Below are 57,117 nucleotides of genomic sequence, written 5' to 3' on the forward strand. Positions count from 1 at the left end.
TCCTCGTATTTGGGGGCAAAGTAGTTGATGACCGCATCGGCTTCTTCACCGGGGTGCAGGGCCCAGCGAATGGTTATATCGTCAGCCAGGGCGAAGCTGCTGCCCAGTATGGTTGCGGCGGCAGCGCCCAGCGTAAACCGGCGCAGCCCACTGTTGCGGGAAAGATCAGACATCGGATTGTCCTCTTTTGTTGTTGGATTTATTGCGAGTCTCAAGCAACAGCATGCGCCAGGACTTCAGGGGCATGCCGGAGACCAGTATCCGAGGACAAGATGAATGGCGAATTTCACGCCGGTTACAATTGTTACAGACAAAAAAACCCCGCCATAAGGCGGGGCAGAAGGGATTGACAGCTTGATCACTGTCAGGGGCTCCACATCAAATCATGCGCGTCGCTCAGCGCCGGGCGTCAATGCTGATCTTGCCGGCGCCATGGGCGACCAGGAAGGCGAAGCCGCCCGCAATGGTGAAATTCTTCATCAGGTTGATCACTTCCGCCTGATTGCTCAGGTCAAAGTGAAACAGCAGGCCGGATACAATACTGAAACCGGCCAGCAGGAAGGCTGCAATGCGGGTATGGAACCCGACCAGCACGGCCAGACCAGCCAGAATTTCCAGGGCAATGGTCGGGTAGATCAGAATGCCGGGCACACCCATCATTTCCATGTAACCCTGAGTGCCTTCGATTCCGCCCAGCTTGTCGATACCGCTGAGGATGAACATGAAGGAAATCAGCGCACGGCCAATCAGTTCGATTACGGGGGTAAAAGCTTTCATCGGGGTCTCCTGTGATTCAATGCCAATGGTTGTTCACGAAATCCGACGCTGCGTCAACGCACCGTCAAACAGATGCGACGCAGTTTATGGGGGAGTGCGACGAGTGGATAGCGAAACAAATCGTTGAGGCTATTCAGTTTTACTGAATATAAACCGGGCCGACAGCAACCAGGCCGCCTCCGCCCTGATCCAGAGCCCTCTTGCGGCTTTCAACTGGCCGCCGCATCTGCTGTAATGAGCGTCCGGTTCAAGGAATTTGCAATGTCCACCTACAGCGATGATTTCCTCAGCTTTTTTCGGGCCTCCAGTCCCTACATCCATGCGCACCGTGGCAAGACGCTGGTGGTGTACCTGTCGGGTGAAGCACTGGCGCACGATACGTCAGCCCTGATTCATGATCTGGCGCTGCTGCGCAGCCTCGGGTTGCGCCTGGTCATTGCCTATGGCGCCCGCCCCCAGATCACGGCTGACTGCAACGCGGAAGGTATTGCCGAGGCCTTCCACGACGGCCTGCGCGTTACCGATGCCCGCACGCTGAAAATCGCTGTCGGGGTCACGCAACAGTTGCTGGTCCGTTTGCAGGCCGAATTTTCCACCGGGCTGGTCAACAGCCCCATGCATGGCGCCGGGGTCAGCGTGGTCAGCGGTAATTTTGTGCATGCCATGCCGCGCGGCATCATCAATGGGGTTGACCTGCAATTCACCGGTACCGTGCGCCGCATCAATGCGGACGGCATACGACACCAACTGGATGCGGGCAATATCGTGCTGTTGCCGCCACATGGTTTCTCGGTGACCGGTGAGGTCTTCAACCTCAACGGCCTGGAAGTCGCTGCCGCAGCGGCCGAGGCCATAAAGGCCGACAAACTGACCCTGCTCGGACAGATGGATGCCCTGCCCCGGCCCGCGGAACAGGGTCAACTGACGCCGCATGAGTTGCGCCAGCACCTGCAGCAGGTCGCTGCAGACACCCCCGGCCTGCCCGAAGCCCAGACCGCGCTGCAGGCCTGTCAGCAGGGCATTGCCCGTGTACACATTCTGGATGCCACCGAACCCGGAGGCCTGCTGCGCGAACTCTATACGCGTGATGGCTGCGGTATCATGGTGTCGCGGGATGACTATGACAATTTTCGCAGCGCCCGGGCGGAAGACATCGGCGGCATCATCGAGCTGTTGCGCCCGCTGGAAGAACAGGGGGTGCTGGTCAGACGCTCGCGAGAGCAACTGGAACGCGACGTCAACGAGTTTGTGGTCAATGAGCGTGACGGCATGATCGTCGGCTGTGCGGCCCTGCACACCTTTGTCTCGGAGACCGGCAAGCAGGCGGAACTGGCCTGTGTGGCGGTGCACCCGGACTACCGCACCCATGGCCGTGGCGCTCGGCTGCTGGAACAGGTAGAGCGGCAGGCACGTGCCCAGGGTATCCAGCAGCTGTTTGCACTGACCACGCGGACCACCCACTGGTTTCAGGAGCATGGCTTCGAGCCCGGTGCCCTTGGTGACCTCCCTGACCAGCGTCAGGCGCTGTACAATTATCAGCGCAATTCACGCATATTGATCAAGCGGCTCGGCCCCCACCGCACCTGAATGTGGCCCGGGCTGACCCTACGCAGAGAGAGCAGAACCTTGAGCATGACCTTCTATCAGAAACTCAAAGACCGCTGGCAGGCCCACAATACGCTGGTCTGCGTGGGGCTCGATCCCTTGCCGGAACAGTTCCCGGCAACCGTTGCCGATGCGCCCAACGCCATCTTTGCGTTCAATCGGGCCATCATTGATGCCACCCATGATCTGGTCTGCGCCTACAAGCCCCAGATCGCCCACTATGCGGCACTGGCTGCTGAAGATCAGTTGCAGCAGACTCTGGACTACCTGCGCAGCCAGTACCCGGATATTCCCATTCTGCTGGACAGCAAGCGGGGCGATATCGGTTCCACCGCCGAGCAGTATGCGCGTGAGGCCTTCGAGCGCTACGGGGCCGACGCCGTAACGGTGAATCCCTACATGGGCTGGGACACCATTCAGCCTTTTGCGCAATACAGGGATCGGGGTGTCATCGTGCTCTGTCGCACCAGCAATCCTTCGGCCGGTGAACTGCAGAACCTGCATCTCGACAGCGGCGAACCCCTGTTCGAGCACGTCGCCCGAATCGCCGCACGGGACTGGAATGCCAACCGGAACCTGGCCCTTGTCGTGGGTGCCACGGCACCGGCCGAACTGGCTCGCGTGCGTCAGATCGTCGGCGACATGCCCATCCTGGTGCCCGGTCTCGGGGCTCAGGGCGGTGATGCCGAGGCCGTGCTGCAGGCCGGGCTGAACGCCCAGCGAGACGGCCTGATCATCAACTCCTCACGCGGGATACTTTATGCCAGTCAGGGGAACGATTTTGCCGCAGCCGCCCGCCACGAAACCGAGACCCTGCGCGAGCTGGCCAACCGCTATCGCTAGTGTCACCCGGCGGCATTTGTGGCACCATGAAAAGCAGCGGTAAAGTGGGCGCTTGCCCTGTGGCAGAACCCCTCTATACTGTGATTGAGAACATACACTCTGCGGAGGAAAGCACGATGAAAAAGCTAGGACGTTTAATTCTGGCCTCAGTAGTGGCTGTTGGTCTGGCGACCAGCGCACAGGCTGTCGACTACTGGACAGGTGGTGCAGGGATAGAATCTCGGGAAATGGCTCCCGATTACAACACAGCCATCGAGTTCTTCGGCCATGACGGTTCCTACCTGTCCGAAATCTGGTTCACGGTGTACAACGCCCATGGCGACCGTATGCTGGAAGGCATGACAGAAGGGCCCTGGCTGCTGGTTGATCTCGACGACGGCACCTACAGCGTCAAGGGTCAGCGTATGGCCACTGGTGAAGTCCAGAGCATCCGCTTCCATGTGGAAGGTGGCCGGACTCAATTGCTGGGTCTGCAGTACCACGAAGAAAACTGATCGACCGCCAATCCGGTTGATGACAGAAGCCCGCCACGACAGGCGGGCTTTTTTGTGGCCGCTTCCACCATGAGGGCTCTGGGCGCCCTGGCACGGCGCCTCCATGACGGGTATCAATCTACACATCCAGAAAACAGAATGGGTCTGTTTCCACCCATACTGGCTGTTGCTTCTGATCGCTGAAGCCTCAGCTACAGCCTGACAGAGCTTTTACAGAAACCGCCTCCTGTGGCTCGATAATTGCAAATAGATCAGCAAAGGCGCTCCGGACAACAACTACTTACAACAGACGTCACGCCTTTGACGACACACAGGGTGGTATCATGAATCTCAAGAATCTGGGTTTCCGTCTCAAGCTCAGCGTCATGCTCTGCGCCGTTCTCGCAGGCCTGGCCATGTTGCTGGCCGTCGGCGACCGCGGTCTGGCCCTGCAACAGCAGACCCAGGAACGGGTTCAGCAGATGAGTGAGCTGAACGGTGCACTCAGCGCCCTGGCGCTGAACGCCACTCAGGTCCATCAGGACGTCAACAGCGGCCGCGCCGACACCATGGCCAGCCTCCCGGACCGCATTCAGACCAGCGAGCAACTGCTGGACGACCTGGTGGAGACCCATCAGCCTGCGGCTGTCGAAATGGGCCTGCTGGATGAACTGGAAGCCTACCGACGCGCCTACTCTGAACTGCTCCTGCTGTATCAGAACCTGGCCGACACCCTGCAGCGCCTTGGCTTCAGCCGTTCAGAAGGTCTTCGCGGCGCCGTCCAGGAATTTGGCGATGCCTTTCAACAGCCCCTGATCATGGTCAGTGCACGTGAACAGGTACTGGCACTGCGCGAAGCGGAACGCGACATCACCCAGGCCGCTTCAGCGGAACTGGAAGCACAGTTTGCAGAGGCTTGGGGCGAATTCCAGGACATGCTTGGCGCGGTGGGCGTGACCGACCGCTATGCTCAGGAAATCGATGACTACGAACAATCCATAGCACAGATAGTCGAGGCACATCACCAGCAGGCAGAACTGGAGCAGCAGCTTGAGCTGGGGCTGCAACAGCTTGATGCACAGCAAGCCAGCCTGCTGACTCAGGTTGACCGCTTGACGACAGAAGCACAGACCAGCGCTGCGCGGGGCTCCATCCGGGCTCGGCAGACGCTGTTGCTGGTCGGCATTGTAGTGGCAGTGAGTGTGCTGACATTGTCATTCTGGATCATCATCAGTGTTCGCTCTACGCTGCAGCAGGTGCGCACCGATCTGGAACGTGTCGGCGAAGGCGATCTGACCGCCCGTCTGCCGGTGAACGAAAAACGGAATGACGACTTTGACTCCGTCAGCCAGGTAGTCAACAACATGGCCGAACGACTGGGCAGCCTGATCGGCCAGGTGGTTGACACCGCCGCCACGTCCTCCCAGCGCATCCGCTCACTGAATCAGGACATGGACGTTCTGAAGACCAACAATGGTCTGCTGATTGACCAGGCTGAAACGGTAGCGGCCAGCACCGAAGAGATCTCACAGACGCTGACCCAGATCAACCAGACCTCGACAGACCTGAACACCAAGTCGGACGAAACCTTCAAGGCCGCCAGAAGCGGTACCCGCACGCTGCAGGAAGCCCTGTCTCAGTTGCAGGAAACCGGCAGCGTGGTGGACGACACGCACAATACGCTGAAAAAATCCGGCGACATGTCGGAAGACATCGACCGAGTTATCGGCATTATCAATGACCTGGCCAGTCAGACCAACCTGCTGGCGCTCAATGCCGCCATTGAAGCTGCTCGGGCCGGTGACGCCGGACGCGGCTTTGCCGTGGTAGCCGACGAGGTGCGCACCCTGGCCGAGCGCACCGTGGATGCCACGGCTCGCATCACTGACATTGTGGATGGTGTTCAGGGGTCCACGGCAGCCGCGCTGAAGACCATGGATCAGGCCCAGATCCATCTGCGCGGGGTGCTGGAAAACAGTGAAAACGCCCGCACCGCCATTGCCGACATCGAGGCCCGGGCCCGGGTGAGCGCTGATGCTGCCGAACAGATCTCCCGCATGGTACATGAGGTGTCAGAAGTGGCAGCGCAGATCAGTCAGAGTGTCGACAGTGTGGCGCAGAAAGCCCGCAGCGATGCCAGTTCCATTCATCTGGTCACTGGCAAGGCCACTGAATCTGCCCACCTGCTGGAACAGCTGGACAAGCAGTCCAGTGCCTTTACCTTTACGACGACTGACCCACAGGACAACTGACGCCGGTTCCCTTGATGCCACAGTAACCTGCCGGGTTCTTGTGCAGATACTGCTGATGGTAGGTTTCCGCATAGTAGAAGGTCTGGTTGCGGGCAACTTCGGTCGTCACCGCCCCATACCCGGCTTGCTGCAACTGTTTCTCCATGGCTGTCAGAGAGTCGCGAGCCAGTTGCTCGCTGGCCGCATCCGGCAGATAGAGTGCCGACCGGTACTGACTGCCCCGATCATTCCCCTGCCGCATGCCCTGCGTCGGGTCATGGGACTCCCAGAACACCTGCAGCAGGGCCTGCAAGGAGATCTGCTGCGGGTCATAGATGATGCGCACCACTTCCGCATGGCCCGTCTGGCCACTGCATACCTCTTCGTAGGTCGGATTGGGTGTATAACCACCCGTATACCCGACGGCAGTGGTGTAAACTCCAGACAGTGACCAGAACAGGCGCTCGGCGCCCCAGAAACAGCCCATGCCCACAACCAGCTCACTCTTGCCGGCGGGAAAGGGTGGCACCATGGAGGTACCCAGCACCGCGTGCACCGGTTCTACCGACAGCGGCGTTTCCCGGCCCGGCAATGCTGCCGCCGGGGACTCCGGCAATTGATCTTTACTGAACAGACCTGGCATTTATCAACCTCCGTTCGGTTGCTGCAGTGTAGTCACCCAACTATAGTAAAGGCACCGGTAATCAATACCTTACCTGATGCCCAGCCGAGTATAACAATTATGGAAGACACCCGTCGTTTTACCCGCCTTCCGGTCACTCTCAACGCCAGTCTGGTGTTTCCGGATCAGACCATCGACGGCGAAGTGCATGACCTGAGTCTCAAGGGCGCCCTGATGCTCTGCTTTTCTGCCGCCATACCACCGGACTGGCGGGGCCATGATGGTATGCTCAATCTGGAGCTCAATGACGGTGAACTGGCACTGACCATGCTCGTGCGCATCGCCCATGTGGAAGACCATTACACAGGTCTCGAGTTTCTGGAAATGGGTATTGATACAATTTCGCACCTGCGGCGCCTGGTTGAACTCAACCTCGGAGCAGAAGATGTGCTGCAGCGCGAGCTGGGTATGCTGTGGGACAACCGTAACTGAAGATGAACCAGTGAATGAATAAGAGAACACTCATCCACACGCTGATTGTTGTCGGCGTGGCGGGTATCGTATGGCCGCTGATCGGCTGGCTGGCCCTCTACAGCCAGTATGACCGCCTGAAAGTGACTGACCTGGTGCTGCCTTCCAACGCCATCGGAGACAGCGAGATACGTCTGGAGCCGGGCCTGACGCATCTGCGTCTGTTTCCGATTCCCGCCATCGAGATGTATCAGGCCAACCTGCATGTCGAAGGCCTGCATGAGCCGATACAACTGAACCACGCCACCTGGCGCGCGCGCTGGTACAGCCCCTGGACCTTCTACTGGTTTCCCGAGCGCTTCATAGTGCATCAGGGCGAGGTGATACTGGACACAGACCTGGAGCAGGAGGTTGCTCAGGACGACATATGGGCACTGATCCGCTTTTTCCACAAATCGCGCGACCTCCTGATCGGTTTTCAGGCCCTGCAAATCGATCGGCTGGATATCCTGCTGTTTGATCCTCTCAGTGAACAGGTGGTAGACCTGACCCTCAGCGGAGAACTGAAAAAAACCCTGGGCGGTGTGGAGTTGCAAAGTTTCGCTGATATCACTGGTGACGGCTGGGTCGAGCATGGCTATCTGCGCCTCAATGGCCGCTGGACCCCGGCCGAAGACCTGAATGCCCCCCTGCTGATGCAATCTCTGGATACCCATCTGGAAATCAGCAGCACCACCCGCGATTACGGCTTTTACCGCTGGTCTGCCGAGGCGGAAAACCTGCGTTTCAACCCGGACGGCGAAACCATTCGTGCGGACTATCTGGTGCTGGGCAGCGGATACAGCGAGGGCACCCCTGCTGCGCCCGATCAGGAATTCGGCCAGCGCACAGCCATCAACGAACTGATATGGCGCAGCGATACGCCCATGTGGCGTGCAGATTCGGTACAGCATGCCGCCGCGCAGCAACCGCACCATGAACAAATCAGGGATATCCGCTGGCTGCTGGACAGCGAGCGCTGGCGCATCGGCAGCAGTTCACAGACCGGCCGCACCGAGCTGACCTGGGAAGTCAATCTCGCGGGGGACGCCCCCGAGCAGATCAGGATGCAGGCCATTCAGGCCAGCGGCCGGGCACCCAGCCTCAACCGCTGGGAAGGTGACAATGCCGAAGTCACCGTCAGCCTGATCAGCCCGCAGGTCACCCAGTCCATGACCGGCTGGGCCAGCATCGACAGCGACATCAGCCAGCGTACTCTCTCGATCACCGGCGCCGAGTTCAGCGAACAGCGGCGCCAGGGCGATACCATCTGGCTGTACGGCGACATCCTGGCCACCCCTGATGGCATAGCGCTGAATGACATGACCGGCACGCTGCGTGATACCCCGATTCAGGTCGGCCAGTCGCTCGCAGAATGGCTGGATTGCTGGGGCGACTGGTCACCGTTGCTGATTGCCGTCATCACCCAATGCACGGAGCCGACCGAGGGTGACTGAGCAACCGACAGCAACACAGATACAGCAATTCCAGCGCGCCGTGCTCGACTGGTACGACCGCCACGGGCGCACCAACCTGCCCTGGCAGCAGGAGCAGACGCCCTATCGGGTCTGGGTCTCGGAAACCATGCTGCAGCAGACCCAGGTGGCCACGGTCATACCCTATTTCCAGCGTTTCACGACGCGTTTTCCGACCGTGCATGAGCTGGCTGCCGCACCCGAAGATGATGTACTGCACCTGTGGACCGGCCTGGGCTATTATGCCCGCGCGCGCAATCTGCATCGTTGTGCGCGTGAAGTCGTCAGCCGCTTCGACGGCAGCTTCCCGACTACCGTGGAAGCCCTGGCCGAGTTGCCGGGCATAGGGCGCTCGACAGCCGGCGCCATCGTCAGTCTGGCCCAGGATCGTCCCGCTGCCATTCTCGACGGCAATGTGAAGCGGGTACTGGCGCGCTACCATGCTGTCAGCGGCTGGCCGGGGCGCACGGCAACAGCACGCGAACTCTGGGCACTGGCAGAAGCCTATAGCCCGGCCCAGCGCTGCCGTGACTATACCCAGGCCATGATGGACCTCGGCGCCACCCTCTGTACCCGCCGCAATCCCGACTGCGGGCACTGCCCGCTGGCCGCAGATTGCCGAGCGCACCATCTGGGCGCACCAGAGCGCTACCCGGAACCCAAACCCAAGAAGCAGAAACCCGAGAAGCCAACCTGGTGGCTGCTGCTGCAGTTGCCCGACCAGCGCTGCCTGCTGCACCGCAGGCCGCCCTCCGGCCTCTGGGGCGGGCTCTACTGTTTCCCCGAGTTTGATTCCGCAGAGGCCCTGCAGCAGCGGTTGCAGGAACTGCCCGGCGCCGTCTCGGCACCGGACTACTGGCTGCCCTTCCGCCACACCTTCACCCACTTCCATCTGGACATTCATCCGGTGCACGTGCGACTCTCCTCCCCGCACAGCGTCCAGGAGCGTGATCGCTGGGTGCAGCCTGCGCTGGATGAAGCCCTTGGCCTTGCCGCGCCGACCCGCCTGCTGCTGGACAAACTGACACTCTGACCCGGCACCTTCCATCTCAGGAGAGAGTCATGACCCGAACCGTATTCTGCCGCAAATATCAACGCGAACTGCCCGGGCTGGCCAAGCCCCCCTTCCCCGGCCCCAAGGGTGAGGACCTGTATGAAAACATCTCACAGCAGGCCTGGGATGAATGGCAGGCACACCAGACGCGGCTGATCAACGAGAAGCACCTGAGCATGACTGACTTCAAGGCCCGTCGTTACCTGATGGACCAGATGGACCGCTTCTTCTCCGGTGATGACTTCGATCAGGCCGAAGGCTATGTGCCGGAAGACTGAACCGGCATCACTGCGGATTTGCTCAAAAAAATCAGTGAGTTAGGCAGAAAACGGTTGACGCTCTGATAAAAAAAAAGTTTAATACGCGGCGTCGCTGACGCGATGCCCAGATAGCTCAGTCGGTAGAGCAAGGGATTGAAAATCCCTGTGTCGGTGGTTCGATTCCGCCTCTGGGCACCAAGTATTCAGGAAGCCCTCGTCACTCCGGTGACGGGGGCTTTTTCGTTGTTGCCCGCTACCTGACAAGCGGAAAATTCTGCCTGCCAGACGACAGTCACGCCCTGTTGATGATGCCCACCACAAACAGCAGGATGATAGCGCCGACGGACGCGGTAATGATGTACCCGAGCAGGCCGACTGCGGTCAGTCCCAGCAGGCCGAACACAAAGCCACCCACTACCGCACCCACAATGCCCACCACTATATTGCCGATCAGGCCAAACCCCCTGCCCTTCATTACAATGCCGGCAATCCATCCCGCGATGGCGCCCACGACAAGAAATACCAGTAAACCCGTGATATCCATGCTTTTGTCTCCCTAGCCCCTGAAGAACAGATAGATGCCGACAAAGAAGCTGACCGCACCGCCAATGTAGTAAGTCATTACCCGGTCCGACTCCGCGCCGCCAAAGGCCTGCGACACCTGCGAACCGAATGAGCCGGACAACTGATAACCCCATATGCCCAGGCCGATACCGAGCACTATGAGAGCAATGCCGATCACCCTTGTTGCACGTGCACCCATGGCGAAACCCCGTCGTTTCAGTTGGATCAACTGAACCCACTCTAGCCGCAGGGCGGGCTGACGTCCATTACCCTGTGGTCAGCCGCTGCAGAGATTCGACCCGGCGACTCTTGCATCTGAACTGTGCGGCTACCGAACGTTGGCTCAATGTGGCAGTCTAGAGCCATACGGAAGGAGACTTGGCATGACACTGAATCGCACATTGAATGCTGATGATCTGAACTGGATCGTCGAAGGCGCAGCCTTTCTGGGCAGTGGCGGTGGCGGCCCACTGGAACTCACACAGCCGTTGATCGACTACATGGCCCAACATGGCCTGTGGCCCAAGGTGGTCAGTTTCGACCAGGCTGCAGAGGGTCATGTCGGCATGGTGGCCGGCATGGGCTCACCGTCTGCAGCAGCCGGCAGCGGGTCGGCCTTTACCAAGGGGCCTCTGCGGCTGGTCCGGCAGATGGAAAAACTGCTGAGCAACAGTTTCGACTACCTGATACCCGGCGAGACCGGCCCCATGAACAGCCTGATTCCGCTGCTGGTGGCGGCGCAGCAGGGCATTCCGGCGCTCGATGGTGACGGCGCGGGGCGCGCCATGTCGACGCTCGGCATGAGCACCTTCAATGCAGCCGCAGCCGTACGCCCCCTGCTGGTGGGCAATGAACCGAGCAACGGCGAGCCTCCGATCACGGCCCAGCTATCTCTCAACACACCGGAACAGGCCGACCAGATGTGTCGGTCGGTAGTGACTGCTCCGGTTTTCGGTTCTGTGGGCGCCTTCTCTACCTGGCCCTCGACACGGGGCGCCCTGAACAAGGTCGCAGTGCATGGTTCGCTCAGTCTGTGCTGGCTGGTGGGCAAAGCCCTTGTCAGCTGTCGGCAGCAAGGTGGCAACCCCTATGAAGCCCTGCAGGCCATTCCCGAACTGGCCCCCCGCATGCGCCTTCTGGGCTATGGCAAGATCAGTGATGTCACGCTGGAAACCAGTGGCGGCTTTGATCGGCTGACCGTGCAACTGGCGGCCAGCAGCGGCCAGCAGCTGACGCTGATGGGCCTCAACGAGAACATGATTGCGTGGTCGGACAGCCAAGCGGCACCGGTCTGCATGGGGCCGGACAGCATCTGTTATGTGTCTGCATCCGCTCAGGCCTTCAGCAACGCATCCATACAGCAATACAGGACCAGTCAGGAAGATATCTACATTATCGGTCTGACGGCTGACCCGGCGCTGCTCACACCCTCTATACTGTCGGCATATCGCACCGTGCTGGCGCAACTCGGCTACGCCGGTGCCTGGCAGCCTCTGCAGACCTATCAGGCGTCCTGATGCAGTTATGAAAACAGTTATAGAGCAGTTACTGTTCCACGGTTTGTGGAAAAATTCACTGGACTCCATGTTCCTGATCCGGGCGCAGGAGGGTGATTTCTACATCGAGGAGATCAATCGGGTACTGGAAGACATCATCGGCGTCCGCAGCGCTGACCTGCAGGGCACACGCCTGAGTGACCTGCTGCCTACACCCGATTCGGTACTCGAACGCTATCGTCAGTGCCTCGACGCCAATGAGACCATCTATTACGAGGAGCAAGGCATAGCGCCCGATGGCAGCAGCAAGTACTGGCATACCATGCTGGTGCCGGTCCGATATGAAGACAGCACCTTTCTGTTTGGTTCGTCGCGTGACATCAGCGACCTCAAGGAAACCGAACGCCGCCTGGAGCATGCCCGCGACGAAGCCGAAGCTGCCAATGCCGCCAAGACACTGTTTCTGGCCAACATGAGCCATGAACTCCGGACGCCGCTCAATGGCATCATGGGTACAGCCTCGCTGCTGCGCCAGCAGCCGTACGAGCAGGAAACCACCAGTCAGCTCGACCTTATCATGCGCTCGGCGGACAGCATGAACCGGCTGGTGGAAGACATTCTGGACCTGTCCAAGATCGAGAATCACAGCCTGCGCATTGCGCCGACGCTGGACGACCTGCGTCCCACGCTGAATGACGTCATTGTTCTCATGCGCGGGGCGGCAGAGGAAAAGGGACTCGTCTGCGACTACCGGATAGCGCCCGATTTCCCGCCCCGGGTGCTCGCCGACAAGGCGCGCATACGGCAGATCCTTACCAACCTGCTGTCCAATGCGGTGAAATTCACCGATCAGGGCATCATCCGCCTGACCGTGACCTTCGATCAACGGGATGGCAACGGCCTGTTGACCCTGACCGTGCAAGATACCGGCATCGGCATCCCGACGGACAAGCTGCAGCATGTGGGCACACCGTTCTTTCAGGTACACCCGGAACGCAATCGCCGCCATACCGGTTCCGGCATCGGCTTGTCCGTGTGCAAGTCACTGGTGCGACTGATGGCCGGTGAATTCAGCCTGGACAGCAAGCCCGGGCGCGGCACAACCGCCAGCGTGCAACTGCCGATGAGCACCCATGCGCAGGCGTCTGCAGTGGAGTCGAACGAGGCTGCCTTTGCACCCCCCTGTCCTTTCAAGGTGCTGGTTGCCGAAGACAACCACACCAACCAGTTGATCATGCGGCGCATGCTGCAACATCTGGGCGCGGAAGTAACCCTGGCCCATGACGGGCAGGAAGCGGTAGCCCTGGCCTGTAGCGAACCCTATACCCTGATTCTGATGGATCTGCACATGCCGACCCTGGATGGTATCGCGGCCACCCATGAACTGCGTGCCGCCGGCGTGTCAGTGCCGGTAGTCGCCGTCACGGCGTCAGTCACCCAGCAGGAGCAGGAGGCCTGTCACCGCGCCGGCATGAACGGCTTTGTCGACAAGCCGGTGCGCGTGGACGCCCTGCGCCGCTCGCTGGCCAGCCTGTTCCCGGCCGCAGAGACGGATGACACCCAGCCGCAGGGCTGACTATTCCCCCGGTGCCCAGGCATGGGTGATGGGGTAGCGGCGATCCCGCCCGAACCCGCGCGCAGTGACCCGCACGCCCTCGGGCGCCTGTCGGCGCTTGTACTCGTTGCGGTCGATCAGCCGCACGACCTTGTAGACCGTCTCGCGGTCGAACCCGGCAGCGACAATGGTTTCGGCGCTTTCGTCGTGCTCGACATAGCGCTCGATAATGGGGTCCAGAATATCGTAGGCCGGCAGGCTGTCCTCATCCTTCTGATCCGGCGCCAGCTCCGCACTGGGCGGCCGCGTAATGACGCGCTCCGGTATCACCGGACCCAGGCTGTTGCGATAGCGCGCCAGCCGGAACACCATCAGCTTGGGCACATCCTTGAGCGCGTTGTAACCGCCACACATGTCGCCGTACAGGGTAGCGTACCCTACGGCCAACTCGCTCTTGTTGCCCGTGGTCAGCACCATGTGGCCCCACTTGTTGGACAGTGCCATCAGCAGCAGGCCACGCAGGCGGGACTGCAGGTTCTGCTCGGTCACATCGGCGCCATAACCTTCGAACAGCGGGTTCAGCTGCGCCATGCCGGTGTCATAGAGTGATTCGATCGGCAGCACATGATAGTCGACCCCCAGGGCTTCGGCTTCGGTCTGAGCATCTTCCTGACTGATGGATGAGGTATAGCGAAACGGCATCATGACGGCCCGAACCCGCTCCGGCCCCAGCGCATCGGCGGCAATGGCCAGGCTCAGCGCCGAATCGATGCCGCCCGAAAGCCCCAGCACCACGCCGGGGAAGCCATTGCGGTTGACGTAGCTGGCCAGCCCCTGCTTGAGCGCCTCGTAGACACTGGCTTCCGGCCCCAGCAGATCGACACAGGGGTAGTCATCGGCGAGCACCAGGCCGTCCGGCGTGCGCTGCCAGGCCACCTGCAGCGTCGCCGCCCGAAACTCCGGCAGCGCGGCGCGCAAGGTGCCATCGGCAGCCAGCACCATGGAACTGCCATCGAATACCAGTTCATCCTGGGCGCTCTGGGCGTTGACATAGACCATGGGCAGACCGTGCTGGCGGGCCCGGTGCATCAGCATGGCGCGGCGCTGGGCGGCACGATCCAGATGGAACGGCGATGCGTTCAGCGTCAATACCAGATCGGTACCGGCCTGCGCCAGTTCGGCCAGCACATCATCGAACCAGACATCCTCGCAGATCGTCAGCCCGAGACGAACCCCGTCACAGTCCCAGCTGCAGACTTCAGAGCCACAGGCAAAATAGCGGTGCTCGTCGAACACCTGATAGTTGGGCAGATGGCGCTTGCGATAACGCGCCACTATTTCACCGTGATCAATCACAAAAGCTGCATTGTACAGCTGCCCCTGATCGTGCCAGGGCAGACCCACCACCAGTGCCAGCGGCAGGCGGGCGGCCTGCAGCTCGGCCAGAGCAGCTTCTACTCGCGTCTGCAGGCTGGGCCGCAGCAGCAGATCCTCGGGCGGGTAGCCGCTCAGGGTCAGCTCCGGAAACACCACCACGCGCGCGCCCTCTGCCTGCGCCTGACGCCCATGCTGCAGAATGCGCCCCGCATTGCCGGGTATGTCCCCGACCGGGAAGTCATCCTGCACCAGTTGAACCCGCAATGCCTCTGTCATGGTGGTTCCTTGCATCCTGAATCTGCTGCTGAAAGCGGTATTGTCGGCGACCTGTGGAGCCATGCCAAGGGTTGAGGCCGAATCTGCAACAAAGTCTGAACCCAGGGAGAGGTTCAGACAACAGATGGTGTTCTATGCTGGCCGGTTCCGGGAGAACACAACCTTCAGGAGGAACCCATGCACAGATATCACGGTTTCAAGCTGCTGGAACTCACCTTCGTCCTGCTGTTGCTGGGGCTGCTGCTCAATCTTGGCGGCCAGGGGCTGGTCGGCCTGGTGCAAACCACCCAGGCCAGAGCCACCGTGCACCAGATTCATACCGCCTTTCGACTGGCCCGCCAAACGGCCGTGGAAGAGCGCCAGTTGACCACTCTGTGCGTACTGGACGCCGACAACCAGTGCCAGGCCGACTGGCAGGGCACCCTGACGGTGTTCCTGGACCCCGACAATACGCGCCGCCTGACCGACCCCGCACAGTTGGTTCGTCAGTTCGAGCTGACAGCGGGCGTCAGGCTGAGTACGCACCCCAGTATCCGGGCCTATCACCAGTATGATCTGCTCGGCCAGCCGCGCGGCGCCACCGGGGGGCATGTGCGCATCTGCCCGGGCGGGCAGTTGCAGGAGGCCGCACGCATCATCATCGGGCCCGGCGGGCGTACCCGGGTCGAGTGGCCGGACAACACCGACTCGACCTGCTCTTGAGTACCGTCTAGCGCCAGCAGTCGGCCACATCACCTTCGGAAGCGCCACGCTCACCGGTATGAGTCAGCGTCAGCGTGCCACAGCCATCATCCGCATTGGGCCCGGGGTTGTTGGGCACGGCGCGAATTGTGAAACTGGCCGTCTCAGCCAGCGGGTTGCCACTGTTGTTCAGATCAAAACCCAGCGTATAAACGGCATTACCCTGTTGCGGCGACTGCGTGATCGGCAGATCCGCCGGGTCCGCCGCATAGGTGTTCTGATTGACCCGATAGCGCTCCAGCCACTGCGCCAGTTCCACCAGGTCCGAGGTGGCATCGGCGCGCCGGGTGCGCTCCTGATAGGTTTGGTAGTTGGGTATGGCAATGGCCGCCAGTATGCCGATGATGGCCACCACGATCATCAGCTCAAGCAGGGTCACGCCGCTGACAAAACGCCAGTTCAGCCCCCTGCCCCGACTCGCTCTGCGTGCTCCGTTATCATGGTTGTTCATGCTCATCTTGCCTGTGCTCCTCATCGCAACTGCTCCCAGCCTATGCGGCCCACGGTGCCCGGATCACCCAGCATGCCGGGACTGGGGTCGCCGTCACCGTCCGGATCTATGGGCTGGATAATGTGTTCCACCCCGTCTTCATCCTGCACTGTGGTCAGGCTTTCGCCCTGGCTGACTCCGCCGACCCCGGACACCGGCACCTCTATGGTGCTATTCGGATCATCCGGGTCCGGTATGGTCACGGTGTCCTCGTCATCGAACTGGCCGTCGCCGTCCAGATCAAACACCGGTCGCGACGGGCGGGATCCGGACAGCATGTCCAGTTCCATCACATAGCCGAAGCGCCCGGTGCCGCACGGGTCCACATCCGGAATCAGGGTGGTGAACCTGACGCCGTAGCGGCCCGGGCTGGTAATGACACTGGGCCGGCTGACCACGCGTTCACCTACGTTGGTGTCGTCATAGTCCAGCTCGAAGCGCCAGCCGTGCTCACCGGCATCGCCTTCACTGGTGGCCCGCAGCGCCGCATAGACCAGGGTTTCGCCATCAGGACCGACTTCGTAGTCCTGTTCCTGCCAGATAATGCGCTGCACCTGCAGTTCGTCATCGTCGAGCTCACTGCCATCACTGTCGAACAGCCCGTAGAAGGTCTGCACCTGTACCGAACCGGCGTCCGAGCGTCTGAAATAGCTGCCGGTACCAAAGGACAGGATCAGGGTGTCGGCAATATAGGGATGCGGCAGACCAACCGCCTGCGAGGTGATCGGTTGCGGGTCCCCGTCGGGGTCCGTGGCCTGGAATATCCGGTCCGCCTCCCAGTTGTCCGGGCTGCTGTGCAGATCCAGACGCCAGAGGTTGCCCTCCAGATCGCCGACATAGGCCCGGCTGGCAATGCGGTTGCGCTCCGGCCAGCCGGTCAGATAGGGCGCGGCCATGCCATTGGGATTGTCTGCATCACCGACACCGCTGCTCACTTCGCGAATCAGCTCGCCGGTTTCCGCATCGACAAAGAACAGGGAGGATTCGCCGCTGTCGCCGCCATAGCCATTGCCGAACACCACGGCCCAGCGTTCATTGTACAGCCGCACCAGAGAGGCATTGGTGACCCCATAGCCCAGGTTCTCGTGGGTAAACTCCCAGCGCACGCTCTCGTCATCCACCGCGCTGGGGTCGGTCACATCAATCAGGAAGACGGCGCGGCCGCCACCCCCCATGGTACCGACCAGCAGCGTCCGCCATTCACCGTCCACAAAGGCATCGGACACCGTTGGCGTCCCATCCACGAAGTACCTGTGCTCGTAGCGGGTTTCCATCAGGCGGCTCAACGGCGAATGATCACGTTCCAGTTCGGGTTCCAGCAGTACGCCGGGAATATAGGAGAAGTACTCCTCTCCGCTGTCGGCATCGAAGCCGTACAGACGGCCGTCATTGGCCCCCACATAGACTGCATTGGGTCGATTGCGGTACTCGTCGCTGATGCGAAAGGCCGAATAGGAGGTCTCGGGCCCATCCTGCAGCAGGGCATAACCGAAGTTGGGTCGCCCCACATACTGCGGGTCGGAATTGACAATATCGCCCAGCAGGTTGGTCTGGTCGTTGATGTCGGTGCGGGAGCGGAACCCGGCCAGGCCTTCCTCACCGCGCAGCCATTCCACCCGGTCGTCCGAGCGTTCATCCCGGACATTGCCTGCACTGTGGTTCAGCGCCTCGCGCTGGTCATTGCTCAGATTGCCCCAGGTAAAGGGTCGGGCATCCTCCAGATCCGGCCGATAGGTCAGGATGTTGCGCTGCCAGGGCAACTGGTCATTCAGCGTTACAGCGGCCTGCCAGGCGGGCTCGCTGGGGTCGTCCAGATCATAGGCTTCCAGGTTGCCGCTCCAGTTCGAGCTTTCAAAACCGGCCTGGAACACCACGCTGTCGGTGTCCAGTCGGGTCGAGTTGACAGCCACTGCGGCCACATTGCTTTCCATCTCGGAAATGATGCGACTGAAGGCCTCTTCCAGAGCGCCTACCATCTGGCCGGCAGCCCCGGCCAGAAAGTAGTTGTCCGGGCGCTCGAACTCTGCGCCGGCGTTGGTCCCACCGAAGGCCACCAAAGTCTCGTTGTTGGTATGCCACCAGGACTCTTCCAGTTCGTCCAGATCATTATCGAACGGATCAAAATCTGCCGGCACATCGAAGCCGCCGTACTTGGTGGCCAGGAAGAACTGGTTGCGGCTGGGCGCTTCCAGTATCTGGTTCTCCAGCACGTCTACCCAGTAGGTGCTCATGCTCTGACGGCCGTCCATGTCCGGACGCAGGTCTCCGGCATTGGCCAGGTAGGCCAGCCCTGCCATGTAGGCCGAATTCTCGCGGCCGGTCCAGCTGTTGTTGTTGCCGATATTGCCGATGCCTTCAAGCTGACCGACAAAGTTGGTGGCGCTGATGACATTGATCCAGTCATCGGCAGCCACTTCCGGCGGCATCGAGGGCTCGTCGCTGCGATACAGGTTGTTGCCGGGCAAGTTCTTGTCCCGGTGGGTGTAGACATCACCAATGCCCAACGCCACATTGGGCTGGCACATGAACTGCACCGGGTCATCCAGATCTTCCCAGTCGGTAATCACCGGGAAGCCATCGGCATAGTCATAGCGCTGATTGACCGGAATACCCGCCATGCTGCTGTAACTGCTGACATCGGTCAGACCGCGCATGTAGCGGATGGCGGCATAGAAGAGCTCACTGACCGGGTCGGTACTCTTGTGGTTCTTGTCGGTCATCTGACCGAACTTGTTGATGTAGTTGATCACCCCGCTGTCTTCGATGGTGATGTTGAACGCATCGGAGGTCGCATCGGCATCGTCCGGATCCGGGTTGCGGAACTGCACCCCGGTATTGGCATCCCATTCCGCATTGGGGTTGGTCACCAGCCCCTCGCCCGGCACCGGCATCAGGGGGCCGACATACTTCTTGCGCGCCCGCAGCACACCGCCATCGCGTTGACTGTCATGGTCATTGAGATAGCCCATGACGCTGTAGCGGATATTGGCGGCATTCTCCTGAATCAGACCTTCCGGCTTCCAGCCGTCATCATATTGCACACAGTTGCTTTCCAGCCCCACTGTGTCATCACAGACACTGACCCGCACCGTCACATCATAGGCTTGATCGGTCCAGTTGGTGTCACCGAGAGCATCCTGTGCCGGGTTGTAGGGCGTGCCGCTGTTGACATCATTGTTCTGGATATGGAAACGCAACCGGTTGTCCAGTCCATCTACCCGGAACCGTATCCAGTTGGCATCGAAGGGGGTGGCACCACGCACGATGCTGCTGTCATTGCCGGTTTCGGGCAAACGTCGCCTGGGGTAGATGTTCTCGCCGCCCTGGCCGTCATGCCGCGCCTTTTCCAGCCATGTGGTGGTGGCGGTATCCCGTACCCGGTAACCCCCGGTCAGCGCCTTGCGAAAGGGGTCCACCGTCTGTGTGGCCACCCAGTTGAGGAAGTTGCCGCTCCACTCGCCATTGCATTCGCGGTCACTGGCATCGCCACTGGGTTCGAACCGGCGCTCGGATTCATCAGCATGGTAGATGTACTCATAGCACTTGTCGGAATCGAAATAACCGACAAACTCGGTATCCGGTGAATAGGTAGTGTCGATATTGGCCACACTGTTGATGGTCGGCCACTCCACCGAAGGCACCAGAGCCAGGTTGCCCGACACATCCACATTGTCGAGAAACAACGGTGTCTGGGCGATGTCGTCAACCAGCTCATTACTCGTCGCCGCCAGGCTGACGCTCAGGGTCATAGCCGCCAGCAGGGTCCTGGCAACCGGTTTGCTACCGCATTGGGAAACCATGGTTTCTCCTCCTCCATGCAGGGCGGCCGGAAAACAACTCATTCCGGCACCCGAACCGTGGACTGCAGTACCACAAATGTCTCGGTTGTGCGCCCGGTACCCCGGGCCGTCACACTGAATATTTCGTCACACTCGACACCGCCGCCGGTGAGGTCGTCATCGGCACTGCAGATGTCACCCCGCTTGGCAATGTGGTAGAGCGGCGCCTGCACGTAGATATCGGCCCCGAGGCTGTCCTGCAGATCGTCCAGTGTCTCAACATTGTCCGAGTCCAGGTCCAGCTCTTCCGGACTGTCCAGCGGATCATTGCCGAGAAACGACGCCGGGTCGCTCATCAGCGCCTGCTCGCCCCGGCGCATGGCATTCTCTGCCACATTGAAGGCTTCTTCGACATCGCGCTGATTGGCCGACATGCGCTCCTGCAGTATGGTGCCCTGCATGGCGCTGACGCCCAGCAGGGTCACCGCAACCAACAGCACCAGCGCCACCAGCAAAGCAGCGCCCTGCTGTTGTGACACTCGCGCGCTGTGACTTGTTGTGCGTGCAGTCATCTGTCGCTCCTCAGCGCAGGCGGTTGCGCAGGCCCAGCGTCTGCGCGGCCTGCAGTCTCATGAAGCGGTCACCATCTGGGTCGGCCGGGGTACCCCCGGAAGGATTGATTTCCGTCCCCAGCAGGTTGAACACCCGCGTGTTCAGCTCGGCAGAAGCCGGAGCCTCGGAGCGCATCAGCAACGCAACCCGGGCACTGACCACGTTCTGCCAATCGGTGACCTCATCCGCGGGGCGATAAGCCTCGGCAACCACTGCATTGTTGCTGCCGGCCTCGCCGTACAGGACCTGCATGCTCTCCACGCCGCGGACCAGTTCTATCGCAGCGGTTCCGTCGGCGCCATCAAGTCGCTGACTGAACAGCGCCGGCTGATCATCGCTGAGGCCGACATAGTAGGCGCGGATCTGATAGTGGAATATTTCGCTGGCGGGATTGGTCGGAAATGAAAGCCCGTTGGCCGTATTGCCAGAGCTGCTGAAAGTCAGGGCATTCTCCGAGTTGTTGGTGTTTCGGGCCAGATTGCCGCTAGTGCAATTGCCGTCGGTGACCAGGGCCACCCCACCCTGACCAATGTTATGTCCGGGGTTTACAGGTTGAGCTGCCGGATCACCAGCTTCCACCTCCGAGGTGTAACTGGCCGCCGATCGTTCCACCTTGGCCACCACCAGCACATCGGTACCATTGACTACGGCTCCGGCGAGCTCATCCGGCAACGCCAGGCCGGCACTGCTCGTCCAGTTGTCGGCATCGCCCACCTCATAATCATCGATGGTGCTCGTCTGGCCAGGGCCGGTGCCCGCATGTTCCCAGCCCAGCAGGGGCAGTTCGGTGAACAGCAGATTCTGCAGTTCGTTGCCCGCAGTAGCCACCCGGTTCTCGACGGCGGGCGCACAACCCTGGAACCCGGCCGAGCGTACATCCCGCTGCATTCGATTCAGGGCAAACCGCGCCTCTTCCTGCATCCGTGACAGGCTCTCGTTGGTTCTGAAGGTCTGGCTGGAACCGATAAACAGATTGGTGGCGCCGGCAATCAGAATCAGGCCCAGCCCCATGGCGACCAGCACCTCGAGCAGAGACAGACCTTTCTGGCGCCACGGTCTGTTCGCAGGCATTCGGCCTCGGCTGAAACCGGGGGCAAAGAAATGGCGATACGGGAGGCGGTTGTTCATGCTCATAACTCGCTCACCAGAGTCACGGTTTCCGTGGGCTGACCGGCGCCGCCATCGTCACTGAGTTCGTCGACTTCCACCCAGCGCACGGTAATGGTCACCAGATCATCATTCAGCGTGACCCTGCCATTGCCGTCCGGCAGCAGGCAGCGCAGCGAATTCTGCCACTCGCCGATATCATTGGCGGCCACGCTGGTGCTGTTGTCGGGTGCCCAACTGGTGTTGCAGTCGGCCGGATTGTCCATGAACGGCAGCGGGGCATAGTCTTCGATATTGTTGCGGTTGGCGCGCAGTCGCTCCATCATGTCGGAGGCTAGGAACACCGCCTGCGTGCGGCCCTGAGCATGCTGGTTGCTCTGCATGGCATTGCCCAGCAGGGCAGCCAGACCCAGCAGGCCGACGGCCAGAATGACCACGGCCACCAGTACCTCGATCAGCGAAACGCCGCGTTGTCTTTCGGCAGCGGATAACATCAGCAGTCCTCCTCCGAGACAGCCGCCCGTCCGGACGGCCGCACCTGAATCTGACGCGCTCGGGGCTGACCGGCCTGACAGTTCGGGGGGGCGAAAGTAATGGAAATATTGTTGTCGTTGAGCCGTTCACCTGTGCGATTGAAGCGGATGCTGGTATCGCCGTTAAGGGTGACCTGGGCATTGCCGGGGGCATCGTACAGTCGAGTCGGGTTGCTGCAGTTGTCGTCCACGGCGACCACGCACCAGCCAGCGGCAAAGTCCGGGGTATTGTCACTGTTGTTGCGCGCCAGCACCTGGATGTCCGTACTGTTGCGTACGGCTTCGCTGCGGGCCAGAGACAGCGCAGTGACCAGATCATTGGTGGCCGAGCGCACGCGGCTGTTCTCCACCACAAGATTCATGTTCGGAACGGCAAGCAGGGCCAGGATGCCGACCAGGATGACGACCATCATCAGCTCCAGGATACTCAGACCCTGCTGTCGGGCGGCCTGCATTGACCGCAGCTGTCTCCTGCCTTGCATGCGCACTGAGCTGTCTCCGCCATGGGTTCGCAACCGGGCCGGCAGCAAATACCGACCCGACAGTGATGAACTGATCTGCGTTGACAGCTTACAGACACAACAGGGACAGACCACCGAGATGCTGCATCAGCGGTCAATATCGGGGGATGAGTGGCAAGAAAAGGAAAAAGTTGCGACCGCCGTCACAAAACGACGGCGACCGGGAGAGGCCGGAGAGCATAGACCTCAGGAGATGTTGCGCGCCTCAATGCGCAATTCACGCGGCAGGCTGAACACCACACTTTCGGGCGTGCCTTCCAGGTTGCGCACACTGCAGGCACCCTGCGCCTGCAGATGCTGCACCACGGACTGCACCAGTACCTCGGGTGCCGAGGCGCCCGCAGTCACACCCACGACCGGGTTGCCTTCGAGCCAGCGGTTGTCGATCTGTTCGGCCGAGTCGACCAGATAGGCCCCGCAGCCCATGCGTTCGGCCAGCTCGCGCAGGCGGTTGGAGTTGGAGCTGTTGGGTGAGCCCACCACCAGCACCAGATCACACTCGCGGGCCAGCGCTTTTACCGCATCCTGTCGGTTCTGGGTGGCATAGCAGATATCATTCTTGCGCGGTCCCTGGATGGCCGGGAAACGCTCGCGCAAGGCATCGATCACCTGGGCGGTGTCGTCCATCGACAGCGTGGTCTGGGTGACATAGGCCAGCCGCTCGGGGTTGTCCACTTGCAGGGCCTGCACGTCGTCCACGGTTTCCACCAGATACATGGTACCGCCTTCCCGGCTGTTGAACTGGCCCATGGTGCCTTCCACCTCGGGGTGCCCGGCATGGCCGATCAGGATGCACTCCATGCCTTCGCGGCTGTACTTCATGACCTCGAGATGCACCTTGGTGACCAGCGGGCAGGTGGCATCGAATACCCGCAATTCGCGCCTCTGTGCTTCTTCCTGTACCGCCTTGGAGACCCCGTGCGCGGAAAAAATCACCAGCTGGTTGGCTGGCACTTCGTCCAGCTCATCGACAAAGATGGCCCCCTTGTGCCGCAGCTTATCGACCACATAGCGGTTGTGCACCACCTCATGGCGGACATAGACCGGCGCCCCGTAGATTTCCAGCGCCCGGTCGACAATATCGATGGCCCGGTCGACACCGGCGCAGAAGCCTCTGGGGTTGGCCAGCCTGACTTCACTGGGGCCCCGGGGATGCTCGGCAGACGGGCTCTGTTCCGGATGATGGGTGTTCACGGTCATGTGTGTGACCTCCTGCCCTCAGGCGGCCGAAGTGGGTGCTGGCTGCACATCGATGATCTGCACGCGAAAGTGCAGCGTCTTGCCGGCCAGCGGATGATTGAAGTCGACTCTAACATAGTCACCATCAAGGGATAAAACCACGCCCGGCAGCTCGGCGCCGGCTGCATCGGCAAAGGACACCACCACACCGGGTTCCAGCGGGTAGTCGGCCCCAAACTGATGGCGACGGAAACTCTGGATGTTGTCTTCCCGGTGCAGACCGAAGGCATCCTCGGGGGCAATCTCGAAGCGTTCGGTGGCCCCGGGTTCCAGCCCCAGCAGGCAGTGCTCGAAACTGGCTGGCAGGTTCTCGTCGCCCATGATGAAGGTGGCCGGCCGGGTGTCGAAATTACTGTCCACAATCTCGCCGTCAGCCAGCGCCAGTTCAAAATGCAGTGTGACCTGAGACTCTGTCGTTATCTTCATGAAGAACCTGATGCCTTGCGTTGCTGGCGCGGCGCCAGCCAGAATGCATCGATCAGCAGCATGACGGCACCCGCAGATATAGCGATATCGGCCACATTGAAGGCCGGGAAATAGAAATCCTGCCAGTAGAACAGAATGAAATCTTCCACGTGCCCGTAGCGGACCCGGTCGACCGTATTGCCCAGCGCACCGCCCAGGATCAGGGTCAGGGTCACCGGCATCCAGCGCACAGTACGCGGCAGACGCAACAGCCAGATCAGCAGCACGATGCTCACGACCACCGCCACAATGGTGAAGAACCAGCGCTGCCAGCCGCCGGCATCAGCCAGCAGACTGAAAGCCGCCCCGGGGTTGACCGTGTAGATCAGGTCGAAAAAGCCCGGGATCACCGTCAGCCGCTCACCGAACACCAGGGTGGCAGATATCAGGTGCTTGGTCCACTGGTCGAGAATCAGCACCGCCACTGTGATCCACAGCCAATTGCCGTTGCGTTTGTGCAACCCGAAACGCCCGTTCAGCCCCTCAGGCATGGAGCCTCACCTCGCCCGCGCCGGCGACATTGGTGACACAGCGGCCACAGAGTTCGGGATGTGCAGGGTCGGCACCGACGTCGTCCCGGTGGTGCCAACAGCGTACACATTTCGGCTTCTCGGAGATGGTGGCAACAACCTTGAGGCCTTCGACGCCGGTGTCCTGAGCCTCTGCCGGTGCCTCGCCGATCGGTCTGACCGCCGCCTGCGAAGTAATCAGCACAAAACGCAGTTCGTCGCCCAGTTGTTCGAGCACGGAACGCATGTCGTCGGTGCAGTAGAGTGTCACCTCGGCACCCAGGCTGCCGCCCTTCATGCCTTCGGAGCGCATATGCTCCAGTACCTTGTTGGTGCCCTCTTTCGCCTTGATGGCCACTTCCCAGAAGTCATCGCCCCAGACGGTATCGTCTGCCAGCAGGCGTACGCCCTCATACCAGGTATTCAGAAATACCGATTCGGCCTTCTCCCCCGGCATGTGTTCCCACAGTTCTTCGGCCGTGAAGCTGAGAATGGGCGCAATCCAGCGCGTCATGGCATTGAAGATGTGATACAGCGCGGTCTGCGCACTGCGCCGGGACAGTGAATCCGCCTGTGTGGTGTACTGCCGGTCCTTGATGATGTCCAGATAGAAGCCACCCAGTTCCAGCACACAGAAGTTGTGCACGCGCTGATACACGTTCAGGAACAGGTAGTTGTCATAGTGCTGGCAGATCTCGTCCTGCAACTGCGCGGCGCGGTGCACCATCCAGCGGTCCAGCGCCAGCATGTCATCCAGCGCCACACTGTGCGCGGCCGGATCAAAGCCGTTCATGTTGGCCAGCATGAAGCGGCTGGTGTTGCGGATCCGCCGGTAGGCATCGCCGGTGCGCTTGATGATGTCCTCGGAACAGGTCATCTCGCCGCTGTAGTCGGTCGAGGCGATCCACAGGCGCAGGACGTCGGCGCCCATCTTGTTGTTGATCTCTTTCGGGTCCACCACATTGCCCAGCGACTTGGACATCTTGTGGCCATTCGGATCAACAGTGAAACCGTGCGTCAGCACCTGCTTGTAGGGGGCCTGATTGTTGATCGCAATGCCGGTCTTCAGCGAGGACTGGAACCAGCCACGATGCTGGTCCGAACCTTCCAGATACATGTCGGCCGGGTACTGGCCCAGTTCCGGGCGCTTGCGCAGCACGCTGTGGTGCGTGACCCCCGAATCGAACCAGACATCCAAAGTGTCGGTGACCTTTTCATAGTCGCCGGCCTCGTTGCCCAGCAGTTCGGCCGGGTCCAGATCCCACCAGGCCTCCATACCATCGACTTCGACCCGCTGTGCCACCTGCTCGATCAGCTCGGGCGTGCGCGGATGGATTTCACCCGTGGTCTTGTGCATGAACAGGGCAATGGGCACGCCCCAGGTGCGCTGGCGGGAAATACACCAGTCCGGGCTCTGGTCGATCATGCCTTCCATGCGCTGCTGGCCCCAGGACGGCACCCAACGAATGCCGGGAATGGCTTCCTGAGCACCTTTTCTGAGACCGTTCCTGGTCATGGACACGAACCACTGTGGCGTGGCGCGGTAGATCAGCGGCGTCTTGGTACGCCAGCAATGGGCATACTGGTGCTTGATTTCGGTGTGTGCCAGCAGAGTGCCGGTGCCTTGCAGGCGTTCGATCACGGCCGGGTCCACCTTGTACACATGCTGGCCGGCAAAGCCTTTGATATGGTCCCGATACAGGCCGCCGTCAGTCATGGGGTTGATGGTGTCGATGCCATACTGCTGACAGATCACAAAGTCATCCATGCCGTGGTCGGGTGCGGTATGCACACAGCCGGTACCGGCCTCCAGGGTGACATGGTCACCGACCAGCACCGGCACGCCATAGTCGTAGAAGGGATGCTTGAGACCGATGCGGTCCAGCGCATCGCCCCGGGCCCGGGCCACGATCTCGTATTGTTCCCAGCCGTAACGCTCGGCCAGGCTTTCGACCAGCTCGCTGGCCAGTACATAGTGGCTGCCACCGGCAGCCACCAGGGCATATTCAAGCTCGCGCCCGACGCTGACCGCCAGACTACTGGGAATGGTCCAGGGTGTGGTGGTCCAGATGACCACATGGGCCGAGGCCGGGGCGTCCACAGCAAAGGCTTTGCCCAGGGCGGCCAGATCGACTACCGGATAGGCCACGTCGATGGACTGTGAGGTTTTCTCCTTGTACTCCACCTCGGCTTCGGCCAGCGCCGACTCGCCCACTACGCTCCAGTAGACCGGCTTGTAGCCCTTGTGCAGGTGGCCGTTCTCGATGATCTTGCCCAGCGCCCGGATGATATCGGCCTCGACCCTGATATCCAGCGTCAGATAGGGGTTGTCCCAGTCACCGAAGACGCCCAGCCGCTTGAACGAGGTGCGCTGGCCGTCAATCTGTTGCAGGGCATATTCACGACACTTGCGGCGGAAGGTCTTGTGGTCCACCTTGTCGCCGGCACGGCCGATCATGGTCTCGACCTTGTGCTCAATGGGCAGACCATGGCAGTCCCAGCCCGGCACATAGGGCGCATCATAACCGGCCATGTTCTTCGACTTGACGATGATGTCCTTCAATACCTTGTTGACGGCATGACCGATGTGAATATCGCCATTCGCGTACGGCGGGCCATCGTGCAGGATGAATTTGGGCCGCCCGGCCGAAAACGCGCGAATCTTCTGATACAGGCCCATGGCCTCCCACTGCTTGAGACGCTCGGGTTCGCGCTGCGGCAGGCTGCCGCGCATGGGGAAATCGGTTTCCGGCAGGTTCAGCGTGGCTTTATAGTCAGTCATGGCCTTTCAGTCAGTCCTCTGCCCGGCGAATGCCTCGCGGGCGGTTGCGATATCGTTGTGAATCTGTTGTTTCAGCTCGTCCAGCGAGTCGAACTTGCGGGCGTCGCGTACCTTCTCGATGAATTCCACGATCAGCGGGCGCCCGTACAGGTTCGGATTGTGCTGCAGCAGGTGCACTTCAAGCAACGGGCCCAGGTGCGCAAAACTCGGCTTGACGCCGACATTGGCAATGGCCGGCATGCGCTCACCATCGGTTTCCAGGCGGGCCCAGACCCGATAGACCCCGTCGACCGCCCAGCGCTGATGCCCGATGGCGATATTCGCCGTCGGAAATCCGAGCTGCCGGCCCAGTTGCTGGCCGTAGATCACCTTGCCCGACATGCAGTAGGGATGCCCGAGCAGCGCTTCGGCAGTGGCAAAATCATTGCGCTGCAGCGCCTCGCGTATGGCCGTACTGCTGACCCGCTGGCGGGCTGCTATGAAGGAGCGGGTACCCACGGCGGTAAAGCCGTGTTCCCGGCCCAGGGCCTGCAGCAACTCCAGGTCACCCCGGCGGCGCGCCCCGAAGCGGAAATCATCACCCACCACCACATGGCGGGCCCGCAGGTGGCCGTGCAGACGTGCCAGGGCAAAGTCTTCCGGTTCTTCGGCTGCCAGTTCGGCATTGAACCGCAGCACCCAGACCCAGTCGATGCCCATATCACGCAGGGCAATCACCTTGTCACGCAGCGAGTAGAGTCGCGGCGGTGCGGCGGCTGCGCCCATGAAAAATTCCCTGGGCTGAGGTTCGAACAGCACCACGGCCGTATCCAGGCCATGGCTGCGGGCATAGTCCAGCAGGCCCTGCAGCAACTGACGGTGGCCCAGATGCACACCGTCGAAATTGCCCACAGTAACCACCGTATCGCGCTCGGGAGCCAGTCGGGGCTGTTGTCCTCGCAGTAACTTCACGGCGCACTCAATGCCAAAAGGTGCCGTATTATAACGGTCGGGGCACGGGAAGTGTAGGTCACAGCGCCCTGCATTTGCCTCAGCGCGTCAGGTGGCGCGGGCGCCAGCCCAGCAGGGCCAGCATGGCCACATAGACCACCAGCCCGACACCGATCAACGCCGCCAGTTGCAGCACCCGGGAGTAGAGATCGGCAAGCAGCCACCACTCCAGCGAGGGCGACAGCCAGTCCAGCACCCCGGCCATCAGCAACGCCGCCACCAGGATGGCCAGGGTGCGGGGATGCCGCAGCAGTTTGAGCGGCGCAAAATAGCCCTGCCGGATCAGCATCCAGGCCAGCAGGCCGGCATTAAGCCAGGCTGACAGCGATGTGGCCAGGGCCAGGCCGACATGCGCCAGCGGCCAGATCAGAATCAGGTTGAACACCATGTTGGCGACCAGGGCGGCGGTGGCGATCTTGACCGGTGTTTTCATGTCCTGGCGGCTGAAGAAACCGGGCGCCAGCACCTTGATCAGCATGAAGGCCGTCAGGCCCAGCGTATAGGCGCGCAGACTGCCGGTGCTCTGAGTAACGTCATAGGGTGTCATGGCCCCGTGGAAGAACAGGGTGCTGATGATGGGCGCGCCCAGTACCCAAAGCGCCACCGCAGACGGTATGCCCAGCAGCAGCACCATTCTGACCGCCCAGGCCAGGCCGTCGCGAAACGCTTCGCGATTGTCCTGTGCCGACAGCGCCGACAGACTGGGCAGCACCACGGTACCAATGGCAATACCGATCACGCCCAGCGGCAGCTCGGTAAGCCGATCCGAATAGTAGAGCCAGGCGACACTGCCGCCTTCCAGCCAGGAGGCCAGCACGGTATCCAGCAACAGATTGATCTGGCTGACACTGACCGCCAGCATGGCCGGAGCCATCAGCGCCAGAATGCGCCGCACCCCGGGATGACTGGTCTCCCATACCGGTTTCGGCAGCAGCGACAGCCGCCACAGAAACGGAATCTGGAACAGCAACTGCGCCATGCCGGCGATCAGTACCCCAAACGCCAGCGCATGCGCCGGCGTCTCGGCATAGGGCGTGAGCCAGAAGGCGGCGCCGATCAAGCTCAGGTTGAGCAGCACCGGGGTCAGTGCCGGCACCGCGTAGCGCCCATAGGTATTCAGAATGCCGCCGGCAAAGGCCACCAGCGAGATGAATCCCAGATAAGGGAAGGTCCAGCGGATCAGCTCAGCCGTCAAGTCCAGCTTGTCGGGGTACTGATGGAAACCGGAGGCAAACAGCCAGGCAATGCCCGGTGCCGCCACCCAGGCCAGCACACAGAGCAGAAACAGCGAGGCCCCGAGCACCGCCACCACTCGGTTGACCAGTTCCTGCACGGCCACCAGGCCACCCTGCTCCCGGTACTCCGACAATACCGGCACAAAGGCCTGGGCAAAGGCACCCTCGGCGAACAGCCGCCGGAAAAAGTTGGGTATCTTGAACGCCACATAGAAGGCATCTGCCGAATTGGTGGCCCCCAGCAGGTTGGCCATGACGACATCGCGCACCAGGCCCAGCACCCGTGATACCATGGTGCCGGCACTGACAATCAGTGAACTTTTTAGCAGTCGGGCGTTGGCCATTGCAGTCGGTGATCTTCCCTGTAGCTGTACATGGAACGTTGAATAGGGGGTAAGGCCACGCAGTCTACTGGAAACGCGCTGCCACTGGAAAGCGGTTTGGTTTGACAACCCCGGGACTCGCGCTTAAAATCGCGCGCCCTGATACCCAGTTATTTAAACCGAATTTGGAAATTGATAGGAGCGCACCACTGTGGCAAACAATCCTGGTTCTCGTAAACGTGCACGCCAGACGGTAAAGCGGCGTGCCCATAACGCCAGCATGCGCTCTATGGTACGCACGTACGTGAAGAAAGTAGTTGCGCAGGTCAAAGCTGGTGACTACGAGGCAGCCAAGAAAGCCTTGTCTGCCGCACAGCCGAAATTGGATGGCATGGCTCGTAAGGGTCTTATCTCCAAGAACAAGGCCGCGCGCACCATGAGCCGCCTGTCTGGTCACGTCAAGGCCCTGAAAAAGGACTGAGACAGCGTCGACTGACTGACGCACCGGAAGCAAAAAGCCAGCATGATGCTGGCTTTTTTGTGTCTGCTGTATCTGTTGGGGCGGCTACATCGGCGTGATGTAGAGATCACCCCAGAGCATGATGCTGCGATAGATCATCCAGCCCGCCCAGGCAAACACCACCATGGCCGGTACCATGATCAGCAGCGGGGTCAGGAACAGCGGAAATAGCAGAAAGCCGACGATCCAGACAATCCAACTCTGCCAGAACATGCGCAAACCGGCCCTGGCTACAGGATGCCGGGTGCGCCAGTACAGCCACCAGGACCAAAGACCGGCCGGTATCCAGAGCACCAGCGTAAAAGCACCCAGAAAGAACAGCCCCAGTATGCACTTGAGCTGGGTTTCGGTTTTCATTCGTTCTCCGCCTGCATCAACACGGCCTGCACCGGCGCCCAGAATTCAGCCGCCGAATCAGGCTCGAAGGCACCGGACTCCCAGCGGACCTGTACCTGTACTTCAGTGCAGTCACCATGATGGTCTGCCAGGCCCCAGAACACTTCCCAGGTCTGCCCCTGCACGTCCACAACTACCTGCTCCACCTGGGCGGACCGACTGCGGCTCACCGCTTCAGTCTGCACCGCGTCCGGACTGGCGTCCAGCTCTGCCAACTGGGTAATGGCGCCGGTGTCACTGATGCGGTCACGCAATACATCCCAGTCTTCCACCAGAGTCTGGAACAGTGTCAGGCTGTCGCCTTCGGGTGACACCAGGGGGCGAGTATTCGTGCACTCATGTGCCACGGCCAGACCAGAGAGGCTGGCCCAGACAATCATTCCACCGGTCAGCGTACGCCAGCTAGCAGTCATGTATCTGTGAGCTCCTTCCATTGTGTTCAGGGATCATTTGCGTCAGCGCGGGGTCTGCTTCCGGCTTTGCTTGGCAGCCTGCCAGAGACGGTCCATCTCGTCCAGAGACGCTGCATCCAGTGTGCACCCTTGCGCCGCCAGAGTCTCCTCGATAAAACGAAAACGGTCGCCAAATTTACGGTTGGTGCGGCGCAGGGCACGCTCCGGGTCCAGGTCCAGATGGCGGGCCAGGTTGATCGTCGCAAACAGGATGTCGCCCAGCTCACCTTCCATGGCCTCGATGTCGCCCTGCTCTGCAGCTTCCTTCAGTTCATCCAGTTCGGAATGCAGCATGGTCCAGACCGGCGCCACGTTGTCCCAGTCGAAACCGACCCGGGCCGCCTTCTTCTGCAGTTTGGTCGCCTGCACCATACCGGGCAGTGTCGAGGGTATGCCGTCCAGCACGCTGGGCGGCCGGGCGGCAGAGGGGTCGGCGGCCGCTTTTTCTTCCGCCTTGATGCGCTCCCAGTTGGCGGCAATCTCCGCTTCGCTGAGCGGGGCGTCGCCCCGCCGGCTGGCCAGGGTGCCATCGGGGAATACATGGGGGTGGCGGCGCAGCAGCTTCTCGGTAATGTCATGCACCACGTCGGCAAAGCTGAAATCACCCTGCTCATGCGCCATCTGAGCATAGAACACGATCTGGAACAGCAGATCCCCGAGCTCCTCGCGCAGATGCGTCCAGTCACCGCGTTCTATGGTGTCGACCACCTCATACACCTCTTCCAGCGTATGCGGCACTATGGTTTCAAAAGTCTGCTTCTGGTCCCAGGGGCAGCCATCGACGGGGTCCCGCAGGCGGGCCATCAGCGTCAGCAGGTCATCCAGGCGGTAGCGTTGCGGGTTCAAACTGTTGCGACTCCTGTCTGTCATGCGCGCTCAGGACGCCGCGCTCACGGGCTGTGACTGCCGGCGACATTCCACGATATTGGGTATTTTCTCGATCTGGCTGAATACGCGCGACAGCTGCTGCAGGCCATCGATTTCCAGCGTCAGCTTGATACGGGCGGCCGTCTCGCTCTTGTCAGTCAGGGTGTTGGCCGCCAGCACGTTCACATGGGCATTGGCCAGCACCATCATGATGTCGCGCAGCAGCCCGGTACGGTCATGGGCTTCGATCATCACATCCACCGGGTAGGCATGGCGTATTTCGCGGCCCCAGCTGACTTCAATGATCCGCTCCGGCTCGCTGTTGCGCAGCTGCAGCAGGTTGACGCAGTCCTCGCGGTGTATGGACACGCCGCGCCCCTGCGTCACATAGCCCACAATGGCATCCCCCGGTACCGGCTTGCAGCAGCCGGCCATGGTGGTCAGCAGGTTACCCACACCCTGGATATAGAGGTCATCGTCGATCGGCCCCTGATCCTTCGGCCTCGAGGTAGGCAGCTCTTTCATTTCCGGTTCCGGACGCTGCTCGCGCTCCAATGCGTGCACCACCTGCATCAGCTTCATGTCGCCGGAGCCGATGGCGGCAAACAGGTCATCGGCCGACTTCTGCTTCATGGTACGTGCCAGGGCCGCAAAGTCGGGCGTGGACAGACCAAAGCGCTTGATTTCCCGCAGCAGGGCCTGCTTGCCATCGGCTTCGTTCTGCTCTCGGTCCTGCTCCTTGAACCAGGCTGCCACCTTGGCCCGGGCCCGGGAGGTATTCACATAACCCAGATCGCTGTTCAGCCAGTCCCGACTCGGGTGGCTGTTGGCACCGGTAAGCACTTCAACCTGATCGCCGATCTGCAGCGTGTGATTCAACGGCACCATGCGACCGTTGACCTTGGCGCCGCGGCAGGCATGGCCAACCTCGGTATGCACCCGGTAGGCAAAATCCACCGGCGTGGCGCCTGCAGGCATATCGACAATATGGCCTTCCGGGGTCAGCACATAAATGCGGTCATTGGTGACTTCACGGCGCACATCGTCCACATGCTCATTGCTGGCGGCGAGCTCATCGTGCCATTCGAGCACCTGGCGCAACCAGGCCATCTTGTCTTCATAGCCCTGGCTGGCATTGCGCACATCCGTACCCTTGTAGCGCCAGTGCGCGCAGACCCCCAGTTCGGCATCCTCGTGCATCTGTTCGGTGCGGATCTGGATTTCCACCACCTTGCCCTCCGGCCCGATCACCGCTGTATGCAGCGAGCGATAGCCATTGGGCTTGGGCGAGGCGATATAGTCGTCGAATTCCTTCGGGATATTGCGCCAGGTCGAGTGCACAATGCCCAGCACGCTGTAACAGTCGCGCACTTCCGGCACCAGAATGCGCATGGCCCGAATGTCATACACCTGGGAGAAGCTGATGTTCTTGCGCCGCATCTTGCGCCAGATCGAATAGATATGCTTTACCCGGCCGTGCACCAGGCCCTTGATGCCGGCCTCGTCCAGCTTCTCCTGCAGGATGGACAGTACATTGCGTACATAGGCTTCACGGTCCAGCCGCTTTTCGTCCAGCAGGCGGGCTATCTTCTTGTACTCGGTCGGATACAGGTAGCGGAAGGACAGGTCTTCCAGTTCCCACTTGATGTGACCGATACCCAGGCGGTGAGCCAGCGGTGCATAGATATCCGCCACCTCGCGGGCCACCCGATAGCGCTTGGCGGCCGGCGCATTCTTTACCGCCCTGATGGCACAGGTACGCTCGGCGATCTTGATCAGGGCCACGCGGACATCATTGATCATGGCCACCAGCATGCGGCGCACATTCTCGGCCTGCGAACCACTCTGCCCCAGTACGGACTTGCGGGTGCCCCGGTGCTTCTGCTGGATGGCCGCCATGCGCAGTACCCCGTCCACCAGCTTGGCGACTTCCGGGCCGAACTGATCCTGCACGGTATCCAGCGGCAACTTGCCCTCGCGCACGCTGCGATAGAGGATAGCGGCTTCCAGAGTCTCCTGGTCCATCTTCAGGCCGGCCAGTATCTCGGCCATTTCCAGCCCCGCACGGAAGCTGCTGGTGCCCTCGGACCACATGTTCTCTGCCGCCAGAGCTTCTTCTTCGGCACGCCGGGCAATGCGGCAGGCCCGCAGCAGTTCATCTTCGTCCAGCACCACCACCTGGGCGCGCAGGCGTTGCATCCAGGCTTCCAGGTTGACTGTGCCGTCCATGGAGATCGGCTGTTCGTCTCTGACTTTGACCATATGGACCTCTTGCAGAGCAGCGTCAGCGGGACGCGAAAACCCCGGTCGACAGATAGCGGTCACCGCGATCGCAGATGATGGCGACAATCACTGCATTTTCCAGTTGCCGGGACAGCTCCAGTGCCGCCCAGACCGAGCCGCCGGAAGACACACCGCAGAATATGCCTTCTTCACTGGCCAGGCGGCGCATGGTGTCTTCGGCTGCCTGCTGGGGGATGTCGATAATCTGATCCACCCGCTGACGCTCAAAGATAGACGGCAAATAGGCTTCCGGCCAGCGTCGTATGCCCGGAATCTGCGCCCCGTCTTCCGGCTGCAGGCCGACAATCTGTACGTCCGGGTTCTGCTCCTTGAGGTAACGCGACACCCCCATGATGGTGCCGGTCGTGCCCATGGAACTGACAAAGTGAGTCACCTGGCCCTGGGTTTGCGCCCAGATCTCGGGCCCGGTACCCTCGTAATGGGCACGCGGGTTGTCCAGATTGCCAAACTGGTTCAGAACCAGGCCTTCGCCGCGCGCCTGCATGGCATCGGCCAGATCCCTTGCACCTTCCATGCCCTCTTCCTGGCTGACCAGAATCAGTTCGGCGCCGAAAGCCGCCATCGAGGCCTTGCGCTCGGCACTCATGTGGTCGGGCATGATCAGTTTCATGCGATACCCCATGATGGCTGCGGCCATGGCCAGCGCGATGCCGGTATTGCCGCTGGTGGCCTCGATCAGCGTATCGCCGGGCCTGATGTCACCGCGGGCCTGTGCCTGCTGAATCATCGACAGGGCCGGCCTGTCCTTGACCGAACCGGCCGGATTGTTGCCTTCCAGCTTGGCCAGAATGGTATTGCTGGTCTGCCCGGGCAGCCGCTGCAGCCGCACCAGGGGCGTATTGCCGACAAAGTCTGCAATGGTGGGATAGTCGAAAGCAGCCATGATTCATGCAACCTGTAGCGGTGGTCTGAAAACAGGGCCGTAGTGTAACGATTCAGACTGCAGTTGGGTAATGTAGAAAGAGAATAAGCACCCCGGAAACCGGTTATGCCTGTTGCCCTCAATTGACGCCTGCCGGGCGCGGCATTACTCTCGACACTGATTCTGCGCCGCCGGCGGCATTGCCGGCCATCCGCAGCTACTCGCCATCAGCCCAGTGGTTACCCGACAGTCATGCAAGCCAGCCTTAACCGCCGCCTCCTGCAACTCGCCCTGATACCGGCACTGGCATTCGCGCTGCTGCTGACCCTGTTCTTTGCCCTGACGCTGATCTGGCAGTCCCAGCGCGAATTCAGTGTGCAGACCGAGGCGCTGACCCGGGCCGCCGTCCCCGCCATACTGACCGCCCTGCGCCTGGGTGATGACGAGATGCTGGACAACGCCGGCCAGGATGTACTGAACGCGCCCCATGCCCGCTCTGTGGTCGTGCTGTCCAGCGCCGGCGAGCTCATGCTGCAGCGCGGCAGCCAGGTCGAGCTGGCCGGCGAGGCCGCTGCCCTGACGGCGGACACCCGGGGCCCGACTCGCCTGCTGCGGGTCGACGAACGCCCCTGGCAACGCATCATCGTACCCTTGCAGGACAGCATCGACCCGGAACAGCCTGTCGGCTGGCTGCAGGTGGACTACTCTACCAATGATCTGGCGCTGGCCAATTATCGCCTGATTTCCATCGGTGCCCTGGTAGCGCTCGCCGGCGTCGGCCTGATCTGGCTGCTGGTACTGATGCTGTCGAGGCCCATCACGCTGCCGTTCTATCAGGTCATGGACACGCTGCGGGAACTCTCCGAAGGGCGCCTGAGCCAGCGCGTGAAGGTGACCCACGGCGGCGATCTCAGAGCCCTGGGAGAAGGCATCAACCAGTTGGCAGCAGCCCTGGAGAATGCGCGCGACGAGATGCAGCACAGCGTCGACCAGGCGACGCAGGATCTGCGCGAAACCCTGGAAACGCTGGAGATCCAGAATATCCAGTTGAGCACGGCCCGCCGCCAGGCCATGGAGGCCAACGAGGCCAAGACGCAGTTTCTGGCCAACATGAGCCACGAGATCCGCACGCCGCTGAACGGTGTGATCGGTTTCATCAAGCTGCTGGATCGCACCGGCCTGACCCAGAAGCAGAAGGACTATGTCAGCACCATCCGGCAGTCGTCCGAGAGCCTGCTGGTCATCATCAACGATATTCTCGACTTCCTGAAGCTGGATGCCGGCAAGCTGGAACTGGAACGGCGCAACATGAACCTGCGCGATCTGGTCGAGGATGTACTGGACATGCTGGCCCCCATGGCGCAGGAGAAATCCCTGGAACTGATCGCCCTGGTCTATGAAGACGTACCGCTGCAGGTCATCGGTGACCCTCTGCGCCTGCGTCAGGTCATCACCAACCTGGTCAACAATGCGATCAAGTTTACCGACAAGGGGCATGTGGTGGTGCGTATCGCCTCCGAAGGCCAGTCCTCTTCGCGCCATCGCATCCGGCTGGCTGTCAGCGACACCGGCCCGGGCATCGCGCGCGACAAGCAGCGCTCGCTGTTTCGTGCCTTCAACCAGGCCGATGCTTCCACTTCTCGCCGTTTCGGCGGTACCGGCCTGGGCCTGGTGATCTGCCAGCGCCTGGTACAGCGCATGGGCGGCAAGATAGAAGTGGAGAGTATGGAAGGCGATGGTTCGACCTTTGCGGTGCTGATCGATTTCGAACTGGCTGAAGACACTGTCGAGGCGACCCTGCCGGAGGCGTCACCACTGGCCGGCGTGGAAGCCTGGTACTGGGAACCGCAGGAGCTGGCCAGCCTGTCGCTGCAGCATCACCTGGAACGCTGGGGCATGTCGGTACAGGCGCTGGATGCCGGCACCCCGCCCGACCTGGCGCCGGCACCGCCGGAAGGCCAGCGCATTATCCTGCTGACCTGGCAGCCCGAGCACCACGACTGGCTGCATACCTTCGCGCGTCGGGCCCGCGACTACGGGGTACCGGTGCTGTTGCTGACGCGCCACAATGATCACAGCGAGTCCCTGCGTGAACTGGAGCAACTGGCCAGCGGCACGATGAACAAACCGGTCCGGCAGAACCGTCTGCAGACGCTCTGCATTCAGGCGCTGCAGACCCAGACCGGGGTGCCCGTCGATACCCCGCCCAGACTGCCGCGCATTCTGGTGGTGGATGACAACAAGACCAACCGCAAACTGCTGGTCGCCTTCCTGGCCGACTTCGGCATTCAGCCCGAAGAAGCCGAAGACGGCAGCGAAGCCATGGCCCGTATCAGTCAGCATGACTATGACCTGGTATTCATGGACATCCAGATGCCGGTGATGGATGGTGTGACCGCCACCCGAGAAATCCGCCGCCATGAACTGGGTGACTCGCATCTGCCGGTAGTGGCGCTGACTGCACACGCCCTGCCGCAGGAGCAGGAAGAACTGATGCGCTCCGGCTTCGATGACTATCTGACCAAGCCGGTGAGCGAGCAGCAACTGGTGCAGACCATCCGTCGCTGGACCGGGGCCGACCTGCACCCACCCGGACGCCTCGAGACCCTGAGCGAGACCCCGGAGGCCGAGGCAGCACAGGCAACGAGCCCTGCCGATGCACCGGTCGATTTCCGTCTGGGTCTGCAGCGCGCCGGCAACAAGCCGGCGCTGGCCCGGGACATGTTTCAGGGGCTGCTGGACCAGTTGCACGAAACCCGCGGGCAGCTTGCAACGCTGCTGGCAGACGGCGACCTGGAAGTCCTGCTGGAACGGGTACATGCCCTGCATGGGGTTACGCGCTATTGCGGCACTCCCGAGCTGGAAACCCGGTTGAGCACCATCGAGCATGCGCTGAAAGAAGATGATCAGGCGGCCCTGGCACCCGCCCTGCAGGAGCTGCTGGCGGTCATGGACCGCCTGTTGCACTGGAGTGAACAGGAAGACTGGGCGCACTGGCTGGAGGAAGCCCGCAGCACCGCATCGTGACGCGTCGTTTCAGGCGCTGATGACCACAAAGGCGACGGCATACTCGGCCTCATCCGACAAGGTCAACCAGCACTGCCGGCCGCCACAGGCTTCCAACTGCGCCAGGGCGCCATCAAACAGGGTCACCTCGGGTCGGCCCAGATCGTCATTGCGCACCTCTATGCTCTGAAACCCGACACCGCCGCGAATACCGGTTCCCAGCGCCTTGGCCACCGCCTCCTTGGCGGCCCAGCGCTTGGCCAGATAGCGCAGCGGTGTCGCATGGTCACGCAGGTTCTCCCGTTCAGTGGGCGTCAGGATACGCTCGGCCAGCCGCTCACCATGGCGCGTCCAGGCCTCTTCCATGCGCGCGATGCGGATGATGTCCGTGCCCACGCCGACAATCATGATTGGCTCCCCTTACCCGGAACTCGTGTGCGGAACAGCTCACGACTGACCAGGCTCTGTTCTCCCAAATGATAGCTCAGGGCCTGGCGAAACAGGTGCTTGGCCAGCAAAGCCACCGCCGGCTGGTCCAGATGGTTATTCTGCAGCGCCAGCAGCAACTGCCCTTCCAGCTCGCCATCGTCTGCCGCCACAAAGCGATTGCAGCCGTCAAAGCGATAGCGCTGCGCGGCGTGCAGCGGCTCCCCGGCCACATCTTCCCGAAAGTCGATGCCAAAGCCCAGCTGTTCCAGCAGTCGCCGCTCGAAATAACGCAGCAGCGGCTCTGCCGGCGTGCCGGCCTGCAGTCCCTTCAGGGTAGCGTAATAGGTACCAAACAAGCTTTCTGCGTTGACCCAACGCGGCAGCAGGCGACCGCAAAGCTCATTCAGATAGAGGGCCAGATAGGCGCGCTGGCCGGTCAGACGCAGTACAGGACCCGCAATTTCCAGATGCTGGCAGCGCTGCCAGTCATCCCGGCCCTGCAGTTCGGCATGATAGGGCTGATAGAGATAGACCGCATCCCGACCCCTATAATGGGCCGTTATCTGGCCCCGGTCAGACGTAAACAGACGCAGCAGCCAGGAATCTTCCCGGTAGGGTGTCCGCTGCAACACAAAGGCATTGACCGGCGGCAGCCCAATCATCAGTCCCTGTAACCGAGACTGCGCAGGGCCCGGTCATCGTCGGACCAGCCGGCCTTGACCCGCACCCAGAGGTTGAGCATCACCCGCTCGTCCAGCAGACGCTCCAGATCCTTGCGGGCCTCGGTACCGATCTGCTTCAGGCGGCTACCACCGGAGCCGATAACAATGCGTTTCTGGCCGTCGCGTTCCACCAGAATCAGGGCATGAATATGAACCACGCCCTCATCCTGTTCCCAGGATTCAATCTCTACCGTGGCCGCATAGGGCAACTCTTCACCCAGTTGACGCATCAGTTTCTCGCGGATGCTCTCGGCGGCCAGGAAACGCAGCGTGCGGTCCGTGATCTGGTCGTCCGGGAAGTGATGGGGGCCTGCGGGTATGGACCTGAACAGCCACTCCCGAATGGGCTCCAGATTGAGGCCGCGCAGGGCCGAAATCGGAAATACCTCGGCAAAATCGCGGCGCTTGTTCAGCGTATCGATATGAGGCAGCAACTGCGCCCGGTCACTGACCTGATCCACCTTGTTGATCACCAGACCGACCGGGCAGCGCGCATTCTGCAGATGCCCCAGTACCAGTTCATCTTCTTCCGTCCAGTGAGTGCGGTCGACCAGAAACAGCACCAGATCAACATCTTTCAGGCTCGACAGGGCCGACCGGTTCATATACTGGTTGATGGCCTTGTTGACCGGCTTGTGAATACCGGGCGTGTCCACAAACACCACCTGATGCGCGCCCTCGGACAAGATACCCGTGATGCTGTGGCGTGTGGTCTGGGGCTTGCGCGAGGTAATGCTGAGCTTCTGCCCCAGCAGATGATTCATCAGCGTCGACTTGCCCACATTGGGCCGCCCCACTATGGCCACAAAGCCGCACTTCTGCTCTTCGGCACCTTCTTTGTCTGTCTCGGTGTGATCACTTGCGGTCATGCTTTCTGTCCCAGTTGGCGAAGCGTTTTGCGCGCGGCGGATTGTTCGGCGTGACGACGACTGGACGCCGAAGCCACTACAGCCATCTCCAATTGTGCCACTGTACAACTGACGGTAAAGGTCTGATTGTGGGCCTCGCCGTCGACCGCAGTCACCTCATAGCGCGGCAGGGCCTGACCCTGCCCCTGCTGGAATTCCTGCAGCCGTGTCTTGGGGTCTTTCAGCACCAGCTCCGGGTCCATGCTTTCCAGGCGGCTCTGCCACCAGGCCATTACCCGCTTCTGGGCGGCGGCCATGTCCGCATCCAGGCTGATGGCACCGATCAGCGCTTCCACACTGTCAGCCAGAATGGAAGAGCGTGTATGGCCGCCGCTTTTGAGCTCGCCGGCTCCCAGTTTCAGCCAGGGGCCAAGATCGAACTCGCGCGCCACCTCGGCCAGCGTATCGCCCCGCACCAGGGCGGCCCGATAACGGCTCAGATCCCCTTCGCGGGCGCTGGGGAACTGTTCATAGAGTGCCTGCGCTATGGTGCAGTTGAGAATGGCGTCACCCAGAAATTCGAGCCGTTCATTGTTGTCTGCACCAACACTGCGGTGGGTAAGGGCCTTTTCCAGCAAGCGAGGGTCCTTGAACTCGTAACCCAGCCGCTGCTGGATACGCTTCAGGTCATTGGGTGTCATATCAGTAGGTGAACTGCTCGTTGAAGTAGATGATGGCGTCGACATTGAACAGCACCGGAACACGGCGTTCATAGTCGAGCGTGATATTGACCGGGCCGGTGCCCTGAAAACTGAACACGTCGTTGTCCAGGCTGACCTGATTTACCCGTGCCCGGCGCTGGAAGGCTTCCTGAAACTCGAAGCGGTCAAACTCGCCCCGGGTGTCTTCCAGGGTGCTGTTGATGATGGAGCGGGCATACATGAACTCCACATAAACCGGCACCACGCGCACGGCCAGGTTGATGAAGAAGATCAGCACCACCAGCAGCAGAAGCAGCACCAGCTTGCCGGCGCCGCGCTGGCGAGCCGGGCTGGCGGGGGTGAAAGCAGATCTGGTGCGTGGGTCAGTCATCATGAGGCTCGGTTGTTCAGTGAATCAGGCCAAACCGACTGAATGACGGCAGGCTGAGCAGATTGGGCCAGAACATCCAACGCAATACTGCCTTGCCCTGCAGCTCTCTGCCATCCACGAACGGGCTGGTGCCGTACTGCTGCTGCCAGAATCGTGAATCCAGTGAGTTGTCCCGGTTGTCTCCAACCACAAAATAATGCCCCTCGGGTACCCGCATGTCCAGCGGTGGCCAGTTGGGGGTCGGCGAGTTGTCGAACTGGTAGATATGATAGCTGTAATCGCCATGTATCTCTTCATAAACACTGATGGCGCGACCACGCTCGGTACGCTGTTCGACCAGCTCGCGTTCCACCAGTTCGCCATTGACCCAGATATCACGCGACTGGAAGTCGTAGCGCACATGATCACCGCCGACGGCCATGACCCGCTTGATGTAGTTCTGGTTCTCCCGGTGCGGCGGCGTGAAGACCATCACCTCACCATGCGCAGGGTCCGCCACCGGCACCACGACCTGCTTGATGATCGGGATGCGCACCCCGTAGGAATACTTGTTGACCAGCAGGAAGTCCCCCACCAGCAACGTCGGGCGCATGGATTCGGACGGAATCTGATAGGGCTCGAACAGGAAGGAGCGCAATACCACTACCAGGGCCAGCACCGGGAAGAAGCTGCGCGCATATTCCACCATGCTGCTTTCGGTGCGTGCCATGCGCTCGACCTGTTCACCCTGGACCAGTTCCGCGATGCGCCGGCGCAGGCCACGCACCAGCACCCGATCCAGCAGCGCAACCAGGCCGGCATACAGGGTGCCCAGAATCAACAGCAGAGCCAGGTCACGGCTTTCCTGAATGGCCAGATACAGCACCAGCAGAATCAGTGGGAAGCCCAGAAGCTGGCTTGGATAGGTCCACGGGGAGCGACGCAGCAAAGGCTGCACTTCCGCCGTCGCAGCGCCGGCCTGGAGCCGGGTCAGCGCCTTCCGCAGGCGACTGCGCTCGACAACAAACACATCCACCAGCCAGAACAGCGCCAGCACGGATAAAACGATCGAAGCCAGTTGATACACAGTCTGCCCCTCTGCCCGGGTCTAGTAATTCATCAGTTGTCGGCTTTCAGCACGGCCAGGAAAGCATCCTGCGGAATTTCCACATTACCCACCTGCTTCATGCGTTTCTTGCCCTGCTTCTGCTTCTCGAGCAGCTTCTTCTTCCGCGTGACATCACCACCATAACACTTGGCAGTCACGTTCTTGCGCAGTGCCTTGACGGTAGTGCGTGACACTACCTGTCGGCCGATGGCCGCCTGGATAGCCACATCGAACATCTGACGCGGGATCAGTTCCTTCATCTTCTCACAGAGTGCACGGCCACGACTGTGAACCTGGTCACGGTGCATGATGACCGCCAGCGCATCCACCTGATCGCCGTTGACCAGAACATCAAGCCGCACCATGGGTGCCGCCTGATAGCGGTCGAAGGCAAAATCAAGCGAGGCAAAACCGCGGCTGGCGGACTTCAGCCGGTCAAAGAAATCCAGCACGACTTCGTGCATGGGCATGTCATAAATGACATTGACCTGGCTGCCGGTGAACTGCATGTCGACCTGCGTGCCGCGCTTTTCGGTACAGAGTGTAATCACTGCACCCAGGTGCTCCTGCGGTACCAGAATATTGGCGCGCACAATAGGCTCGCGGATTTCCTCAATGGCACCCGGCTCCGGCAGTCGCGACGGATTGTCGACATAGATGGTGGTGCCGTCGCTCTTGATCACTTCAAAGACAACCGTGGGGGCTGTGGTAATCAGATCCAGGTCGTACTCGCGTTCCAGCCGTTCCTGGATGATCTCCATGTGCAGCATGCCCAGGAAACCACAGCGGAAACCGAAACCGAGGGCATCCGAGCTCTCCGGCTCGTAGAACAGGGAGGCATCGTTCAGGCTGAGTTTCTCGAGCGCATCACGGAAATCTTCATAGTCGTCGGAGTTGACCGTGAACAGGCCGGCATAGACCTGCGGCTTGACCTTCTGAAACCCGGGCAACTGGGCCACATCCGGCGTCTTGGCAGAGGTGATGGTGTCCCCCACCGGCGCGCCGTGAATGTCCTTGATGCCAGCCACAATATAGCCCACTTCACCGGCCTTCAGTTCCTGAATGACATGGCGTTTGGGGTCAAAGTAACCGATCTCGTCAACCCCGTGCGCCTTGCCGGTGCTCTTGATCAGAATCTTGTCGCCCTTGCGCAGGCGACCGTGGCGAATGCGCACCAGCGATACCACGCCCAGATAGTTGTCAAACCAGGAGTCGATGATCAGCGCCTGCAGGTTGCCTTCGATATTGCCCTGCGGCGGCGGTACTCTTCTGACCAGTTCTTCCAGCACATCCTCCACACCCTGCCCGCTCTTGGCGCTGCAGCGCACGGCGTCCATGGCCTCCAGGCCGATCACGCTTTCGATTTCCTGCGCCACGCGTTCCGGTTCGGCCTGCGGCAGGTCGATCTTGTTGAGGATAGGTATCACTTCCAGATCCTGCTCGATCGCCGTATAGCAGTTGGCCACCGACTGGGCTTCCACGCCCTGGGCCGCATCCACCACCAACAGCGCGCCCTCGCAGGCAAACAGCGACCGGGAGACCTCATAGCTGAAGTCCACGTGCCCCGGGGTGTCGATAAAGTTGAGCTGGTAGGTCTTGCCGTCGCGCGCCCTGTAGTTCAGCGTCACACTCTGGGCCTTGATGGTAATGCCCCGTTCGCGCTCCAGATCCATGCTGTCGAGGACCTGCTCCGCCATTTCGCGCTTGGTCAGGCCACCGCAGACCTGAATAAACCGGTCCGCCAGCGTGGATTTGCCATGGTCAATATGGGCAATAATGCTGAAGTTGCGGATGTGGGACAGGTCGCTCAGTTCTTCACTCACTTAGTCAGGGCCTTTGTCATGCTTGCAGCCGGATGCGTAAAACCACAATGGAAGGCCATTGAGCCCGCACCCGGGGGATAAGAAACGGGGAAGGATTCTAATCAATCGGGGGGGAAATGGCTATGGCGCACAGCGCCACAGAGCGGATAAGTGGGCCAGACAGGCTGGCCCACCCGGCTCGATCAGGTCAGGCCGATGGAAATAAAGCGCGTCGTGCCGTTGCGAACAATGCGCAGGGCGATCCGGCGGCCCTCCGGCAGGTTGGCCATCACACGCTCAAAGTCTTCCACCGAGGTCACGAACTGGCCATGAATCATGGTGATGATATCACCGCTGCGCAGGCCTGATTCCGCCGCCGGTCCCGGCATGACCTCGGTCACCATGACGCCGCCATCGGCGATGTCACGGGCTTCTTCCCGGGTCAGGTCACGCACCAGGATATTGAGCGGGTTGGTTGCTTCATCCGGCACGCCCGGCTGGGCCTGTCCCATCCTCGTGGGTTCCTGCTCCGCCAGCTCGCCCACTTCCAGTGGCAGGGTGATTTCCTCGCCATTGCGCAGCACCAGCAGGTCCACTTCCGTGCCCGGTCGGGTCGCACCCACCATGGGTGCCAGATCGGAGAAGCGAATCACTTCGCGACCGTCAAATTCCAGAATCAGATCACCCGGCTGCAGGCCGGCGGCACGGGCCGGTGTATCTTCATAGACATGCACCACCAAAGCACCCACGGAGCGCTCCAGCCCGAAGGATTCCGCCAGGTCCGGGTCATCGTTGTAGCTGTCGTCCATGGCGATGCCCAGCCAGCCCCGGGATACCTGCCCCGCGGTCTGCAGCTGATCGACGATATCCATCACCAGATTGGACGGAATGGAAAAGGACAGCCCCATGAAGCCACCGGAACGGGTATAGATCTGCGAGTTGATGCCAACGACTTCGCCATCGGTATTGAACAGGGGACCGCCGGAATTGCCCGGATTGATGGCCACATCGGACTGGATGAAGGGCACATAGCGCTCGCCCAGGCTGCGGCCCTTGGCACTCACGATGCCGGCGGTCACTGAATAATCCATGCCAAAGGGAGCGCCAATGGCCAGTACCCACTCGCCCACCTGCAGAGCATCGGAATCACCGATACGCACCGCCGGCAGACCCTCGGCATCGACCTTGAGCACTGCAATGTCGGAGGGTTCATCGGTACCGACAACCTCGGCGCGGAATATCCGGTGATCACTGGTCCGCACCCGTACTTCGGAGGCATTGGCGATGACATGGTGGTTGGTCACGATGTAGCCATCTTCGGAAATAATGAAGCCGGAACCCTGGGAACGCCTGGGTTGCTGCTCTCGCGGCATGCCCGGCATCTGCTCACCGAAGAAATCCCGGAACTGCTCGGGCATCTCCCGACCCCAGGGATCCTGCATCTGCCGAGACTGCTGCTGGCGTTCGGTATCCGCTTCCACTCGCACCACGCTGGCAGACTGCTCCTGCGCCAAAGTGGTGAAGTCGGGCAACTGCTGGGCATGCGCGGCGCCAGCCAGTAATACCATCATAAACAGCCCTGCCCAGGCCTGACTCCAGACGACCAACCTGTGTCGCATACCTCGCCTCCGCGTTAATTCAACCTGTCCGATTAATGTGAGTCATTACGACTGCGTCAAAGTCGCCAACCGCCGTTTTACAGTACTTTTACCGCTTCTGGCACCACGGCATCGGGTGCAGACGGTGTGTTCAAAGTACGCAACAGGCGGGGCTGCCAACGGCTGTCCCGACTCCAGCGAGCCTGGCGGCGGTGCACAGAGAGCAGTGCTGCCGCAAAACAGAGGACAGCCGCAAAAGCACTCAGGAGATTATGTCCGGAGGCAGCATGTATCAGCGTAGCACCTAAAACCAGTGCCAGCACGGGGAAGAGATAAAGCCAGAATGCAGCCCGCAGCAGGGCCTGCTCCGGAATACCAATAATCACGGTCTGTCCGGCAACGGGCAGCGGGCTCTGGGTCGACAGTGACAGCCACAGCCGGGTGCCCTGCTGTTGCACACCATCCCCCAGCACTCTGGACAGCAGGGGCTGACCGCAGCCGGCACGGGCGGAACAGCGCTGACAGGCACTCTGGCGCAGCGTTTCCACACCGACCCTGCCCTGCTCGACTGCCACCACTGTGGCCTGTTCTTCAATCATCGGGCGTCCGCTTTCTGGTATAATTTCAACCGCCTACTGCCACTGGACCCGGGTCAGAACGTCCCTTGCCAGGGCGTCCGGCACATCGCCCACCAGGGCCACTATCCAGTCACCGTGAATGGCCGTCATCAACAGTGTGCTGCCCTGCCGTTCCATAACGGGCTCCGGGGGCTCACCGTTGACCGGTTCCACCATGAGGGAAAATTCTACCATGCCATCGGACCACAGTTGATACCATTCGCCATTGCGGTATTCGTCAATCAGCCGCACGAAGCCGGCCGGGGCGGGTGCCAGTTGCCACACCTCATCAGCGCCGCCGTCCCGGGTCGGCTCGGCCTGCTCGAATTGATGCCAGAACGGCTCGGCAAAGGTGGTGCGAAACCCGGGCGGTACGTCGGCTGCATCGGGGCTGAAGGTCACATAGCGCACATCGGCCAGCACATCACCGTTCGGTGCCAGCCGGCGGTGACGCAGGGCAATGCCGGTCTCGGCGTCCACCCAGACCCGGTGCACCAGCCTGGGCTCGCCGTGCTGGCTGCGCAGCTCGTAGACTCGCGCCGCGCGACTGGCCAGGCGCTCGTCTCCCAGCGCCCACAGCTGATAGTTGGCCGCCAGGCGCTCCGGGTCCATCAGCATCAGGCTGGCAAAGGGCGACTGCGGCACACCATGGTCGGCCGGCACCTCGGTCCCCGGTGCATGCAGGCAGGTCACACGCTCCGGGGTTCGGACCAGTTCCATCAGGGGCCCGTCCAGCACCCGCATACGCTCCTCGTATTCGGTATCGTCCTCGGCACTGACCGTATGCCAGAGCTGGTAGGCCACCTGCAGACCCCCTTCATTGACCGTCAGCACGCCGTTGTATTCCTGCGTGCGGGAGGCATTCAGCAACGTTCGAGACCAGTCTGCGGTGGTGTCAGGGGACAATGCCTGCGGTTCGGCCCCGGCCAGCATGGCCCAGAACAGGAAACTGCACGACAATACCACCCTGATCAGGCCGCTACTCATAGGGCAGATTCTCCATCCGGCACAGCACTGCGCAGCGTTTCTTCCCAGCGCCCCTGGCCACCGGTGCCGGCGTACTGCACATGGCGCGACCAGTAGACTGACTGCGGACTGCGCTCGGCAGCCACTTCAGCGGTCGGCAACTGCACTTCCATCGGGGCTGAATCGCTGCCGGGCGCATGACGGCCCGGGGTCCAGAGGGTGGCCACCGCAACCACCACCAACCCGGCGGCCAGTGCGCCCTGCGCAAACCCGACCCAACGCGACTGCTGCACCTGGCGCCGCTGCTGCCGGACCCGGGCTTCGGCATTCAGGGCCTGATTGACCCCGTCCAGCACATCCGTGGGTGCCTCGGAGCGCAACCCGGCCTGCGTCAGATGCCAGCGTTTCCAGGTCAGCCCGAGGCCCGGATCGGACTGCATCCGCTCCAGCAACCGGCGGGCACTGTCCGCATCCAGTTCATCATCCATCAGGGCCGACAACTGCTCCTGCTCTTTGCGGTAGTCTTCATGCTTGGACATAAGCGGTCACCATTCCAGTTGTTCCCCGGCCCGCCACGATTGCAGGCGACGATCAATAGCCTCACGGGCTCTGAAGATGCGCGAGCGCACGGTGCCGACAGGCGTCTGCATGGTGGCTGCAATTTCATCATAACTGAGGCCTTCGAATTCACGCAGCCGCAACGCTTCGCGCAGATCGTCAGGCAGCGCCTCCCAGGCCTGCCGCACGACTCGTATCATCTCCGAGCCTTCATGCACGGCCGCCGGTGTGGCCAGGTCCTGTGGTTGCTCCGGCCAGGCGTTTTCCGCATCATCAAGGCTGTGGTGCAGCGGCCTGCGCCCGGTCGTCGCCAAGTGGCTTTTGGCCACATTGACGGCAATGCGATACAGCCAGGTATAAAACTCACTGTCACCCCGAAACCCCGGCAACGCCCGATAGGCTCTGATAAAGGTGTCCTGGGTGATGTCAGCAATGTCCTGGCGCTGCCGGGTATAGCGACTGACCAGAGCCGCGACCCGATGCTGGTGGCGCAGTACCAGCAGGTCAAATGCATGGCGATTGCCGGCCTGCACCTGCTTCACCAGCAGCAAGTCAGTCTGGCCCGGCGCCGCTGCAGATGGGCTGGCAGAGGCCTGCTCGGGCGCTGCGGACAGCAGGTCTTCCCCGGTAAGGCTGGCTGACGTCAAATCCGTTTCTCCGCTATCGGCTTGAACTTGATTGTCTTTGAATCGAAACCAGCGCAAAAGTTCCCTCCCCGGGGTCGGGCTCGACAATATGGTGTCGGCATACGACACTGTCAGTCACTTGCCGTGCATGGTTATACTACGCTGCATCAGCCTCAGGACAAAGACCCGGATATGCTGCACGAACTCGACTATGACGTACTGGTCATCGGCACCGGCGCCGCTGGCATGACCCTGGCCCTGAGCCTGCCCGACCATCTGCGTATCGGCCTGGTCAGCAAGGGTGAACTGGGCAGCGGCAGTACCGAATGGGCGCAGGGCGGTGTCGCCGCCGTACTGGAAACCGGTGATTCGGTCGACAACCATATCCGGGACACTGAAACCGCCGGTGCTGGCCTGTGCCACCCGGCTGCGGTGCGGTTTACCGTTGAACACAGTGCCGAGGCCATTCGCTGGCTGGTGGATCTGGGCGTCCCTTTTACCGAGGATGCCGCCTCGGCGCTGGGCTACCACCTGACACGCGAAGGCGGACACAGCCATCGGCGCATCATTCACGCCGCCGACGCCACCGGCCATGCTATCACTGCGACCCTGAACGACCGGGTGCGGCAGGCAGCGCATATCGAGGTGCTGACCTGGCACACAGCGGTTGATCTGATCACGACCGAAAAACTGGGTCTGCAGGGCCCGCGCGAGCGCAGCCGCTGCCTGGGCGCCTATCTGTACAATCAGCAGGCGGATCATGTCGTCACCTGCAAGGCCCGCCAGGTGGTACTGGCCACCGGCGGGGCCAGCAAGGTCTATCTGTACACCAGCAACCCCGACGGTTCGACGGGGGACGGTATCGCCATGGCGTGGCGAGCGGGCTGCCGGCTGGCCAACATGGAATTCAACCAGTTCCATCCGACCTGCCTCTATCACCCGCATGCCAAGTCTTTCCTGATCTCGGAAGCCGTGCGGGGCGAAGGCGGCAGGCTGCTGCTGCCGGACGGCAAACCCTTCATGCAGCACTTTGACAGCCGGGTGGAGCTGGCACCGCGGGATATCGTGGCGCGCGCCATTGACCATGAGATGAAACGCCTGGGTGCCGATCATCTGTATCTGGACATCAGCCACCGCGATGCCGACTTCATCCAGTCTCACTTCCCCACCATTCGCCAGCGCTGTCTGGACTATGGCATCGACATCACCCGCGAGCCCATCCCGGTGGTGCCGGCGGCGCACTATACCTGTGGTGGCGTGGTGACTGACCTCTACGGGCGCACCGACATCGACAACCTCTATGCCATCGGTGAGTGTGCCCATACCGGTCTGCATGGGGCCAACCGTCTGGCCAGCAACTCGCTGCTGGAATGTCTGGTCTTTGGCCGTGCCGCCGCCATCGATATCAGCCGGGACGACACCGAGGCCGCACCGCTGCCCATTCCAGCCTGGGATGAAAGCCGGGTGACGGATTCGGACGAGGACGTGGTGATTGCCCACAACTGGGACGAAGTGCGACGCTTCATGTGGGACTATGTCGGCATCGTGCGTACCAGCAAACGCCTGCTGCGGGCGCGCCACCGGGTCAATCTGCTGCAGGCGGAGATTCACGAGTTCTACAGCAACTACCGCATTTCCAATGACCTGCTGGAACTGCGCAACCTGGTCGCCATTGCCGAAGCCATCATCGAGTCAGCCATACAACGACAGGAGAGCCGGGGGCTGCACTTCACGCTGGACTACCCGGAGCGACTGGACACCGCCCGCGACACCATCCTACCGGGTAAAACGCGCACAAAGGCAGAGTCGGCGCCAGGCCGTCTCTGAGCATTCGTCTGCAAACAGCCAGAGCGGCCGCGATGCCGGGCCAGACAGCACCACCAGTCCGGGCAGTACCCTGGGCCGGCGATAAACTCGCGGCAACCAGACCGGCAGCCCTGCCGGATCAGCGGCCAGACCCAGTTCAAAGCGCCCGCGCCCAAAGCGCAGCCAGAAGCCCTGCGCCGGCGGCCGCAGTGCGGCCAGACTCCATGCGGCCAGCCCTGCTGCTGCAGCCAGCGCCAGCCACCAGGCTGGCTCGGCTGGCCGCCCGGCCCACCACAGCGAAGCCAGCAGCGTCAGTGTCCAGATACCACACAGGGCCAGCAGCGCGCACCGCCAGTAGCGGCGCTGCCGGGCCGCCTGGAAGTACCACTCAGCCTCTGGCATGATCCAGAATCAGGTCGATGATGCGCTGCAGGCCCGGTTCCCTGGCTTCGACACGCCGCATCAGCAGGCTGTACAGATCCTGATCTTCCATTTTCAGGAAGGCTTCGTAGAGCACCTGATCCGGCTCGGACAGGCTTGGATAGACGTCCTGCACAAAGGGCACCAGCAGCAGATCGAGCTCACGCATGCCGCGCCTGCTGTGCCAGAAAAGTCGATTGAGTTTGGCCTGATCCGCCATGAATGTCGTATCCTGTTGAAAATTCGGGGTTGGCCCCCACTAGTGTATTGCACCCATGTTGCAGATGCACCGCAGTTTATGCCAGCGTCATCTGTCGCACCAGTTCCACCTCGGGTCAGGTCGCCGGCCCGACCATCATTGAAGCAGGAGAACACGCCCCATGAGTCTCACCGCCATGCCGCTGGAACAGCACGGACTCCTGGCCATACAGGGGCCGGACAGCCGCCGCTTTCTGCAGGGTCAGTGCACCGCCGATGTGGACAGCCTGTCCCCCGGCCAGTGGATCTACGGTGGTTTCTGCACGCCCAAGGGCCGGCTCTACGCGAACTTTCTGCTGGCCTGCCTGGCCGACGACCATTACTGGCTGATCATGCCGGCTGACATGGTACAGCCGACCATGGAGCGCCTGGGCAAATACGCAGCCTTCTTCAAGACCGAACTCAGTGACCAGACCCTGGCCTGGCACGGTCTGGGCCTGGTCGAGGCCGTGGCTGGCGACCCTGGTCCGGGCACAGTGGACCATGACGACCGCCAGGTGCAGCTCACACTGGACGACAGGCGCCGCATGCTCTGGCTCAACCCGCTGCAGGAAGACCACTACGAGCGCGCTCTGAGCCGCCTGGAGCAGCAGGCGCAGTGGCAACCGTCGGAGTTCTGGGCCCTGCATGACATCAGGGCCGGCCTGGTCTGGGTGCAGCCGGCAACAATCGAATCCTTCCTGCCGCAGACCCTGCACTGGGATGAGCTGGGTGGCGTCAGCTTCTCCAAAGGCTGCTACACTGGCCAGGAGGTGGTGGCCCGTCTGCATTACAAGGGTGCCAGCAAAAAGGGCCTGCGCCATGTCCAGGGCCAGACAACATCTGCCCCGGGGCCACTGAGCCGCCTGCACAGCCCGGAAGGCAAGGCATTGGGCGAGCTGGCCAGCGCCGTGACCACAGCCGACGGCTGGGCCGGCCTGGCGGTACTGCCGTTCGCCCATGAGAGCTCGGACCTGACCATCAATGAGCAGGCAGCCGAGGCAGGAGCCTGGGTGCGGGCCGACTGACCGAACAGCCGAGGACAGACGATGACAACACTGGTGGACAAGGTTAGGGATGATATTGTCGAACGACTGCAGGCAGACCAGCTGACGCTGCCCACGCTGCCGGAAATCGCAGTGCGAGTGCGCGCGGTCGCCGAAGACCCGGAATCCACCATCGTTCGTCTGACCACTGTCATCAGCCAGGATACCGCCGTCGCCGCCCGCATTCTCAAGGTTGCCAATTCGCCGCTGTTTCGGGCCACTCAGGAGATCCGGGATCTGCACCATGCCATCAGCCGCCTGGGCATGGACTACACCTCCAACCTGGCCATTGGCCTGGCCATGGAGCAGATGTTCCAGGCCACCTCGGACATCATCGACGAGCGCATGCGCCGCAACTGGCACATCACCACGCAGGTGGCGCTCTACGCGGCCAAGCTGTCCGAACGCTGCGAGGTATCCGAGGATGAGGCCACCCTGGCAGCGCTGCTGCATCGCATCGGTGTACTGCCGATCCTGACTTACGCCGAAGAATCCGAGCACCTGCAACTCGATGGCATTCATCTGGACAAGCTGATCGGCCATCTGCATGCCCGCCTGGGCCAGGTTATTCTCGAACGCTGGGGCTTTCCGCTGGAACTGATCACGGTGCCGGAAACCTATCGTGACCTGACGAAGGATCTCGGCACGGTCACCCATGCCGATCTGGTGACAGTAGCCAACATGCTGCTGTTCGCCGACAAACAGAATTATTTTGGCCGCACCGACTGGCGCACCACACCCGCCGTCGCCCGCCTCGACCTGCCGACAGACCGCCGTGATCATGTGGTGCAGAGCATTCACCAGGCCGTGGCCGACAATCAGGGGCTGTTCTGAGTTTCGGTTTCCATGCTGTCCAGCAGTTGCAGGGCCTGCCAGCGATCGTGCCCGCAAATGGCCCGGTCGGCGGCAAAATCGGCACAGACCAGGGGCCGCTCGGGCTGACCGAACAGGGCACAGGTATAATCGGGTTGCAGCTGCACGCAGCGCACCCCGGCCGGCTTGCCTTCCGGCATGCCGGGAATCGGTGACGAAATGGAAGGTGCAACGCAACAGGCGCCACAGCCGGGACGGCAGTCCATATGATCGGACATGGCAACGAATCTGACTTGATATGACTGAAGCGACAGGATAACCCACACTGATGGAACTCTACTACCGCACCCAGGGCGATCTGGGTGAACCCCTGCTGATCATTCACGGCCTCTTCGGTGACGGCCTGAACTGGGGCGGTGTCAGCCGCCTGCTGCGTGACGACTTCCACCTCATCCTGCCGGACATGCGCAATCATGGTCGCTCGCCGCATGATGACAACGACTGCTCCTACCCCGCGATGGCGGCCGATGTGTTGGCGCTGATGGACCGCCTGGAACTGGATCAGGTGCAACTGGTCGGTCACTCCATGGGCGGCAAGATCGCCATGGCCCTGGCCCTGCAACACCCGCACCGAGTGCAGGGTCTGACCGTGGTCGACATCGCGCCAAAAAAATATCCGGTGCGCCACCGGGATGTGTTTGCCGGCCTGCAGGCCGTGGCAGAGGCCCGACCCGAGAGCCGCCAGGAGGCCGAAGCCCTGTTGCGACCGCACATTGAAACCACGGCGGTACGCACCTTCATCCTCAAGAACCTGGAGCGCACCGACACCGGCTTCGACTGGCGAGTCAACTGGCGGGCACTGTACGAACGCTATGACGAACTGGCCGACTTCCCGGCCTTCGACACCGCCTATGAGGGCCCCTGCCAGTTTCTGGTCGGCGGAGACTCGGATTATGTGACCCGCGACGACCAGGCCGAGATCAGCCGCCTGTTTCCGCAGGCCAGGGGCCGCGTTGTCGGCGGAGCCGGTCACTGGCTGCATGCCGAAAAGCCGGAACTGGTCGCACGCTGGATACAGGATTTCGTGGAAGCCGGTTAAGACCGCTGGCCCATTATTGCACTCGACTAGCTGTCATCGCCGCGACTGCCCTGCTATACATCCATTGTGTTCAATAACGGGAGAACCCCATGCTGCTTGATGCAAGCCGACTGCAGGAAGTGACCGATCAGGTCAGCCAAAGCCTGCAACAGGGCGATGTGGAGGGCGCGGTCCGCCAGTCCCGACAGGTGTCCGCCCTGCGTCTGGCCCGGCTGGTGACCGAAGCCCCACCAGCGGCTGCCGAGCAATACCTGCGCTCCATACAACCGCATCAGGCCGGGCGCATTGCCACCTACCTGCCGGCGGATTTTACTGCCCGCCTGCTCGGCCAACTGGATGCCGATTTCAGCAGTACCCTGATCTCGGAGATGGAACCGGAGGCCGTTGCGCACCTGATGCCCCGCTTGCCGGAGGTGCTCAGGAGTACCCTGTTTGACCATCTGGCCCCGGACTTCCGGCAGCAGGTCGAGCAACTGGCCAGCTATGCAGAAGGCTCGGCCGGCTCGGTCATGAGCCCGTTCTTTCTATCCATTGAGCCGGATGCCACTGTGCGCGAGGCCATCGATGCCGTGCGCCACGGGCACGAGGTAACCGAACGCACCGCCTATGTCTTCGTGGTTACCCCGAATACCGGCAAGCTCAAGGGTGTGCTGTCAGTGCGTGAACTGCTGATGGCCGACCCCAAATCCAGGGTCAGTGCTGTCATGACCAGCGAGATTTTCGCCGTGCGCACCGATGAAGCGGCAGTGCAAGCCGCACGACGCATTCGCTCGCGGCGCCTGAAAATGTTCCCGGTGGTGGACGAGCAGGACGTACTCGTCGGCGTGATCAGCATCGGTCAGGCCATGGACCTGCTGGCCCACGAAATGGCGGACGAGTTTGTGGCCATCAGTGCCGGCTCGCCGGATGAGTCCTTCTTTACGCCACCGCGCCTGGCCATCCGCAAGCGTCTGCCCTGGATGGCGGCCAATATCTTTCTCAATCTGGGCGCCGTGGCCGTCATCAGCACCTTCGAGGAAACCATTGTGGCGGTAGCGATTCTGGCTGCCTTCCTGCCGATGATTACCGACATGGGCGGTAATGTGGGTATTCAGGCCTTGTCAGTGTCCATCCGCAGCATTGCACTGGGCGAAGCCAGACTGCGTGATTTCTGGCTGGCCGCCCGCAAGGAGATCGCCATAGGGCTGGTCAATGGCCTGGTGCTCGGCACCCTGTTCTGCCTGATCGCCTACTTCCTGGAGGGCAATATAGTGCTGGGCATAGTGGCCGGTATCGCGCTGGGTGCCAACGTACTGATTGCCGGCGTGATCGGCGGCACCATACCCTTTCTGATCAAGCGCATGGGCAAAGACCCGGCCATGATGACCGGCCCGGTGCTGACCACCATCACCGACATCACCGGGGTCACCATCTATCTGGGCCTGGCGACCCTGTTCTTGTCCTCACTGATCGGCCTGTAACACCGGCCTCTGTGCAGCCCGCCACCGCGTCTCTGGACGCTCCGTGCGGGCTGCATGCTCAATCGTCGGCTTCGTCGAAGTCACCCTTGTGTTTGGGGTTGGTCTCCGCCTTGCCCACATCCAGGGGTTCCTGCGCTGCCGGCTTCTCCTGTTCGATACGGATCGGCGCCGGTGGTGCGGTACCATCCTTGTCCTGCCCGAAGTAGAGCGTGGTGTGCGGGAAGGGTATCTCGATACCGGCGGCATCGAAGTGCCTCTTGACCAGCCTGTTGTAAGCCCGGCCAACGGCCCACTGCGCGCCGGGCCTGGTCTTGATGCGCACCCGCACATTGACGGAGCTGTCCGCCAGTGCGGTCACTCCATGCACTTCCAGCTCATCTTCCAGCAACTGGTGCGCGGTTTCAGGGTCGCTGCGCAGATCAGTCTTGAGTTCCTCATAGGCCGCGCGCAGATGATGAATGACCTCATCGGTATCTTCACGATAAGCCACACCGTATTCACCCACATGGAAGGCAAAGTCACGCATGAAGTTGGATACCGCTTCCACCGAAGAAAACGGGATAACGTGATAGGTACCAGACAGGTCGCGCAATCCGAGCGAACGGATGGTCAGCTTCTCGGCCACCCCGGTAATGCCGCCTGCGGACACCACATCACCGGTGTTGATCGCATTTTCCATCTGGATGAACACGCCGGTAATGATGTCCTGCACCAATTTCTGCGCACCAAAACCGATGGCCAGCCCAAGTACGCCGGCACCGGCGATCAGGGGGCCTATATTGATGCCGATCTCGGCCAGTACAATCATCAGCGTCATGATGGTCAGTGCCACCATCAGCGCATTACGGAAAATGGTCAGCAGGGTCTTTTCACGCGCCGTCGGTTCACCCGCACCGGTCTCCGGATTCAGGCGATGCTCGATCCAGCTCGCCATAAGTATCCACAGTGCCTTGGCCACAATCAGAATCAGACCGACCGTGACCACTTTCAGCACCACATTGGCTCCGGCCTCGGAAGCCAGCCAGGCGCCCAGGCTGAAC

At 61.4% G+C, this 57,117-nt stretch carries 56 protein-coding genes and 1 tRNA gene (1 of these 57 only partly in view); 19 read left to right on the plus strand and 38 right to left on the minus strand.

Features of this window, described 5'->3' with window-relative positions; genetic code table 11:
• Positions 1-396 precede the first annotated feature (396 nt).
• Positions 397-777: a DoxX family protein gene (locus E4656_RS16865; protein WP_135484488.1), complete on the minus strand. Its 381-nt coding sequence runs from the start codon at positions 775-777 to the stop codon at positions 397-399.
• 261 nt (positions 778-1,038) lie between these two features.
• On the opposite strand from E4656_RS16865, the gene argA reads away from it, so the two are divergent.
• The 4 genes from argA (at position 1,039) to E4656_RS16885 (ending at position 5,950) form a co-directional block, all read left to right on the plus strand.
• Positions 1,039-2,364 carry an amino-acid N-acetyltransferase gene (gene argA / locus E4656_RS16870; protein WP_135484489.1) on the plus strand — a complete coding sequence of 442 codons (1,326 nt, stop codon included), beginning with the start codon at positions 1,039-1,041 and terminating at the stop codon, positions 2,362-2,364.
• Positions 2,365-2,409: 45 nt separating this feature from the next.
• On the plus strand, positions 2,410-3,225 hold the full coding sequence (gene pyrF, locus E4656_RS16875; protein ID WP_135484490.1) for an orotidine-5'-phosphate decarboxylase: 816 nt from the start codon (positions 2,410-2,412) through the stop codon (positions 3,223-3,225).
• A gap of 116 nt (positions 3,226-3,341) precedes the next feature.
• On the plus strand, positions 3,342-3,719 hold the full coding sequence (locus tag E4656_RS16880) for a hypothetical protein (protein ID WP_135484491.1): 378 nt from the start codon (positions 3,342-3,344) through the stop codon (positions 3,717-3,719).
• 323 nt (positions 3,720-4,042) lie between these two features.
• Positions 4,043-5,950 carry a methyl-accepting chemotaxis protein gene (locus E4656_RS16885; RefSeq protein WP_135484492.1) on the plus strand — a complete coding sequence of 636 codons (1,908 nt, stop codon included), beginning with the start codon at positions 4,043-4,045 and terminating at the stop codon, positions 5,948-5,950.
• On the opposite strand, the gene msrA is transcribed toward E4656_RS16885, so the two are convergent.
• Positions 5,922-6,572, minus strand: a complete 651-nt coding sequence (gene msrA, locus E4656_RS16890) for a peptide-methionine (S)-S-oxide reductase MsrA (protein ID WP_135484493.1) — start codon at positions 6,570-6,572, stop codon at positions 5,922-5,924. The two genes, E4656_RS16885 and msrA, sit on opposite strands and share 29 nt — an antisense overlap.
• A gap of 99 nt (positions 6,573-6,671) precedes the next feature.
• Here msrA and E4656_RS16895 point away from each other — a divergent pair, with 99 nt between their 5' ends.
• The 5 genes from E4656_RS16895 to E4656_RS16915 all read left to right on the plus strand — a co-directional run bounded on the left by E4656_RS16895 (position 6,672) and on the right by E4656_RS16915 (position 10,048).
• Positions 6,672-7,043, plus strand: a complete 372-nt coding sequence (locus E4656_RS16895; protein ID WP_135484494.1) for a PilZ domain-containing protein — start codon at positions 6,672-6,674, stop codon at positions 7,041-7,043.
• A gap of 14 nt (positions 7,044-7,057) precedes the next feature.
• The gene (locus E4656_RS16900) at positions 7,058-8,518 is read left to right on the plus strand and encodes a hypothetical protein (RefSeq protein WP_135484495.1); all 1,461 of its coding nucleotides are present in this window, start codon (positions 7,058-7,060) and stop codon (positions 8,516-8,518) included.
• Positions 8,511-9,569, plus strand: coding sequence for an A/G-specific adenine glycosylase (gene mutY, locus E4656_RS16905; protein WP_135484496.1), 1,059 nt, complete (start codon positions 8,511-8,513; stop codon positions 9,567-9,569). Before E4656_RS16900 ends, mutY begins: the two co-directional genes overlap by 8 nt.
• Before the next feature lie 29 nt (positions 9,570-9,598).
• Positions 9,599-9,868, plus strand: coding sequence for an oxidative damage protection protein (locus E4656_RS16910; RefSeq protein ID WP_135484497.1), 270 nt, complete (start codon positions 9,599-9,601; stop codon positions 9,866-9,868).
• A gap of 104 nt (positions 9,869-9,972) precedes the next feature.
• Positions 9,973-10,048, plus strand: a tRNA-Phe gene (locus E4656_RS16915).
• Positions 10,049-10,142: 94 nt separating this feature from the next.
• Here the strand turns inward: E4656_RS16915 and E4656_RS16920 are convergent.
• Both E4656_RS16920 and E4656_RS16925 read right to left on the minus strand, forming a co-directional pair.
• Positions 10,143-10,394: a GlsB/YeaQ/YmgE family stress response membrane protein gene (locus tag E4656_RS16920; RefSeq protein ID WP_135484498.1), complete on the minus strand. Its 252-nt coding sequence runs from the start codon at positions 10,392-10,394 to the stop codon at positions 10,143-10,145.
• 12 nt (positions 10,395-10,406) lie between these two features.
• On the minus strand, positions 10,407-10,613 hold the full coding sequence (locus E4656_RS16925) for a DUF3185 family protein (protein ID WP_135484499.1): 207 nt from the start codon (positions 10,611-10,613) through the stop codon (positions 10,407-10,409).
• Between the two features lie 184 nt (positions 10,614-10,797).
• Between E4656_RS16925 and E4656_RS16930 the strand changes: the two genes are divergently transcribed.
• Positions 10,798-11,931 (plus strand): DUF917 domain-containing protein, encoded by a 1,134-nt coding sequence (locus E4656_RS16930; RefSeq protein ID WP_135484500.1) that lies wholly within the window; start codon positions 10,798-10,800, stop codon positions 11,929-11,931.
• A gap of 7 nt (positions 11,932-11,938) precedes the next feature.
• On the plus strand, positions 11,939-13,486 hold the full coding sequence (locus E4656_RS16935; RefSeq protein ID WP_135484501.1) for an ATP-binding protein: 1,548 nt from the start codon (positions 11,939-11,941) through the stop codon (positions 13,484-13,486).
• Here the strand turns inward: E4656_RS16935 and E4656_RS16940 are convergent, their stop codons facing one another.
• A complete protein-coding gene (locus E4656_RS16940) occupies positions 13,487-15,118 on the minus strand; it encodes an NAD+ synthase (RefSeq protein ID WP_135484502.1) in 1,632 nt (543 codons plus the stop codon).
• A 177-nt stretch (positions 15,119-15,295) separates the two neighbouring features.
• Here E4656_RS16940 and E4656_RS16945 point away from each other — a divergent pair, with 177 nt between their 5' ends.
• The gene (locus tag E4656_RS16945; protein ID WP_135484503.1) at positions 15,296-15,820 is read left to right on the plus strand and encodes a GspH/FimT family protein; all 525 of its coding nucleotides are present in this window, start codon (positions 15,296-15,298) and stop codon (positions 15,818-15,820) included.
• A 7-nt stretch (positions 15,821-15,827) separates the two neighbouring features.
• Here E4656_RS16945 and E4656_RS20660 read toward each other — a convergent pair whose 3' ends face one another.
• The 12 genes from E4656_RS20660 to murJ form a co-directional block, all read right to left on the minus strand.
• Positions 15,828-16,316: a type IV pilin protein gene (locus E4656_RS20660; protein ID WP_276605987.1), complete on the minus strand. Its 489-nt coding sequence runs from the start codon at positions 16,314-16,316 to the stop codon at positions 15,828-15,830.
• 14 nt (positions 16,317-16,330) lie between these two features.
• On the minus strand, positions 16,331-20,149 hold the full coding sequence (locus E4656_RS16955) for a pilus assembly protein (protein ID WP_167856108.1): 3,819 nt from the start codon (positions 20,147-20,149) through the stop codon (positions 16,331-16,333).
• A gap of 38 nt (positions 20,150-20,187) precedes the next feature.
• Positions 20,188-20,700, minus strand: a complete 513-nt coding sequence (locus E4656_RS16960; RefSeq protein ID WP_135484505.1) for a pilus assembly PilX family protein — start codon at positions 20,698-20,700, stop codon at positions 20,188-20,190.
• A gap of 10 nt (positions 20,701-20,710) precedes the next feature.
• Positions 20,711-21,811, minus strand: coding sequence for a PilW family protein (locus E4656_RS16965; protein WP_167856114.1), 1,101 nt, complete (start codon positions 21,809-21,811; stop codon positions 20,711-20,713).
• Between the two features lie 59 nt (positions 21,812-21,870).
• Positions 21,871-22,341, minus strand: coding sequence for a type IV pilus modification protein PilV (gene pilV, locus E4656_RS16970; protein WP_135484507.1), 471 nt, complete (start codon positions 22,339-22,341; stop codon positions 21,871-21,873).
• Positions 22,341-22,835: a GspH/FimT family pseudopilin gene (locus E4656_RS16975; protein WP_167856109.1), complete on the minus strand. Its 495-nt coding sequence runs from the start codon at positions 22,833-22,835 to the stop codon at positions 22,341-22,343. Before E4656_RS16975 ends, pilV begins: the two co-directional genes overlap by 1 nt.
• Before the next feature lie 252 nt (positions 22,836-23,087).
• The gene (ispH, locus tag E4656_RS16980; protein ID WP_135484509.1) at positions 23,088-24,101 is read right to left on the minus strand and encodes a 4-hydroxy-3-methylbut-2-enyl diphosphate reductase; all 1,014 of its coding nucleotides are present in this window, start codon (positions 24,099-24,101) and stop codon (positions 23,088-23,090) included.
• An 18-nt stretch (positions 24,102-24,119) separates the two neighbouring features.
• Positions 24,120-24,566 carry an FKBP-type peptidyl-prolyl cis-trans isomerase gene (locus tag E4656_RS16985; protein ID WP_135484510.1) on the minus strand — a complete coding sequence of 149 codons (447 nt, stop codon included), beginning with the start codon at positions 24,564-24,566 and terminating at the stop codon, positions 24,120-24,122.
• Positions 24,563-25,096 carry a signal peptidase II gene (gene lspA / locus E4656_RS16990; protein ID WP_135484511.1) on the minus strand — a complete coding sequence of 178 codons (534 nt, stop codon included), beginning with the start codon at positions 25,094-25,096 and terminating at the stop codon, positions 24,563-24,565. The genes E4656_RS16985 and lspA overlap by 4 nt, the downstream gene beginning before the upstream one ends.
• On the minus strand, positions 25,089-27,896 hold the full coding sequence (gene ileS / locus E4656_RS16995) for an isoleucine--tRNA ligase (RefSeq protein WP_135484512.1): 2,808 nt from the start codon (positions 27,894-27,896) through the stop codon (positions 25,089-25,091). Before ileS ends, lspA begins: the two co-directional genes overlap by 8 nt.
• A gap of 6 nt (positions 27,897-27,902) precedes the next feature.
• Positions 27,903-28,847 carry a bifunctional riboflavin kinase/FAD synthetase gene (ribF, locus tag E4656_RS17000; RefSeq protein ID WP_167856110.1) on the minus strand — a complete coding sequence of 315 codons (945 nt, stop codon included), beginning with the start codon at positions 28,845-28,847 and terminating at the stop codon, positions 27,903-27,905.
• Between the two features lie 79 nt (positions 28,848-28,926).
• Positions 28,927-30,465, minus strand: a complete 1,539-nt coding sequence (murJ, locus tag E4656_RS17005) for a murein biosynthesis integral membrane protein MurJ (protein ID WP_135484514.1) — start codon at positions 30,463-30,465, stop codon at positions 28,927-28,929.
• A gap of 190 nt (positions 30,466-30,655) precedes the next feature.
• On the opposite strand from murJ, the gene rpsT reads away from it, so the two are divergent.
• Positions 30,656-30,925, plus strand: coding sequence for a 30S ribosomal protein S20 (gene rpsT / locus E4656_RS17010; RefSeq protein ID WP_135484515.1), 270 nt, complete (start codon positions 30,656-30,658; stop codon positions 30,923-30,925).
• Between the two features lie 84 nt (positions 30,926-31,009).
• On the opposite strand, the gene E4656_RS17015 is transcribed toward rpsT, so the two are convergent.
• From E4656_RS17015 to cysM, 5 genes are read right to left on the minus strand one after another with little or no spacing between them, the layout of a single operon-like run.
• A complete protein-coding gene (locus E4656_RS17015; RefSeq protein WP_135484516.1) occupies positions 31,010-31,321 on the minus strand; it encodes a hypothetical protein in 312 nt (103 codons plus the stop codon).
• The gene (locus tag E4656_RS17020) at positions 31,318-31,773 is read right to left on the minus strand and encodes a hypothetical protein (RefSeq protein ID WP_135484517.1); all 456 of its coding nucleotides are present in this window, start codon (positions 31,771-31,773) and stop codon (positions 31,318-31,320) included. The genes E4656_RS17015 and E4656_RS17020 overlap by 4 nt, the downstream gene beginning before the upstream one ends.
• 42 nt (positions 31,774-31,815) lie before the next feature.
• Positions 31,816-32,658 carry a nucleoside triphosphate pyrophosphohydrolase gene (gene mazG / locus E4656_RS17025; protein ID WP_240754013.1) on the minus strand — a complete coding sequence of 281 codons (843 nt, stop codon included), beginning with the start codon at positions 32,656-32,658 and terminating at the stop codon, positions 31,816-31,818.
• A 30-nt stretch (positions 32,659-32,688) separates the two neighbouring features.
• The gene (relA, locus tag E4656_RS17030) at positions 32,689-34,941 is read right to left on the minus strand and encodes a GTP diphosphokinase (RefSeq protein WP_135484519.1); all 2,253 of its coding nucleotides are present in this window, start codon (positions 34,939-34,941) and stop codon (positions 32,689-32,691) included.
• A gap of 22 nt (positions 34,942-34,963) precedes the next feature.
• Positions 34,964-35,866 (minus strand): cysteine synthase CysM, encoded by a 903-nt coding sequence (gene cysM, locus E4656_RS17035; RefSeq protein WP_135484520.1) that lies wholly within the window; start codon positions 35,864-35,866, stop codon positions 34,964-34,966.
• A gap of 231 nt (positions 35,867-36,097) precedes the next feature.
• On the opposite strand from cysM, the gene E4656_RS17040 reads away from it, so the two are divergent.
• Positions 36,098-38,872, plus strand: coding sequence for a response regulator (locus E4656_RS17040; protein ID WP_135484521.1), 2,775 nt, complete (start codon positions 36,098-36,100; stop codon positions 38,870-38,872).
• A gap of 9 nt (positions 38,873-38,881) precedes the next feature.
• Here E4656_RS17040 and acpS read toward each other — a convergent pair whose 3' ends face one another.
• The 12 genes from acpS to E4656_RS17100 all read right to left on the minus strand — a co-directional run bounded on the left by acpS (position 38,882) and on the right by E4656_RS17100 (position 49,217).
• Positions 38,882-39,259, minus strand: coding sequence for a holo-ACP synthase (gene acpS / locus E4656_RS17045; RefSeq protein WP_135484522.1), 378 nt, complete (start codon positions 39,257-39,259; stop codon positions 38,882-38,884).
• Positions 39,256-39,942 carry a DNA repair protein RecO gene (gene recO / locus E4656_RS17050; protein ID WP_135484523.1) on the minus strand — a complete coding sequence of 229 codons (687 nt, stop codon included), beginning with the start codon at positions 39,940-39,942 and terminating at the stop codon, positions 39,256-39,258. Before recO ends, acpS begins: the two co-directional genes overlap by 4 nt.
• Positions 39,942-40,871: a GTPase Era gene (gene era, locus E4656_RS17055; protein WP_135484524.1), complete on the minus strand. Its 930-nt coding sequence runs from the start codon at positions 40,869-40,871 to the stop codon at positions 39,942-39,944. The genes recO and era overlap by 1 nt, the downstream gene beginning before the upstream one ends.
• Positions 40,868-41,551 carry a ribonuclease III gene (gene rnc / locus E4656_RS17060; protein ID WP_135484525.1) on the minus strand — a complete coding sequence of 228 codons (684 nt, stop codon included), beginning with the start codon at positions 41,549-41,551 and terminating at the stop codon, positions 40,868-40,870. Before rnc ends, era begins: the two co-directional genes overlap by 4 nt.
• A gap of 1 nt (position 41,552) precedes the next feature.
• Complete coding sequence (locus E4656_RS17065) at positions 41,553-41,945, minus strand: DUF4845 domain-containing protein (protein ID WP_135484526.1); 393 nt, start codon at positions 41,943-41,945, stop codon at positions 41,553-41,555.
• A gap of 13 nt (positions 41,946-41,958) precedes the next feature.
• On the minus strand, positions 41,959-43,008 hold the full coding sequence (gene lepB, locus E4656_RS17070) for a signal peptidase I (protein WP_135484527.1): 1,050 nt from the start codon (positions 43,006-43,008) through the stop codon (positions 41,959-41,961).
• Between the two features lie 32 nt (positions 43,009-43,040).
• Positions 43,041-44,840, minus strand: coding sequence for a translation elongation factor 4 (lepA, locus tag E4656_RS17075; protein WP_135484586.1), 1,800 nt, complete (start codon positions 44,838-44,840; stop codon positions 43,041-43,043).
• Positions 44,841-45,034: 194 nt separating this feature from the next.
• A complete protein-coding gene (locus E4656_RS17080) occupies positions 45,035-46,402 on the minus strand; it encodes a DegQ family serine endoprotease (RefSeq protein WP_240754015.1) in 1,368 nt (455 codons plus the stop codon).
• A gap of 125 nt (positions 46,403-46,527) precedes the next feature.
• The gene (locus E4656_RS17085; protein WP_135484529.1) at positions 46,528-47,028 is read right to left on the minus strand and encodes a SoxR reducing system RseC family protein; all 501 of its coding nucleotides are present in this window, start codon (positions 47,026-47,028) and stop codon (positions 46,528-46,530) included.
• A 33-nt stretch (positions 47,029-47,061) separates the two neighbouring features.
• On the minus strand, positions 47,062-48,033 hold the full coding sequence (locus tag E4656_RS17090; RefSeq protein ID WP_135484530.1) for a MucB/RseB C-terminal domain-containing protein: 972 nt from the start codon (positions 48,031-48,033) through the stop codon (positions 47,062-47,064).
• Positions 48,030-48,551 (minus strand): sigma-E factor negative regulatory protein, encoded by a 522-nt coding sequence (locus tag E4656_RS17095; protein ID WP_135484531.1) that lies wholly within the window; start codon positions 48,549-48,551, stop codon positions 48,030-48,032. Before E4656_RS17095 ends, E4656_RS17090 begins: the two co-directional genes overlap by 4 nt.
• A 6-nt stretch (positions 48,552-48,557) precedes the next feature.
• Positions 48,558-49,217 (minus strand): sigma-70 family RNA polymerase sigma factor, encoded by a 660-nt coding sequence (locus E4656_RS17100; protein ID WP_420812692.1) that lies wholly within the window; start codon positions 49,215-49,217, stop codon positions 48,558-48,560.
• Between the two features lie 171 nt (positions 49,218-49,388).
• On the opposite strand from E4656_RS17100, the gene nadB reads away from it, so the two are divergent.
• Positions 49,389-51,023, plus strand: a complete 1,635-nt coding sequence (gene nadB, locus E4656_RS17105; RefSeq protein WP_135484532.1) for an L-aspartate oxidase — start codon at positions 49,389-49,391, stop codon at positions 51,021-51,023.
• On the opposite strand, the gene E4656_RS17110 is transcribed toward nadB, so the two are convergent.
• Entirely contained in the window at positions 50,973-51,404 is a 432-nt protein-coding gene (locus tag E4656_RS17110) for a hypothetical protein (protein WP_135484533.1), read from the minus strand. The two genes, nadB and E4656_RS17110, sit on opposite strands and share 51 nt — an antisense overlap.
• On the minus strand, positions 51,391-51,642 hold the full coding sequence (locus E4656_RS17115; protein ID WP_135484534.1) for an FAD assembly factor SdhE: 252 nt from the start codon (positions 51,640-51,642) through the stop codon (positions 51,391-51,393). Before E4656_RS17115 ends, E4656_RS17110 begins: the two co-directional genes overlap by 14 nt.
• Positions 51,643-51,802: 160 nt before the next feature.
• Here E4656_RS17115 and ygfZ point away from each other — a divergent pair, with 160 nt between their 5' ends.
• Together ygfZ and E4656_RS17125 are read left to right on the plus strand one after the other, a co-directional pair.
• Positions 51,803-52,687 carry a CAF17-like 4Fe-4S cluster assembly/insertion protein YgfZ gene (gene ygfZ / locus E4656_RS17120; protein ID WP_135484535.1) on the plus strand — a complete coding sequence of 295 codons (885 nt, stop codon included), beginning with the start codon at positions 51,803-51,805 and terminating at the stop codon, positions 52,685-52,687.
• A gap of 21 nt (positions 52,688-52,708) precedes the next feature.
• Positions 52,709-53,539, plus strand: coding sequence for an HDOD domain-containing protein (locus E4656_RS17125; RefSeq protein ID WP_135484536.1), 831 nt, complete (start codon positions 52,709-52,711; stop codon positions 53,537-53,539).
• Here the strand turns inward: E4656_RS17125 and E4656_RS17130 are convergent.
• Positions 53,524-53,796, minus strand: coding sequence for a YkgJ family cysteine cluster protein (locus tag E4656_RS17130; RefSeq protein ID WP_240754017.1), 273 nt, complete (start codon positions 53,794-53,796; stop codon positions 53,524-53,526). The two genes, E4656_RS17125 and E4656_RS17130, sit on opposite strands and share 16 nt — an antisense overlap.
• Before the next feature lie 50 nt (positions 53,797-53,846).
• Between E4656_RS17130 and E4656_RS17135 the strand changes: the two genes are divergently transcribed.
• Together E4656_RS17135 and mgtE are read left to right on the plus strand one after the other, a co-directional pair.
• A complete protein-coding gene (locus E4656_RS17135) occupies positions 53,847-54,617 on the plus strand; it encodes an alpha/beta fold hydrolase (RefSeq protein ID WP_135484537.1) in 771 nt (256 codons plus the stop codon).
• An 89-nt stretch (positions 54,618-54,706) separates the two neighbouring features.
• Positions 54,707-56,077 carry a magnesium transporter gene (mgtE, locus tag E4656_RS17140; protein WP_135484538.1) on the plus strand — a complete coding sequence of 457 codons (1,371 nt, stop codon included), beginning with the start codon at positions 54,707-54,709 and terminating at the stop codon, positions 56,075-56,077.
• Positions 56,078-56,135: 58 nt separating this feature from the next.
• On the opposite strand, the gene E4656_RS17145 is transcribed toward mgtE, so the two are convergent.
• On the minus strand, positions 56,136-57,117 hold the final stretch of the coding sequence (locus tag E4656_RS17145) for a mechanosensitive ion channel domain-containing protein (RefSeq protein ID WP_135484539.1). It continues 1,298 nt past the right edge of the window; the window shows 982 of its 2,280 coding nt (coding positions 1,299-2,280); its start codon lies beyond the right edge, outside the window; the stop codon is at positions 56,136-56,138.

It is taken from the genome of Natronospirillum operosum, assembly GCF_004768465.1.
Lineage (GTDB): Bacteria > Pseudomonadota > Gammaproteobacteria > Pseudomonadales > Natronospirillaceae > Natronospirillum > Natronospirillum operosum.

Bases quoted from the DNA above. Each gene is read 5' to 3' on its own strand.
- E4656_RS16865 (WP_135484488.1), bottom strand. From the start codon at position 777: ATGAAAGCTTTTACCCCCGTAATCGAACTGATTGGCCGTGCGCTGATT.
- argA (WP_135484489.1), top strand. From the start codon at position 1,039: ATGTCCACCTACAGCGATGATTTCCTCAGCTTTTTTCGGGCCTCCAGT.
- pyrF (WP_135484490.1), top strand. From the start codon at position 2,410: ATGACCTTCTATCAGAAACTCAAAGACCGCTGGCAGGCCCACAATACG.
- E4656_RS16880 (WP_135484491.1), top strand. From the start codon at position 3,342: ATGAAAAAGCTAGGACGTTTAATTCTGGCCTCAGTAGTGGCTGTTGGT.
- E4656_RS16885 (WP_135484492.1), top strand. From the start codon at position 4,043: ATGAATCTCAAGAATCTGGGTTTCCGTCTCAAGCTCAGCGTCATGCTC.
- msrA (WP_135484493.1), bottom strand. From the start codon at position 6,572: ATGCCAGGTCTGTTCAGTAAAGATCAATTGCCGGAGTCCCCGGCGGCA.
- E4656_RS16895 (WP_135484494.1), top strand. From the start codon at position 6,672: ATGGAAGACACCCGTCGTTTTACCCGCCTTCCGGTCACTCTCAACGCC.
- E4656_RS16900 (WP_135484495.1), top strand. From the start codon at position 7,058: ATGAATAAGAGAACACTCATCCACACGCTGATTGTTGTCGGCGTGGCG.
- E4656_RS16910 (WP_135484497.1), top strand. From the start codon at position 9,599: ATGACCCGAACCGTATTCTGCCGCAAATATCAACGCGAACTGCCCGGG.
- E4656_RS16920 (WP_135484498.1), bottom strand. From the start codon at position 10,394: ATGGATATCACGGGTTTACTGGTATTTCTTGTCGTGGGCGCCATCGCG.
- E4656_RS16925 (WP_135484499.1), bottom strand. From the start codon at position 10,613: ATGGGTGCACGTGCAACAAGGGTGATCGGCATTGCTCTCATAGTGCTC.
- E4656_RS16930 (WP_135484500.1), top strand. From the start codon at position 10,798: ATGACACTGAATCGCACATTGAATGCTGATGATCTGAACTGGATCGTC.
- E4656_RS16935 (WP_135484501.1), top strand. From the start codon at position 11,939: ATGAAAACAGTTATAGAGCAGTTACTGTTCCACGGTTTGTGGAAAAAT.
- E4656_RS16940 (WP_135484502.1), bottom strand. From the start codon at position 15,118: ATGACAGAGGCATTGCGGGTTCAACTGGTGCAGGATGACTTCCCGGTC.
- E4656_RS16945 (WP_135484503.1), top strand. From the start codon at position 15,296: ATGCACAGATATCACGGTTTCAAGCTGCTGGAACTCACCTTCGTCCTG.
- E4656_RS20660 (WP_276605987.1), bottom strand. From the start codon at position 16,316: ATGAGCATGAACAACCATGATAACGGAGCACGCAGAGCGAGTCGGGGC.
- E4656_RS16955 (WP_167856108.1), bottom strand. From the start codon at position 20,149: ATGGTTTCCCAATGCGGTAGCAAACCGGTTGCCAGGACCCTGCTGGCG.
- E4656_RS16960 (WP_135484505.1), bottom strand. From the start codon at position 20,700: ATGACTGCACGCACAACAAGTCACAGCGCGCGAGTGTCACAACAGCAG.
- E4656_RS16965 (WP_167856114.1), bottom strand. From the start codon at position 21,811: ATGCCTGCGAACAGACCGTGGCGCCAGAAAGGTCTGTCTCTGCTCGAG.
- pilV (WP_135484507.1), bottom strand. From the start codon at position 22,341: ATGTTATCCGCTGCCGAAAGACAACGCGGCGTTTCGCTGATCGAGGTA.
- E4656_RS16975 (WP_167856109.1), bottom strand. From the start codon at position 22,835: ATGCAGGCCGCCCGACAGCAGGGTCTGAGTATCCTGGAGCTGATGATG.
- ispH (WP_135484509.1), bottom strand. From the start codon at position 24,101: ATGACCGTGAACACCCATCATCCGGAACAGAGCCCGTCTGCCGAGCAT.
- E4656_RS16985 (WP_135484510.1), bottom strand. From the start codon at position 24,566: ATGAAGATAACGACAGAGTCTCAGGTCACACTGCATTTTGAACTGGCG.
- lspA (WP_135484511.1), bottom strand. From the start codon at position 25,096: ATGCCTGAGGGGCTGAACGGGCGTTTCGGGTTGCACAAACGCAACGGC.
- ileS (WP_135484512.1), bottom strand. From the start codon at position 27,896: ATGACTGACTATAAAGCCACGCTGAACCTGCCGGAAACCGATTTCCCC.
- murJ (WP_135484514.1), bottom strand. From the start codon at position 30,465: ATGGCCAACGCCCGACTGCTAAAAAGTTCACTGATTGTCAGTGCCGGC.
- E4656_RS17015 (WP_135484516.1), bottom strand. From the start codon at position 31,321: ATGAAAACCGAAACCCAGCTCAAGTGCATACTGGGGCTGTTCTTTCTG.
- E4656_RS17020 (WP_135484517.1), bottom strand. From the start codon at position 31,773: ATGACTGCTAGCTGGCGTACGCTGACCGGTGGAATGATTGTCTGGGCC.
- relA (WP_135484519.1), bottom strand. From the start codon at position 34,941: ATGGTCAAAGTCAGAGACGAACAGCCGATCTCCATGGACGGCACAGTC.
- cysM (WP_135484520.1), bottom strand. From the start codon at position 35,866: ATGGCTGCTTTCGACTATCCCACCATTGCAGACTTTGTCGGCAATACG.
- E4656_RS17040 (WP_135484521.1), top strand. From the start codon at position 36,098: ATGCAAGCCAGCCTTAACCGCCGCCTCCTGCAACTCGCCCTGATACCG.
- acpS (WP_135484522.1), bottom strand. From the start codon at position 39,259: ATGATTGTCGGCGTGGGCACGGACATCATCCGCATCGCGCGCATGGAA.
- recO (WP_135484523.1), bottom strand. From the start codon at position 39,942: ATGATTGGGCTGCCGCCGGTCAATGCCTTTGTGTTGCAGCGGACACCC.
- era (WP_135484524.1), bottom strand. From the start codon at position 40,871: ATGACCGCAAGTGATCACACCGAGACAGACAAAGAAGGTGCCGAAGAG.
- rnc (WP_135484525.1), bottom strand. From the start codon at position 41,551: ATGACACCCAATGACCTGAAGCGTATCCAGCAGCGGCTGGGTTACGAG.
- E4656_RS17065 (WP_135484526.1), bottom strand. From the start codon at position 41,945: ATGATGACTGACCCACGCACCAGATCTGCTTTCACCCCCGCCAGCCCG.
- E4656_RS17080 (WP_240754015.1), bottom strand. From the start codon at position 46,402: ATGATGGTATTACTGGCTGGCGCCGCGCATGCCCAGCAGTTGCCCGAC.
- E4656_RS17085 (WP_135484529.1), bottom strand. From the start codon at position 47,028: ATGATTGAAGAACAGGCCACAGTGGTGGCAGTCGAGCAGGGCAGGGTC.
- E4656_RS17090 (WP_135484530.1), bottom strand. From the start codon at position 48,033: ATGAGTAGCGGCCTGATCAGGGTGGTATTGTCGTGCAGTTTCCTGTTC.
- E4656_RS17095 (WP_135484531.1), bottom strand. From the start codon at position 48,551: ATGTCCAAGCATGAAGACTACCGCAAAGAGCAGGAGCAGTTGTCGGCC.
- nadB (WP_135484532.1), top strand. From the start codon at position 49,389: ATGCTGCACGAACTCGACTATGACGTACTGGTCATCGGCACCGGCGCC.
- E4656_RS17110 (WP_135484533.1), bottom strand. From the start codon at position 51,404: ATGCCAGAGGCTGAGTGGTACTTCCAGGCGGCCCGGCAGCGCCGCTAC.
- E4656_RS17115 (WP_135484534.1), bottom strand. From the start codon at position 51,642: ATGGCGGATCAGGCCAAACTCAATCGACTTTTCTGGCACAGCAGGCGC.
- ygfZ (WP_135484535.1), top strand. From the start codon at position 51,803: ATGAGTCTCACCGCCATGCCGCTGGAACAGCACGGACTCCTGGCCATA.
- E4656_RS17125 (WP_135484536.1), top strand. From the start codon at position 52,709: ATGACAACACTGGTGGACAAGGTTAGGGATGATATTGTCGAACGACTG.
- E4656_RS17130 (WP_240754017.1), bottom strand. From the start codon at position 53,796: ATGTCCGATCATATGGACTGCCGTCCCGGCTGTGGCGCCTGTTGCGTT.
- E4656_RS17135 (WP_135484537.1), top strand. From the start codon at position 53,847: ATGGAACTCTACTACCGCACCCAGGGCGATCTGGGTGAACCCCTGCTG.
- mgtE (WP_135484538.1), top strand. From the start codon at position 54,707: ATGCTGCTTGATGCAAGCCGACTGCAGGAAGTGACCGATCAGGTCAGC.